Raw genomic sequence first — 57,671 nt, forward strand, 5'->3', positions numbered from 1 at the left:
CATTCGCTGTCCGCCCCCCATCTTTACATCAATCGGTTCGGGTGAGGCGACAACTAGCCTGACATGGGGGGCAGGCAAAGAAAAGTAGGTGCCGCCCCGCACAGGGGCAACGCTAATAGACCACTAAGAAAACAAGGAAAGGCCAAAAGACCAACATCAGAACAGACCACAAACCCAGCAAGAAAAAAACCAAAGACCCAGACAACCAACGAACCCCGTCAACCAGCCAGATACCCCGTGTGTAGCACAGTAAAATATCACCCATCCGCGCGCCAGCGCCCACCCCCACCCCCCACCGGCCCCGATCTTGAAACGCAAAATGCCCGCGCTAAACGCGCTAAAAGCCTTCGAAGTCGCCGGCCGCACGGGCAGCTTCACCCGCGCAGCGGAACTACTAAACGTCACACAAAGCGCAGTCAGCCGGCAAGTCCGGCAACTCGAAGCCCAACTTGGCGAGACCCTGCTCCAGCGTCACCATCACCACCTGGAACTCTCGGCCGCCGGCCGCATCCTCCTGCAAGCACTGCAACAATCATTCGACCGGATCGAACTCACCGTCCGCAGCCTGCAGGAAAAAACCCACCGCAACCGCCTGCGCATCAACGCGCCACCCACCTTCACGAGCCGCTGGCTAATGCCGCGTCTCGGGCGTCTGCGTGACGCGCATCCGCATCTCGAACTCAGTCTGTCGACCCGTCTCGACGACAATCTCGCCGAATCGGGCGTCCTCGACTGCGCCATCCGCTTCGGTAACGGCGAATGGGAAGGCGTCGACAACCGCCTGTTGATGAACGAACGGCACATCGCTGTCTGTGCGCCCGCATTGCTGGCACGGCAGGCCGGCCGCGCGGCCATCGATCTGAACCAGTTCACGTTGCTGCACGTGCTCGCGAGCGCCGATCAGCGCTATCTGACCTGGCAGCACTGGCTGAAAGCCGCCGGCATCGAAAACGTCGACACCCGCGGCGGCTACGAATTCGATCTGCTCGATCACGCAATCCGGGCCGCCATCGACGGGCTCGGCGTGACCATCGCCGATCGTCACATGATCGGCCGTGAACTCGCGGAAGGCCAACTCGTGCAGGTGCTGAACGTACATGTCGACGGACATCAATCCTATTGGCTCGTTACGCGTGCAGAACAGGACGAACTGCCACACGTCGCGCTGTTTCGCGACTGGTTGCAGCAGGAAATCTGGCTCACCGAACGTGCGCTCGATTCGTCGGAATCGGCACAGTCAGGCGCAGCAAGTTGATGCGGGGCAACTCGTCTGAGTATGCGAGCTCAGGCGACTCCAGTCCGTTTGCGCCACGCCGGTGTGACCCTTGCGTGATAAAAAAACGCGCCGATGCAATGCATTCGGCGCGTTTTCCTGACACCGCCAGCGGTGACTTCCAACCCGTCAGGCGGCCGCTGCCAACTCCACGGCCTTGGGTTCAAAGGCTGCTTCGACGGCGGCGTCCATGAGAATCATCTCGGCGCCCTTCTCCGCCACCATCATGGTCGGCGCATTGATGTTCCCCGACGTGATGTTCGGGAAGATCGACGCATCGACCACCCGCAAGCCGTCAACGCCGTGCACCCGCAAACGCGCGTCGACCACCGACGTATGCGGATCGTCACCCATCGCACACGATCCGCACAGGTGATAGATCGAGCCGGACTGCTCGCGGAAATACTGCAGGAAACCCTCACGCGTATTCACTTGCGGTCCCGGCGAAATTTCTTCGACCGTGATCTCTTGCAACGCCGGCGATGCCATCACCTTGCGCACCAGTTCGCAGCCCTGAATCACTTCGTCAATGTCTTTCTCCGTGGTCAGCGCATTGATGCGGATTTTCGCGGCGTCTTCGGCACGGTTCGACGCGATCTCGATCGATCCGCGACTCGTGGGCCGGCAAGGATTGAATGCCAGCAGGAAGCCCGAATACGGTTCGGGTTGAAGACTTGCTTTGCTGCTCTTCGGAATGCGGTACGACAGTGGATTGAAGTACAACTGCAGGTTGGGCTGCGCTTCCTGGTCGTTGCCCTTGAAGAAGCCGCCCGACTGATTCACGCTCATCGCGAGCGGTCCCTTGCGCGTCAGCAGATATTGCAGGCCAAGTTTGAGCTTGCCAAGCAGAGGACGCATCTCGTCGTTGAGCGTTTTCACGTTCGCGCGATAGTAGAAGCTCACGCACAAGTGGTCCTGCAGATTCTGCCCGACGGCGGGCAACTCCTTGACCATCGCAATGCGATGCTTCGCGAGCAATGCACTGTCGCCTACGCCTGAGAGTTGCAGTAACTTGGGCGAATCCACCGCGCCCGCCGCCAGAATCACCTCACGGTTCGCCATGAATTGCCGCGTGGCGCCGTTCTGCGTCACGCTCACGCCGATTGCCCGCTGGTTGCCGTCGAATAGCACGCGATTCGCCAACGCGTCGCGTTCGACCGTCAGGTTCTTGCGCGTCAGCACCGGATGCAGGTACTCGAAGCTGCTCGACGAACGCTGACCGTTGCGCGTACTCACGTCGTAGATGCCCGCGCCTTCGAATCGCGCGCCATTGAAGTCGTCGCTGCGTTTGTAGCCGGCCTGGTCGCAGCCTTTCAGGAATACATGACAGATCGGATGAACGGCATCTTTCATCGGCGTGATACGGATCGGGCCGTCCGCGCCGTGATACTCGGTGTTGCCGAGCGGATGCGATTCGAGCTTGCGGAAATACGGCAACACGTCGTGAAACGACCAGCCCGGGTTGCCCGCCGCGGCCCAGTCGTCGAAATCGTGCGGCTGGCCGCGTACATAGATCATCGCGTTGATCGAACCCGAGCCGCCCTGCACTTTGCCACGCGGACAATAGATCGGCCGGTTGTCGAGTTCCTTTTCGGGCTCGCTGTAGTACATCCAGTTATAGGTTTCGTTGTAGTACGTCTTGGTGAAACCCACCGGGATCCTGAACCAGAACGAGCTGTCCTTGCCGCCCGCCTCGAGCAGCAGGACCGAATATTGCCCCGACGCCGACAGGCGATTGGCGAGAATGCAGCCCGCCGAACCCGCGCCGACGATGATGTAATCGTAGTTCATGCTCTATGTCGCCAGACGGCGCCCAATCCATTGAATGCGTAAGACAGATAAATCCGACAGGCTCAACCCTTGGCCGGCGCGAGGTCTTTCACGTCGGCGGGACGAGCCGCCATTTGCAGATGCAGGCGCTCGCCGGTATACGGCGTGTGTTGCCGAACCACGTCCATGTTCAATTCCACCCCGAGGCCTGGTTCCTGTGAAGGAATGATGTAGCCGTCTTCCCATTGAATCGGTTTCTTCAACACCGCAGCGTGGAAACCATCCCACGTACCGATGCTTTCCTGAATCAGGAAGTTCGGCGTACAGGCTGCGAGCTGAATGCTGGCGGCAGCGCCAATCGGCCCGTTGTACAGATGCGGTGCGATCTGCGCGTAATACACCTCGGCAATCGCCGCGACTTTCTTCGCTTCGAGCAGACCGCCCACACGCGCCACGTTCAGTTGCAGAATCGATGCCGCACCCGCTTCGAGCAGCTTGAAGAACTCATACTTGGTGGTCAGGCGCTCGCCCGCGGCGATCGGAATACTCGTGTGCTGCGCGACTTGCGCCATGGCACCCTCCTGCCCCGGCGGCACGGGTTCTTCGAACCACAGCGGATCGTATTTCTCGAGGCGTTTGGCCAACCGGATCGCTGACGACGGCACCATCTGCCCGTGCGTGCCGAACAGCAGATCGGCCTTGCTGCCGACCGCTTCGCGCACACGGCGGCAGAACAGTTCGCAACGGTCCAGCACTTCCAGCGAAAGTTGATGACCGGAGTACGCCGTATACGGCCCCGCCGGATCGAACTTCACCGCGGTAAAACCACGCTTCACATTTTCAACGGCGCATTCGGCGGCGAGATCGGGATCGTCGTAGTCGTATTCGCCTTTGCTGTTCTTCGGATACAGGTACGTGTATGAGCGCAGGCGCTGGTTCACCATGCCACCGAGCAGTTCGTACACAGGCTTGCTGGCCGCCTTGCCGATAATGTCCCAGCACGCCATTTCCAATCCGCTCACCACGCCCATCATCGTCAGATCGGGGCGCTGCGTGAAACCGCTCGAATACGCTTCACGCCAGAGCCGTTCGATATGGTGCGGATCCTGATCGAGCAGGTAGCGGCCGAATACATCGTCGATGATGTGGGTCATCGCCTTCGGATGAAACGTCGCGGAATAGATCTCGCCGACGCCTTCAATACCGCAATCGGTCTTGAGCTTGACGAAGATCCAGTACATGCCGCCCACGTGCGGCGGCGGTACGGCGACGATATGCGTTTCGAGCGAGACGACTTTCATTTACGCAACCCCTTTTTTGCTAAGCATGTTTCTCAGCGCCAGGCCGGCAAAGCCGCCGAGCGCCGCCATTCCGGCCACATAGCCGAAGTAAAGCTGGTAACCGAAGACACCCGGGAAGTTCTGTGTCAGATAGCCGTTGATCAGCGGCAGGAACACATCGGGCGAATAGCCGAGGACGGAGATCAGGCCAATGGCGAGGCCCATCGTTTCGACCGGGATATTGCAGCGATCCAGCAGCGACCAGTACAGCCCGCGAATCGCGTAAGTCAGAATGCCGATGAACAAAACGAGGAACACCAGCAGCACATGGCTCGAGATACGCGGCGCGGCCATCAGGCCCAGCAGCGACACCGCAGCCAGGAACAGTGCGATCACCAGCACCGAGACTTTCGAATAACGGTCGCCGAGAAAGCCGCCGCCAATCCCGCCGATCGGCCGCATCCACAGCTTGAGCGTGGTGATCGTGCCGGCCATCACCACGGTCAAACCGATCTCGCCTTCATGCAGATACGCGGAGAAGCTATAGGTGGCCCAGAACACCTGATAGCCGCAGAACACGATGGCAGCGACCAGCCACAACTCGGGAATCGATGCGAGCGTTTTCAGATCGAGCAGCACGTTGCTGCGTTTGCGCGTGGCGCGGTTGGCGGCGGCGTCTTTTGTGCCTTGCGGATCTTTCACCAGCGCGAGCACCACGCCGAGCGCGATGCACAAAAAGGCGTACATATAGACGACCAGCCTGAAGCCGGCCGTCACCGGCTCGCCTTTGGTCTGTGTGAACCAGGCGAATAGCGTGATCGCAATGGTCGCGAGCATTGCTTCGATCAAACCGCGGCCGCCGTCGAGCAAGCCGAAGAAGCGGCCCTGCTCGTGCGTGCCGGCGATCATCGTCACGCGCTTGATAACCGCGGCCCAGAACGTCAAACCGGTCGACAGCCCCCAGCCGCCGAAAATCAGCATCAGCACGTTGAACGACGGCGCGGTGGAATACCACAAGCCGAGCACGCCGGTTGCGATCAGCGAAAAACAGATCAAAAGACGCGGCGCGATGCGGTCGGCAAGCCAGCCGCTCGGCAGGTAGCTCAGCAGAAAGATGGTGCCGAGCATCGAATACAGATAGCCAAGCTGACTATCGGTGATGTGAAACACTTCGAGCATGGTCGGCTGATAAACCTGCCGAAGATACAGAATCGGATAAATCGCACCGGCCGCCAGCACCAGCAGCATGAGTTGGATATAGCGCTGCGCCTTATTGCTTTCTAATGCGGCTTCGTCGCTTAACGCGAGCGAGGCAGTGGTTTGAACGGGTTGAGATGACACGTGAACGCTCCTGAGAGACACAGCGCCAGGCCGGGTCTCCAAATATTTTTATGAGTGCAGCGGTTTGCTGCGTTTTTTGCGGGTTTCAAGGCAACGCGTGCCGACTACTCCGAATCGCGCGGCACGCGCCGTTTTTGCGTCGATATCTGCTTCAATATCTGCGTCAGTACTTCATGACCACCAGACGGGTCTGCGTGAATTCGAGCATGCCGTGCTTGCCGTCGTCGCCGCCGAGACCCGAACGCTTCCAACCTGCGTGGAAACCTTGATACGGATCGGCCGGCGTGCGATTCACATACAACTCGCCAGCCTCGATGCCATTGGCGATCTTCATCGCGCTGCGGTAGTTCTCGGTATAAAGCACCGAGGACAAACCGAACTGGTGGTCGTTGGCCATCTCCAGCGCTTCATCCAGCGTGCGGTATTTGACGACCGGCATGATCGGACCGAAGGTTTCTTCCTGGATGATTTCCATGTCCTGCCGGCAATTCGACAGTAACGTGGCCGGATAGAAAAAGCCCTTGCCTTGCGGCAGCCTGCCGCCGGTTTCGAGCGTGGCACCCGCTGCAATTGCACGCTCCACCATGCCGTGAATCGACTCGCGCGACGCCTCGTTGACGAGCGGCCCCATCAGCGCAGGCTGTTCGCTGCGATCGCCGCTTTCCACCGCACTCATGTTTTTCTTCAGCAGCGCGACGAAACGGTCATGAACGCTTTCCTGCACATAGACGCGTTCGATTGCCGTGCAAAGCTGCCCGCAGTGAGTGGTTTTGGACGCAACCAGATCGCGTGCGGCCTTCTCGAGATCGGCATCTGCTTCGATGATGGCGGGCGTCTTGCCACCCAGTTCGAGCGAGGGCTTGGCGATATTCGCCTTGCAGTAGTCGAGCACCTTGCGGCCGGCGCCCACGCTGCCCGTCAGCGTGATCATGCCGACCTTGGGATGGGTGCAAAGCGCCTCGGCGGTTGCATGATTCATGGCGAGAATGTTCACGACGCCGGCCGGCAGCCCGGCCTTCTCCACCGCTTTCGCGATCTCGAACGCCGAGGTAGGCGTGTTGTTGCTCGGGCGCACCACCACGGCATTGCCGGCGATCAGCGCGGGCGCCACCTTGCGCATGAACGTGTAGACCGGGTAATTGAACGGGATCAGGCACGCGACCACGCCGATCGGTTCGCGATGCAGCACGAGGTTTTCGTCGGGCGTGTCGCTCGGAATCACCTCGCCTTCGATGCGGCGCGCCCACTCGGCGTGGTAGCGCGTGATCTGGCCGGCGTAGATCGCCTCATTGGTGGCATCGGCCACGCTCTTGCCCGACTCAAGCGCGAGCGCCGCGCCGATGGCGGGCGCGCATTCAGTAAGCGCATCCGCAAGCTTGTGCAGATAGACCGCGCGCTCGGCCGAAGGCAGCTTGCGCCAGCCCTTTTGCGCAGCGGCGGCAGCGTCGACCGCGGCGATCGCCTCCTCTCGGGTGGCGCCCGTGACGTGAGCAATCACGGCTCCGGTAGCGGGGTTGGTGACGGCGATACGTTCGTCGCTTGCCGCGTCGATAAAGCAGCCGTTAGCAAAATTCCGGTCGAGTCGCATGTCGTCTCCTGACAAAGCTGGTGCGGTGGTGCATTGCCTTCGGCTATTGCGTTCATGCCAAAGGTGCATGAACGGAATTTTTGTCCGCTGTTTGACGCACCACAAGCGAATAATTCGCGGGACAAACATTCGAAAAAGTCACGTTTATCCAGGGATGTGCCTCATACGCGTTTCGCATCTCGAATAGCAGAATCCAGCCTTTGCCAAAAAGCAGCGGCCTCTGAAGCTGGCCGGATCGTGGTTAGAACCGCGTTCTGAACCTCGCTCGGACCATCCGGCCGCTCATTACCAACGTCTGGAGCTCTCAATGAAAAAGAATCTCTTCGCTACCGCCGCTTTCACCACGCTCGCCTCGCTGGCGGCCCCATCCGCCTTCGCGCAGAGCAGCGTGACCTTGTATGGGGTGCTCGACGAAGGCATCGACTACACCAATAACGCCGGGCGCGGCGCCGTATGGGAAATGGCAAGCGGTTATGCGCAGGGCAGCCGCTGGGGCCTGAAGGGTTCGGAAGATCTGGGCGGGGGCATGAAGGCCGTGTTCCAGTTGGAAAACGGCTTCGACGTAAGCTCGGGACGGCTTGGCCAGGGCGGCCGCATGTTCGGCCGCCAGGCTTACGCAGGCTTGAGCGACGGACGGTTCGGCACAGTCACGCTCGGACGCCAGTACGACTCGGTGGTCGACTATCTCGCGCCGACCACGGCCAACGGCAACTGGGCCGGCTACCTGTTTGCGCACCCGTACGATAACGACAATACCGACAACTCGTTCCGGCTCGGCAATAGCGTGAAGTACACAAGCCCGGATATCGCGGGCTTCCAGTTCGGCGGCGTGTACAGCTTCAGCAACGACACGAACTTCGCGAACAACCGCGCCTACAGCTTTGGCGGCAAGTATTCAAACGGCGGGCTGTTGATTGCAGCCGCCTACCTGCAGTCGAACAATCCGGGGGCGGGGTCCACCGGCGCGATCACCGCGAACGACGCGAGCTTCATCGCCGGGCGCATGCGGGTATTCGGCGCCGGCATCAATTACACCTTCGGTTCGGCGACCGCCGGTTTTGCGTACACCAACTCGAACTATAAGGACCCGACCGGCAACGGCTATATCGGCATTCCGCTGGCGGCATCCGGTGTCACATTGAATACGCTGAAGTACCAGAATTTCGAAGTGAACGGCAAATATCAGTTCACGCCGGCCTTCTTTGTCGGCGCGCAGTACGTGTACACGATGGAGAACTACGATGCGTCGACCGGCAGCGTTAAGCCGAAGATTCACTCGGTCGGCTTAATGGCGGATTACAACCTGTCGACGCGCACGGACGTTTACGTGCAGGGCGAATTCCAGAAGGTCGCGGGCAGCTCGACCCATTCGATTCTCGACAATGCGTTCATCCCTGGCGTGCAGGCGCCGTCGTCGACGGGCAATCAGCTCGCGGTACGAGTCGCGCTGCGCCACCAGTTCTAAGCGTCAACAGGTTGCGAGTTGGCGGCTGGACGCGGCGCTACCGGTGTCAATCTTCCTCCACCGCCGCCTTCAATCTCGACAACGCCTGATCCCATTGCTGCGAGATCGCCTCGAGCGCTCGCCGCGCTTCGTCAAGGTGCGCCGGTTCAAATGCCCATAAGCGTTCACGGCCCATCTTGACATCGCGCACGAGGCCCGCATTGGCGAGCACCTGCAAATGCTGCGTGACCGACTGCCGAGTCATTTCCGTGCCGGCAGTCAACTGCGCAATCGACATCGCACTACCCGCGCACAACACGGCGATCAGACGCAGGCGCGTCTCGTCGCCGAGCGCCGCGAAAATCTGTGCGGAGCTTCGCAGCATGGCAGCCTTCACACGCGCAGGGCCGGCAGCCGGTTTGGCGCCGGACGGCTTGCCGGGTAACTTATCCTTTGGCGACATACTTCTCTATGTTGAGCATCTGTTCTTCCCAGCCGCCGGTATTCATGCGGAACGCTTCCGCGCGGCGCGAGGCGGGAATCTGGTTGAAACCCGATTCGATCACGCGCAGCAACGTGCCCGAATCGACCTCGCTCAGCTTGAATTCGACCAGCGTGGTGGGCTCCGACGAGTAATCGACCGTCACATCCACCGCGGCCGGATGCCAACGAAACGACAGATGGTGTTCCGGCTCGATGCGCTCCACCAGCACCTCCATGACGAGATGCTCATAACCCTGATAAGTGATCTTGCCTTGAATGGATTCACCGGCCACAAACTGCTTACCGTTGAAATTCACGCAAAACCATTTGCCGAATTCGTCGGCGTTGGATACCGCGCGCCACACGCGCGAGCGCGGCGCCTTCAGCAGAATCTGTTTTTCGATGCGGTCTGTAGATGCGCCTTCCGACTTGTCCGATGAGATTTTCATATGCAGCCTCCTGACTGCATATTAGGCACGTCGCTCACAACATGCAAGTATTTGCCTGCGTATTTTTTCGCACGCACCGGACATACCGGGCGTACCGAACGTACTCAACGTCTCCGTATCGATCGCCGACCTTCACCACCACCTTGCCAAATGCACCGCGTTCGAGATGCGCCAGCGCGGCAGGCAGTGGTCGAGTCGCATTACTCCGTTGCGTGCGCATGCATCACACTGCCATGCATCGACCACGCCATCCACGGACGGCGCAGTGCGACGATCGCGAGGAACGCGCAAGCGGCCAGCGCACCGAAAGTCGCGAAGCCCATCTGATAGCTGCCGGTGCTTTCCTTCGCGATGCCCATCACAACCGGCAGATAAAAGCCGCCAATGCCGCCCGCGGCGCCGACAATGCCCGACATCAGGCCGGTGCGGCCCGCCCAACGATGCGGCACCAACTGGAAGGTCGCGCCATTGCCCAGACCGAAGGCCACATACAGGCACAGCAGCAGCGCAATCCCGCCCACTACCGACGGCATCGCGGCGGCAAAGACGAGGTCGCACAGTGAAATGATCGCGAGCAGGAAGGTCAAGGCGCGCACGCCGGAAATCTTATCGGCAATCAATCCGCCGAGCGGCCGCACGATCGCGCCGGTCGCGGCCAGCAGCGCCATGAACAGACCTGCGTCGATCTTGGAGAGTTGATACAGATTCGTCAGCAGCAGCGAAACATACGACGACATACCGACAAAACCACCGAACGTGATGCTGTACACCAGCATAATCACCCACGTGTCGCGCTCGCCGAGCACCGTGCGGTAGCGCTTGGGCAATACCGCAATCGCCAGCAGCGCGCCGATCACCGGCAACAGCAGCACGCCGGTCTTGCCCGAGCCGAACATGCCTGCTTCAACCAGCAGCACGAGCACGATCAAACCGGCGAGCGTGATCGCGAAGCTGCCGAACGCACGCAGCACGCTGCCCGACTTGATGCCGGAATCGTTGGCCCAGAAGTACAGCGTGATACCGGCGATGGCGAGCAACGGCAGCGCGCCGGCAGTGGCCATTTGCCACCCGTAGTGCGCGGCCAGTTGGGGAAACAGGAAGCCGTCGAGCACCGCACCGATGTTGCCCGCAGCGGCGAGTCCCAGCACGAGGCCCTGCACTTTCGGCGGATAGTTGCTGCCGGCCATCGGCAGCGCCACCGCGAAGCTCGCGCCACCCACGCCGAGGAAGACGCCGAGCACCAGCAGCAAGGTGTACGACGGCACGAACGGCAACAGTGGCAGCACGATGGTCGGCACCGCCGAAAGCAACACGCCCATCAGCGCAATGCGTTTGCCATGCGCCGATTGATAGAGGTTACCGAGCGTCACGCGCAGGATTGCCGCCGACAGCACCGGTACGGCGACCAGCAAGCCTTGCTGCGCAGGCGTCATGGCAATGCTCTTGCTGATGAACGGCGCGAGCGGTCCGTACAGCACCCAGACCGTGAAGCCGGTGTCGAAGTAGAGAAAACACGCCACCAGTGCGCGCCAGTCTCCGCTCTTTAGTGAGCTCATCACGTTTTTCATTAGGCATCCTCAAATAGACTGACTGTTTTCAAACCTGGCGCATCGCGCTGATCCATTGCGCTCGTGCACTGCGCACCGGAATGATCATGACGTTGAATTCCGGTCTGGACATGCAACCTCCATGCCATCCGGGCTCTGCTTGTGAAGCTGTACTGCGTACTCGGCTGGATCGCGATGCGGCACACCACGCCACCGCGTTAAAAGTCAATAAACGTCACGCACGTAACGCTTTTCCTGCGCCAGATGGCTCACATACTCAGCGGCTTTTTCTTCGCTCATGCCGCCGTGCCGGGCGACCACATGCCTGAGCGTCGCGTCCACGTCTCTTGCCATCCGGTTTGCGTCACCGCAGACGTAGAAATGCGCACCGTCTTCGAGCCATGCCCACAATTGCGCACCCTGCTCGCGCATGCGGTCCTGCACATAAATTTTTTCCGTTTGATCGCGCGAGAAAGCGAGGTCGAGCCGGGTTAGAACACCGCTGTCCCGCATCGCCTCAAGTTCGTCGCGATAGTAGAAATCGGTGGCTGCGTGTTGCTCGCCAAAGAACAACCAGTTGCGGCCCTTGTCACCCCGTGCACGCCGTTCGTGCAGAAATCCGCGAAACGGGGCAATGCCGGTGCCTGGACCGACCATGATGATCGGCGTGCCGGGAACATGAGGAAGCCGAAAGTGTGCGGACTTCTGCACGAATACCGGCACGCTGACGTCGCTCGCGCGGTCGGCGAGGAACGTCGACGAGACGCCCTTGCGCTGGCGGCGCCCGTTGCTATAGCGAACGGCTGCAACCGTCAGATGAACTTCGCCGGGATGCGCTTTCGGGCTCGATGCAATCGAATACAAACGCGGTTGCAGGCGCTTGAGCATGCCGGTCAATTCGGCTGCCGTCAGCTTGACGGGAAACTCGTGAAGGACGTCGACGAGCTGTTGGCCCCACAGCCATTGTTTGAGATCGGCCTTGCGCTCGGTGCCGAGCAGATCGCGCAATGCGCTGTTGCTGCTGCGGGCGGCAATGAATGCGAGCGCAGCGGGGCTGGGGCGCGCGATTTCGTAGTGCCTCGCGAGCGCGTCGGCGAGATGCATTTCACCCACGCCTGACACGTTGACCGTCGCGTCCGCGCTCAAACCGCTCAGGCCGATCAACTCGTCGACCAGTTCAGGGCAGTTGCTCGGCCATACGCCCAGCGCGTCGCCCACTTCGTATTCGAGGCCCGCGTCGCCCGTGCTCAACGAGAAGTAACGCGTGTCCTTCGCGGCGCCGTGTCTGTTCAACCGCAGGTTGCCGATGAGACGCGATGCGGCCGGCCGCGTCCTGGTCGGCACGGCGCCTGGCACCACCGCGTTGATCATGCCGCCAGGCGGCACCGCATGCAGCGCCGCATCTTCTTCCTTGATGCGCACGATGATGCTTTCCAGCCATGCGTCAGCCTGTTCCTGATACTCGCTGTCGCAGTCTACCCGGTCCATCAAACGCAGCGCGCCTTGAGCGGCGAGGCGTTCGTCCAGACGGCGCCCATGGCCGCAAAACTGATCGTAGTTGCGATCGCCCAATGCGAGTACCGCGTAGCGTAATCCGTCGAGACGAGGCGCGGCGTCACTGGTCAGTTGCGACCACAGACCTTGTGCGTTGTCGGGTGGATCGCCGTCGCCGAAGGTGCTCGACATCAGCAACACATACTGCGCTTTCGCCAGCGCGGAGACCGGATAGTCCGCCATGCACGCGGTGCGGATTTCGAAACCCGACTCCATCAACCGCGTGGCATAACGCTCGGTCAGCGATTCCGTGTTGCCGGTTTGCGAGGCCCACAACAGAGTCACCTTGGGTCGCACACGCAAGATACGCACACCGGATGCCTGCGTGGCGTCGTCATGCGGTGCGGCAAGCGTACCGGCACGCACCGCCGCATGAGTTCCACTGCGGCTATACAGTCCGGCCAGCAAACCGTCCACATACAGGCGGTTTGCGGGATCAAACGGGGCGCCGGGCGGAAGAACCGGTACGCTGTCGATGCCTTGTCCTTCAACCGAACGCAGAGCGCTAACGAAACCGGTCAGATACGCCCGCTCGGACTCCGTGAACGACGGCGCCGGCGTCGGTGGAAGCTGCAACAGGCTAGTCAGTGCATCGATGCGGGGCATGTCCGGTTCCTTCATGTTCGCCGTGTCCGCCGATAGTGCGTTCGAACTTGCCACGTCGACTCCGGCGGCAGGCGGCTCAGTGAGCGACTCGGTGAGCGGCTCGGTGCGCGCAATGAGCGCCCCGTCATCACCACTCGAAACCGGTTCGATGGCATCGGCCGCAACCGGGCTCAACGCTACCGCGCAGAACTTGAGTTCGGGTTGCTGCGAGATCGGATCGACGGCATCACTGGTGACGGCATTGATGCAGAAATCGTCGCCGAAGACGTCGTTCCAGTGCATCGGCGCAAAACAGTTGCCTGCCTGCACCCGCTTCGTGACGACTGCCGGCAACACAACACGGCCACGCCGCGAGCGGATCTCGACCGGATCGCTAGCCTTGATGCCGAGCGTGGCCGCATCTTCAGGATGAATCTCGACGAATGGGCCCGGGTTCAGCTTGTTGAGCATCGCGACCTTGCCGGTCTTGGTCATGGTGTGCCATTGATGCTGCAAGCGGCCCGTATTCAACACGATCGGAAATTCGCCATCGGGTAATTCCGCCGGGGCTGCATAGGCACGGGCAAAAAACACGGCCTTGCCGCTTGCGGTCGGAAACACCAGCCGTGGACGGCTGCCGTCGGGTCCTTCCTTCAGTGTCTGGCTAACGCCGTCGTTGAGATAGCGAATGGGATTGCGCTCGGCGGCGTCGCTGGAAGCAAGCGGCCATTGCAGCGGCGTATCCTTTAACCGCCGATGGCTCGCGCCGCGCAGGTCGTAGCCGGTTTTCGGATTCGACACGCGGGTGATTTCCGCGAAAACTTCATCCGCGCTGGCATAGCTGAACGCATCGGCAAAACCCATTTCACATGCCACGCGCGCGATGATCTGCCAGTCCGGCAACGCGGCGCCTGGTGGCTCGATGCCTTTTTGCATCAGCGTCAGATTGCGCTCGGAGTTGATCATCACGCCTTCGGCTTCGGCCCACAGCGCGCCTGGCAAGAGCACATCGGCGTAGCGGTTGGTCTCGGTATCGAGGAACGCATCCTGTGCAATCACGAGCTCCGCCGCGCGCAATCCGGCAATAGCGTTCTGACGGTTCGCGACACTTGCCACCGGATTCGTGCAGATAATCCAGCACGCCTTGATCTCGCCCGCGGCCATGCGGGTGAACATGTCGATCGTGCCGTTACCGGCCTGCGTTTTCAGTGTGCCCTTCGGAATGCCCCACAGTTCTTCGATAAAGACGCGGTCTTCTTCGACCAGCACCGATCGCTGGCCCGGCAAACCCGGTCCCATGTAGCCCATTTCACGGCCGCCCATCGCGTTGGGCTGGCCGGTCAGCGAGAACGGGCCACTGCCGCGGCGGCAGATCTTGCCGGTCGCCAGATGCAGATTGCAGATCGCGTTCGTGTGCCACGTGCCGTGCGTGCTCTGATTCAGGCCCATGGTCCAGCAGCTCATCCACTCCGGCGCCGCGCCGATCATCCGCGCGGCCTGGCGGATGTCCTCGGCGGCAAGGCCGGTTATCTCGGCTACCTTCTCCGCTGTGTAGTCCGCGAGAAAGGCCGGCATCGACTCCCAGCCTTGCGTGACGTCGGCGATAAAAGCGGCATCCGTGTGGCCGTTTTCGTGCAGCAGATGCAGCAGGCCATTGAGCAATGCCAGATCGGTACCCGGCTTGATTTGCAGAAAAAGGTCGGCCTTATCCGCGGTCGTATTGCGGCGCGGATCGACCACAATCAGTTTTGCGCCCGCCTTCACGCGATCCATCATCCGCAGGAACAGAATCGGGTGACAGTCGGCCATGTTCGCGCCGATCACGAAGAACAGGTCGGCGTGATCGATGTCGTCGTACGATCCCGGCGGCCCGTCCGCACCAAGCGAGAGTTTGTAGCCGCTGCCCGCGCTCGCCATGCAAAGACGCGAGTTCGATTCGATGTTGTTGGTGCCGACAAAACCCTTGGCGAGCTTGTTGACGAGATACTGCGCTTCGATCGACATTTGCCCGGACACATAGAACGACAGCGCGTCCGGTCCGTGTGCATCGAGCAGCCCACGCAGACGCGCGGCCGTGTCGCTGATCGCCTGTGCCATCGGCAGCGGTGTCGGGTCCTGGCCACGGGCATGCCGCACGAACGCCCCTTCCAGGCGCCCGGACTTGCGCAACGCGACGTGCGCCGACTGCCCTTTCGTGCAGAGCCGTCCGAAGTTGGCCGGATGCTCCCTGTCGCCGGAGATTTTCACGACCTGGCCGTCCTCGACATGCAGCACCATTCCGCAGCCGACGCCGCAGTAGGGGCACACCGTTTTGACGTTACGGGAGGACATGGCAGGCGGCATCGTTCGAGAAGGTCAATAAGGAATGCATGACTCAGATCGCGACCCACACCTGCCCGTTTTCCACCCGCGCGGCGAACGCGTTGACGGAATACGCCGGTGTTTCGAGGCACTCGCCGGTGCGCAGATCGAAGTGATGCTTGTAGATTGGCGACGCGACCACGACGCGCTCGCCGAGACTGCCGATCAACCCGCGCGACAGCACGGCGGCTTGCGAGCCCGGATCGTAGTTTTCGATCGCATACACGACGGTCTCCGCTTCGCCGTTGTCCACGTGAAATACCGCCACCTGTTCGCCATTGACGAGCGCGCATACACCTGTGTTGGGAACGATGTCGTCGAGCGGGCAAATCGGTGTCCAGGCAAGCGGAAGACGGTCAAGGTTCATGGCGTGGGTCCTCGATGAGTGACACAAAAAATCAAACGGTTTCGGCAACCACAGGAATCGCAGCGAGCTTCGAGCGCCGCTCGTCGAGCGTCGCGGGCCGGATCTGGCCGCGTTCCTCGACGAACGCGACGTTACTGTCCGGCTCGCCGCTGTTGACGAAATGACGGAAGCGCTTGCGCGTTTCAGGATCGGTGACGGCTTTTTTCCATTCGCATTCGTAGGTGTCGACCACGTGCTGCATGTCCGCTTCGAGCTCCGCCGCCACGCCCAGGCGATCGTTGACGATCACGTCCTTCAGATAGTCGAGTCCGCCTTCGAGGTTGTCGCGCCATACGCTGGTGCGTTGCAGACGGTCAGCCGTGCGCACGTAGAACATCAGGAAACGGTCGATGTAGCGCACCAGCGTTTCCTTGTCGAGGTCCGAGGCGAGCAATTCTGCATGGCGCGGTTTCATGCCGCCGTTGCCGCAGACGTAGAGATTCCAGCCCTTTTCGGTGGCGATGATGCCGACGTCCTTGCCCTGCGCTTCCGCGCATTCGCGCGTGCAGCCGGACACGCCGAATTTGATCTTGTGCGGTGTCCGCAGGCCCTTGTAGCGATTCTCGAGTTCAACCGCGAGGCCCACAGAATCGCCGACGCCATAGCGGCACCACGTCGAACCCACACACGACTTCACCGTGCGCAGCGACTTGCCGTATGCATGGCCCGATTCGAAACCGGCCGCGATCAGTTCTTCCCAGATCAACGGCAGTTGCTCTACGCGCGCGCCGAACAGATCGACCCGCTGGCCACCGGTGATCTTCGTGTACAGGCCGTATTTCTTCGCGACCTGGGCGACCGCGATCAAACCGTCGGGCGTCACTTCGCCACCGGCCATGCGCGGCACGACCGAATATGTGCCGTCGCGCTGGATGTTGGCAAGGTAGTAATCGTTGGTGTCCTGCAAGGAGGCATGCTCCTTCTTCAGCACGAATTCGTTCCAGCACGAGGCGAGAATGCTCGCCACGGCCGGCTTGCAGATATCGCAGCCGAGACCGTGACCGTGCTTCGCCAGCAATTCGCCGAAGCTGCGCAGGCCTTCCACGCGCACGATGTGATACAGCTCCTGGCGCGAATACGGGAAGTGCTCGCACAGATGGTTGTTGACCGCGAGGCCCTGCTTCTTCATCTCGGCTTTCATCACCTGCGTGACGAGCGGCACACAGCCGCCGCATGAAGTGCCGGCCTGGGTCGCGCACTTCAACGCGCCGATATCGGTCGCGCCTGCGCAAACGGCCGTGCACAGGTCGCCCTTCGAGACGTTGTTGCACGAGCAGATCTGCGCGCTGGCGGGCAAGGCCTCGACCCCGAGCGCCGGTTTCGCCTGACCGTCTGACGACGGCAGGATCAGGAATTCGGGCGAAGCCGGCAACTCGATCCGGTTCAGCATCATCTGCAGAAGCGTGCCGTATTCGCTCGCGTCGCCCACCATCACGCCGCCGAGCAGGTACTTGCCGCATTCGGACACCACCAGCTTCTTGTAGATCTGCTTGCGTTCGTCGCTGAACTGATAGGCGCGGCTGCCGGGCGTTTTGCCGTGAGCGTCGCCGATGCTGGCCACGTCCACCCCCATCAGCTTCAGTTTGGTGCTCATGTCGGCGCCGGCGAATTCCGCCGGGTCGCCGAGCAGTTGCTTCGCCACCGTGCGCGCCATGTCATAACCCGGCGCTACGAGGCCGAACAGTTGGCCGTTCCACAGCGCACACTCGCCGATCGCGTAGATGTGCGGGTCGCTGGTGCGGCACGCGTTGTCGATCACGATGCCACCGCGCTCGCCGAGCGCGAGGCCGCTCGCGCGGGCGAGATCGTCACGCGGACGAATGCCCGCGGAGAACACGATCATGTCGGTGTCGAGGAAGCTGCCGTCGGCGAACTGCATCCGATGCGTACCGTTCTCGCCGTCGACAATCGCGGTGGTGTTCTTCTGCGTGTGCACCGTCACACCGAGTTCTTCGATCTTGCCGCGCAGCACGCGACCGCCGCCATCGTCCACTTGCACCGCCATCAGGCGCGGCGCGAATTCGACCACGTGCGTTTGCAGGCCCATGTCGCGCAATGCTTTCGCGCATTCGAGACCGAGCAGGCCACCGCCGACCACCGTGCCGGTCTTCGAGCGCGCACCGCATTCCTGCATGGCTTCGAGATCGTCGATGGTGCGGTAGACGAAGCAGTCGGCCCGTTCGCGGCCTTGCACGGGCGGCACGAACGGATAGGAGCCGGTGGCGAACACCAGCTTGTCATACGCCAGGGTTTCGCCGGTCGACACCGTCACGACGCGCGCATCCCGATCGATCGCCACCGCTTTCGCATTCAGTTTCAGCAAGACGTTCTGACGTTCGAAGAAACCCGGTTCGACGAGCGACAGATCGTCCGCCGTCTTGCCCGCGAAGAATTCGGACAGATGCACGCGGTCGTATGCGGGGCGGGATTCTTCGCACAGCACCGTGATGTCGAGGCCATGCGCCGCGTCTTGTGCCAGGCATTCGACCAGTTTGTGGCCGACCATCCCGTGACCGATAACGATGATTTTCATGACCGCGGTTCCTTGGTGTGCTGAGCTTGCTGTGCTTCGATCGCTGACGCGTAGCCTCTGGCGAAAGCGACTCCGGAAATAAAAACGGCGTCCCGCGAACCCAGTCGATGACTGAATTCGGGGGACGCCGTTGTCCTGACCTGTGCTGCAGCGGGTGCTCTGTTGTTGCACTCGCGCCGGATCCACGTTGATCCGATGGCAACGTTTAATGCAAAGCCTATGCCAGGCGTGCGAAATATGGGCTGCAGCGCCGTGGCGCGGGCCTTGGCGGCAAATTAGAAAAGGCTGCGGTGAACCGTGTGTGCGTCACGCTTTGATGCAGGGAAGCACAGGGATGGTGCGACGCAGCACTGTGCTCGTGCGAACCGCGAGCATGCGGCCGGTGCCGCCTCGGCAGTTGGCTGCGGCCGGGGCCATCGCCCGGGCCGCGTGTCATCACGCTGCGATCGGCATCCTCGCCACAAAGACCGTGCCCTCCGCGGCGGACGATCTGACTTCGAGCTTGCCGCCATGGGCCAGCACGATCTGCTTGCAGATATACAGGCCGAGCCCCAAGCCGCCGCCCGGCTTGCTGGTGGGCGGCCGCCAGTAAGGCTCGAAGACCTTGTGCAGGACATCCGGCGCGATTGCGTCGCCGCCGTTCAACACGCTCAGCACGAACTCGCCGTTCTCCACCCGGGCCGTCACCTTCACCGGAAACTCCGCGGCGCCGTGCGTCAGCGCGTTGCCGAGCAGATTCGAAAGCAGTTGCTGCACGCGCATGCGGTCACAACGAACCCGCGCGGCGATCGCGATATCGTCGGCCACCATCCGTTCCGGATTGGCCTCGCGCGCTTCGTCAACCACCGCGCGCAACGCGCCCGCCAGATCGTCGACGTCTCCGATCGACACGTCGACACCGGAACCCAGACGCCCGCGCGCGAAATCCATCACATCGTCGATCAGGCGCGCCATGCGCAAGGTTGTGGTCTTCAGGCGCTGGCCGATTTTCACGAGATCGGGTTCGTTCTTGCGCAGCGTCAGCAACTCGGCGGTGGCACTGACCGCCGAGAGCGGATTGCGCAAGTCGTGGCCAAGCACCGCGATAAACTGCTCGCGCAAGCTCGAATTCTCCCGTTCGTGGAATAATGCCGCCTCCGTCTCCTGCTGGCGCCCTTGCGTGACGAGCTGGGCCGCGATCAGATCGGCGAATACCTCGAACATGCCTAGCGTGCGCGCATTCGAAAGATCGTGCGGATTCGGATCGATCGCGCAGAGATTACCGAAGTAGCTGCCATCAGGCAAAACGATCGGTACGGAGATATAACTTCCCAACTTGTAGATCTGCGCTGTGTGATGCTCCCTGTAGACCGGGTCTTCAGTGAAATTATCGATCACGATCGACGCAAGTGCGGCGCGCGACTCGAAACACAGCGTGGTGTGCAGATCGAGCTGGCCGCCGGCGACCAGGCCGAAGCTCACTTCGTCCTGCACCGCACAGGCGGTCCAGCTGTGTTCCGTGACCCGGGCGACCGCTGCAAAGCCCATTCCGGTGTTTTTGCAGATCATGCGCAGGATCGACGGCACCGCATCGATGCGGCTGACCGCCTCGATGTCCCGCGCGATTCGCGCTTCCTTTTCATCCCCAAACGGCAATTTATTCATAAGAAGCGGTGGCGGATAGCGTGCTGAAATGACCGGAATCAACAGATTCTTCAAGCCCCGATTCTAGCGGGACTTCAAATTGCTCAATACCAGGTACGCAACCTGGAGAAACCGGATGTCTACTGACGATGCCGCACGCCTGCTGATCGCCGACGACGATCCGAACCTGCTGGCCGCCTACGTACTCTTTTTCAGCGCGCATGGATTCGACATTCGAACCGCGCGCAACGGCCTCGACGCACTCGCGCACTATTGTGAGTGGCACCCCGGGGCCGCACTGCTCGACGTCGAAATGCCGCGTCTCGACGGACGTGCGGTCGCGCGGCGCATCCGGCGCGTGGCCGACACGCCGCCGCCCATGCTGGTCGCCGTAACGGGGCTCGCGCGCGCCGAGGACCGGACCGAGTCGTTGCGTTCCGGCTTCAACCATCATTTCGTCAAGCCCGTGCCAATGCCGGTAATCCTCGCGGCGCTGACCGGGCGTGGCCGTCATTAGAGGCTTGAGCGGCATGAGTGGGAATTGCGGGCAAGCGCAGAAATTGCGTGCCCCGGTTGAACTCCGTTTAATCGCCAAAGGCCAATTCAGCTTCCACTTCCTGGCCGACCCGCAGCCACGCCCCGGCTCCCCGCGCGACGACGGCATTGTTGCCGAACGTCAGTGCACCGTTTCGCTGCGGATTCACCCGATAGGTGCTCAGCGTGTCGGTGGGTTCGTTCGGCCAGTCCGGGTCGGGCGCGCCCTTGGCCTGATCGACAGTCGGCATCGGACAGCGTGAGCACAGCTTGACCAGTTGCAACTGCACGTCCTGCCCCTGCGTGCCGTCGACATTCAGACTCTCGATATAGTCTTCCTCGTACGCCTCGAGCCCCGTCAGGACGACGTTGGGGCGAAACCGGTCAATCGGAATCGACGGAGCGCCCTTGCTGTTCAGGCGCACATTCAGATCGTCGAGCGAGGCCTGACCGATGACCAGCAGCGGAAAGCCGTCGGCAAAATACGTGGTGGCGCCGCCAACGCTGCTCGTGTACTCCGGATCGACAATCCGTTCGCGCTCGGGATTGAAGCGCAGAAGCCGCGCCGGCACGCCGAGGAACGCTGAAAACCATGCAGCGCTTGCTTCGCCGGTGTCGAGTCCGTAGACCGCGTCGCGCCAGACCACGGTTTGCACTTTTGGCGCGGCGCCGAGCGCGGCGGCGTCGAGCGGCGTGCGCAACACGCTCATGCCCGGCGCGCGGATCAGGAGTTCGTGCTGGCCGATCTCGACCGTGATCAGCGCGAGGCGCGGATACGCGCGCTGCGTGAGCATCGTGCCGTCAGGGTCGGTGACCATCCAGTACCGATCGTATTCGAGGCCCGTGGCGAGCAGACGCGCTTCATTGAGCGCAATGCCGGCGCAGGATTTGATTGGGTAGACGAAAAGCTCGCTGATAGTAGGCATGCTGTTCAGGCGTGGGGCGACACGCGTTTTTTTGTGTTGATGCGCGATTGTAGAGCTTGTAAAGCGTCGGCACACGCCACAGCGCGGATCACTCCCAGCCCTCCAGCCGCAATGTTGCACGCACGAGCCGCTGCTCTTCCTGTTCGATTTCCCGTAGGTTCGCGCAGACGCTGGCGATATGATCGGCCGCCGCCTTGCGCGCCTGTTCGGGCAGCTTGCCGGTCACGGCGTTGTAGAGCCGCGCATGCTGACGATCGATCACGCGCTTTTGCGCCTCGCGGTGATAGAGATTGTTCACCGACGCAAACACCGAACTCAATAACAGGTCGGTCAGCGAACTCAAGGTATGCACCAGCACCGGGTTGTGCGAGGCCTCGCAAATCGCGAGGTGAAACGCATGATCGAGCCGCGCGTGGGTGGACGCGCTGGTCTCCTTGCCATGCGCCGCGAGCATCTCCTCATAGCGGCGCGTGATCAGCACGAAGTCCGCGGGCGTGCCGCGCAATGCCGCGAGGCGCGCGGATTCCGCCTCGAGCAACGCACGTACCTCGAACAGATCGTACAAGGTGCGCGGCTGCGAACCGAGCAGATGCATCAGCGGCGTGAGCGCGGGTTGCGCGGTGAGGCTGGCGACGAATGAACCTTTGCCGTGCGAAGTCTCGATGATGCCGCGTGCCCGCAAAAGCTTCAGCCCTTCGCGCAACGCGGTGCGCGACACGCCGAGCTTGTCCGTCAGACGCCGCTCGGAGGGTAGCGCCTGCCCTGTTTTCAGCACGCCGTCGACGATCAATCGTTCGATCCGCTCGGCCACCACGTCCGCGACTTGCCGCGAGCTATCCTGATCCGCTGTCTGCATTTCAATTCCAACTGGTATGACCATCCTGAAATGCTAACACGCGGAAATCTTGCCTGTTCGCTCTATCAGCCACTCATAAACCGATTTGCCGCGCCTGCCATGAAACTTCCCATTCAAAAACTGGTACGACCACCTGTCCAGACCGTCGACAGCCAGTCCCGCAGCCGCAACAATTCAGCCTGAAACATGTTCGCGCACCGTGTCCACGGGCATGACCGCCAGGTTGGCGCGGCACCAGGAGACCCCCACATGAGCTACCACTACGACGAGCGCATCGACGGCGCGCTCGCGACGCACGACAAATCCGCGGTTGTCGCGCAGTTGCAGGCGCGGATCCCCGACTTGCAGATTCTCTACGAGCAGGAAGATTTGCGTCCGTTCGAATGCGACGGCCTCGCCGCCTATCGCGCGACGCCCATGCTGGTCGCGCTGCCCGACAAGGTCGAACAGGTCGCGGCGCTGCTGAAATTCGCCAGCGCGCAGAAGATTCCCGTGGTTGCGCGCGGCGCCGGGACCGGTTTGTCGGGCGGCGCGTTGCCGTTGGACAAAGGCATTTTGCTGGTGATGGCGCGCTTTAACCGGATTCTCGAAGTCGACCCCGAGGCCGGCATCGCCCGTGTGCAACCCGGCGTGCGCAACCTCGCGGTCTCGCAAGCGGCCGCGCCCTATGGCCTGTATTACGCACCGGACCCGTCGTCGCAGATCGCCTGCTCGATCGGCGGCAACGTCGCGGAAAACGCCGGCGGCGTGCATTGCCTGAAGTACGGGTTGACCGTCAATAACATCCTGAAGCTCGAGATTCTCACGATCGACGGCGAGCGCATCACACTCGGCTCGGAGGCGCTGGACGCACCCGGTTTCGATTTCCTCGCGCTTTTCACGGGTTCGGAGGGCATGCTCGGCATCGTCACCGAAGTCACCGTGAAGCTGCTCACCAAACCGCAAAGCGCGAAGGTGCTGCTCGCCAGTTTCGACGACGTCGAGAAAGCGGGCGCCGCGGTCGCACAGATCATCGGCGCGGGCGTGATCCCCGGCGGCCTCGAAATGATGGACAACCTCGCGATCCGGGCCGCGGAAGACTTCATCCACGCCGGCTACCCGGTCGATGCCGAAGCGATCCTGCTGTGCGAAGTCGACGGCGTGGAAAGCGACGTGCAGGAAGACGTGGAACGGGTCGAAGCGCTGCTGCGCGCGGCGGGCGCCACCGATATCCGGCTTGCCAGAGACGAAGCCGAACGCCAGCGTTTCTGGGCCGGCCGCAAGAATGCGTTCCCGGCCGTGGGCCGCATCTCGCCGGACTACTACTGCATGGACGGCACGATTCCGCGCCGCGAATTGCCGCGCGTGCTCAAAAGCATCGAGGAGCTGTCGAACGAATATGGCTTGCGTGTGGCCAACGTCTTCCATGCCGGCGACGGCAACATGCACCCGCTGATCCTGTTCGATGCGAACGCGCCCGGCGAGACCGAACGCGCCGAAGCCCTCGGCGCGAAGATCCTCGAACTGTGCGTGGCGGTGGGCGGCAGCATCACCGGCGAACACGGCGTGGGCCGCGAAAAGATCAATCAGATGTGCGCGCAGTTCAATAGTGACGAACTGAGTTTTTTCCATGCGCTGAAAGCCGCTTTCGATCCGGACGGCCTCCTGAACCCCGGCAAGAACGTGCCGACCTTACATCGCTGCGCCGAGTTCGGCTCGATGCACGTCCACCACGGCGCACTGCCCTTTCCTGAACTGGAGCGTTTCTGATGCTGATCGAACCGGTATCGATGGACGATAGCGAACGGCTCGTCGCCGAAATCTCGCAAGCACGAGCAGACGGTACACCGCTGAAGATTCGCGGCGGCAACAGCAAGGCCTTTCTCGGCCGCCCGGTGCACGGCACGCCGATCGACACGCGCTCGCATCGCGGCGTGCTCAGCTACGATCCGACTGAGCTCGTCATCACCGCGCGCGCGGGCACGCCGGTCGCCGAACTGAACGCGGTGCTCGACGCGGCCGGTCAGATGCTGCCCTGCGAGCCGCCGGCTTTCGACGGCACGGCTACGGTCGGCGGGATGGTTGCGGCCGGCCTCGCCGGTCCACGCCGCCCGTGGTCCGGTTCGGTGCGCGACTTCGTGCTGGGTTGCCGGGTCATCACCGGCGAAGCAAAGCATCTGCGCTTCGGCGGCGAGGTGATGAAAAACGTCGCGGGTTACGATGTTTCACGTCTGCTGGCCGGCAGTTTCGGATGCCTCGGTCTGATCACCGAGGTGTCGCTCAAGGTACTGCCCAAACCACGCGCGCTCGGCAGTCTCGCGCTCGATCTCTCCGCGGACGAAGCGTTGCGTGAATTGTCGGCGTGGCGCCGCGCCGCGTTGCCGATCAGCGGCGCCGCTCACGTCGACGGGCGCCTGCATGTGCGGCTCGAAGGCGGCGCGGGATCGGTGGCCTCGGCGCTGGACCGCATTGGCGGCCGCGAACTCGATTCACGCTTCTGGGACGACTTGCGCGAGCATCGTCTGGCGTTTTTCGACGACCCGCGCCCGTTGTGGCGCCTCTCACTGCCGAATGCGGCGCCCCTCGTCCGCTTGCCCGGCGACACGCTGCTCGACTGGGCCGGCGCGCAACGCTGGCTCAAAAGCGATGCGCCGGCCGTCACGATCCGCCAGATCGCACATGCCGCAGGCGGTCACGCGACCTGCTTCACGCCGCGCGTGGACGCGGAGCCGTTTACGCCGCTGCCGCAAGCGCTACTGCGCTTTCATCAGCAGTTGAAGCAGCAACTCGACCCGCGCGGCCTCTTCAACCCCGGCCGTCTGTATGCCGGGCTGTGAGGCCCGGCCCATGAGCCTCGGCTCGTGAGCCTCGACCAGTGAAGCCCTGAAAGCGAACGACACCATGCAAACCAATCTCAGCGAAGCCGCCAAAACCCTGTCTCGCGCCGACGAAGCCGAACAGATTCTGCGCTCGTGCGTGCATTGCGGCTTCTGCAACGCGACCTGCCCCACCTATCAGTTGCTCGGCAATGAGCTCGATGGCCCGCGCGGCCGTATCTATCTGATCAAACAGATGCTGGAAGGCGAGCCGGTCACGCAGAAAACCCAGTTGCACCTGGACCGCTGCCTGACGTGCCGCAACTGCGAAACCACCTGCCCATCGGGTGTGACCTACCATGCGCTACTGGACATCGGCCGCGCCGAACTGGAGCGGCGAATTGTTCGGCCCGCCTCGGAACGCCTGCTGCGCGAGGGTTTGCGCCGGATAATCCCGCATCCGGCGGTGTTCGGCGCGCTGCTTAAGACCGGCCAGGCCATGCGGCCGTTTCTTCCGGCCGCGCTTGGACGTAAAATCCCCAAGCGAGGCGCTCGGCCAGATGCTGGGACGGAACCGAGGCCGGCGTCGCGGCATCCGCGCAAAATGCTGATGCTGGAAGGCTGCGTGCAACCCGCGCTGTCACCGAACACCAACGCGGCCGCCGCGCGCGTGCTGGACCGGCTGGGCATCAGTATCGTGAATGCCCGCCGGGCTGGCTGTTGCGGGGCGACCGATTATCATCTGAACGCGCAGGAAGCCGGCCTTGCGCGGGCACGGCGCAATATCGACGCGTGGTGGCCCGCTATCGAGGCCGGCGCCGAAGCGATCGTGCAAACCGCGAGCGGCTGCGGCGCGTTCGTCAAGGAGTATGGGCATCTGCTGCGCCACGACCCTCGCTATGCGTCAAAAGCGCAGCGGGTCAGCGAGCTGACGCGAGACCTCGTGGAGGTATTGGCTAACGAGCCGCTCGATCAGCTACAGGCGAATCAATTGCCGGCCGGGTCGGCAACCGGGTTGTCAGATCAGGCGCGGCAGAAAATCGCGTTTCACTGCCCCTGTACGCTGCAGCATGCGCAGAAGCTGGGCGGCGCGGTCGAGTCGGTCCTGCAACGGCTCGGTTTCGATCTCGCCGCCGTGCCCGATGCCCATCTGTGCTGCGGATCGGCGGGCACGTATTCCATCACCCAGCCAGAGCTTGCAGAACGGTTACGCAACAACAAGCTCGATGCACTGGAAAGCGGCAAACCGGAGATGATCGTCACGGCCAACATCGGTTGCCAGACCCATCTGAACGGCGCCGGGCGCACTCCGGTGCGTCACTGGATAGAACTTGTAGAAGCATCCCTACCATAAACGAAACAGGAAATTCATTATGCTGAGCAAACCCGTGTTGACTGTTGCCGAAACGACCCGAATCCTCGAAGCCGCCCGCGCGGAGGCCGAGAAGAACCAGTGGGCCGTCGCTATCGTGGTGGTGGACGATGGCGGCCATCAACTCGGCATGCTGCGTCTGGACGGCAGCGCGCCGGCCAGCTCGTACATCGCGACGGAAAAGGCTCGCACGTCGGCGATCGGCCGCCGTGAAACCAAGGTGTATGAAGACATGATCAACAATGGCCGCACGGCATTCCTGAGTGCGCCGTTGCAAGGTACGCTGGAAGGCGGCGTGCCAGTGATCGTCGACGGCCAGGTGGTCGGCGCGGTCGGCGTATCGGGCGTCAAGTCGGATCAGGACGCGCAAATCGCCAAGGCGGGTATTCAAGCGATCGCCGCTTAAGTTCGAGATCCGTTCGGATTCGTTCAAAGCGGCATCAATAAAAGCAGGAAGCACAACACGGACCGGTGCCCCCACATCGGTCCCATTCAAGGATGGAGCAGTCGATGACTCAGATGAACCCGCGCGGTGGACTGCAAGTCGCCGCCAACCTCGACCAGTTCGTCGAAACCGAAGCCCTGCCCGGCACCGGACTCGACAGCGCCGCATTCTGGTCAGGTTTCGACGCCCTCGTGCACGAGCTGGCGCCCAGGAACCGTGCGCTGCTCGCCGAGCGCGACCGCCTGCAAACCGAACTCGACACCTGGCACCGTGCCAATCCGGGTCCGGTACGCGATCTGCGCGCGTACCGCGCCTTCCTCGAAGGCATTGGCTACATCGTGCCGTCGCCGGCGAGCGTCAAAGCCACGACCGACCACGTGGACACCGAAATCGCCGAACAGGCCGGCCCCCAACTCGTGGTGCCGCTGTCGAACCAGCGCTATGCGCTCAACGCCGCCAACGCACGCTGGGGCAGCCTGTACGACGCGCTGTACGGCACCGATGCGATCCCCGAGAGCAATGGCGCGGAAAAGCAGAAGGCTTTCAATCCGGTGCGCGGCGCCGCGGTGATCGCTTATGCGCGCAAGTTTCTCGATCAGGCCGCCCCGCTCGCGAACGGCTCGCACGCCGACGCCACGTCGTATAGCGTCGAAGACGGCAAGCTGGTCGTCACGCTGAAGAGCGGCAAGACCGAATTGAAAACGCCCGCGCAATTCATCGGCTATCAAGGCGATGCAAGCGCGCCGTCCGCCGTGTTGCTGAAGCATAACGGCCTGCACTTCGAAATCCAGATCGACGCGAACGATTCGATCGGCAAGACCGATTCGGCGCACGTGAAAGACGTGCTGGTCGAAGCCGCGGTGAGCACCATCATCGACTGCGAAGACTCGGTTGCAGCCGTGGATGCGGACGACAAGGTCCAGCTCTATCGTAACTGGCTCGGCCTGATGACCGGCGATCTGACGGAAGAAGTCACGAAGGGCGGCAAGACCTTCACGCGCCGTCTGAACGCCGATCGGGTGTACACCGCCGCGAACGGCACAGCGCCGGTCGTGCTGCACGGCCGCTCGCTGCTGTTTATCCGCAACGTCGGTCATTTGATGACGAATCCGGCCGTGCTGACCAAAGACGGCCAGGAGATTCCGGAAGGCATTCTCGACGCCGTCATCACCACGCTGTGCGCGTTGCACGACCGCAAGCACCAGTTGAATTCGCGCACCGGCTCGATCTATATCGTGAAGCCGAAAATGCACGGCCCGGCCGAAGTCGCCTTCGCGAGCGAACTGTTCGCGCGCGTCGAAGACCTGCTGAAGCTGCCGCGCAACACGATCAAGATGGGCATCATGGACGAGGAGCGCCGCACCAGCGTCAACCTGCTCGCCTGTATCGGCGAAGCGTCCGAGCGTGTCGCGTTCATCAATACGGGTTTCCTCGACCGCACAGGCGATGAAATGCACACGGCGATGGAAGCCGGCCCGATGATGCGCAAGGGCGACATGAAATCGAGCGCATGGATTGCCGCGTACGAGCGCAGCAACGTGCTGGTCGGTTTGAGCGCGGGCCTGCGCGGCCGCTCGCAGATCGGCAAGGGCATGTGGGCAATGCCCGACCTGATGCACGCGATGCTCGAACAGAAGATCGCGCATCCGAAGGCCGGCGCGAACACCGCATGGGTGCCCTCGCCGACCGCCGCGACGCTGCACGCGCTGCATTACCATCAAGTCGACGTGCAAGCGGTTCAGCAGGAACTCGAACGCACGGACTACGCGAGCGTGCGCGACGAACTGCTCGACGGCCTGCTGACGATTCCGGTCGTCGCCGAGGCAAAGTGGAACGCCGACGAGATCCGCAGCGAACTCGATAACAACGTGCAGGGCATTCTCGGCTACGTGGTGCGCTGGATCGATCAGGGCGTGGGCTGCTCGAAGGTGCCGGATATTCACAACGTCGGTTTGATGGAAGACCGTGCCACGTTGCGCATCTCCAGCCAGCACATCGCGAACTGGTTGTATCACGGCGTGGTGACGCGTGAACTGGTCGAAGAAACTTTCAGACGCATGGCGAAGGTAGTCGACGAGCAGAACGCGGGCGATCCGCAGTACAAACCGATGGCGCCCGGCTTCGACACGCTGGCGTTCAAGGCCGCGCAGGCGCTGGTGTTCGAAGGACGTCAACAGCCGAGCGGCTATACGGAACCGTTGCTGCATAAGTTCCGCCTGGAAGTGAAGAAGGCGCAGTAAAGCGTTTTTGGGCGTGGTCTGGATCCGCAGTTCGATTTTTGCACCTGACGGATCCCGGGCGCGAAACAAGCCGGAAAGAAAGACGGGCGCCGCGTGATGCGGCGCCCGTTTTAATTTGCGCGATCATGCTGCGCGGTGCTGCTGCGTGAAACAGTTGCGGCGCTTGAGCCAGGCCTCTTACACCTTAGGCCTTTTGCATCTTAAGCCGCTTCAGCCGTGTACTGTGCAGGCACGCTGGTCTGCATATTCGCCTGCATGTAAGTTTGCAGATACGCTTCGAAATCCGCCTTCACTTCCGGATGACGCAGCGCGAATTCCACGGTCGCCTTCAGATAGCCGAGCTTGCTGCCGCAATCGAAGCGCGTGCCGAAGTAGCGATAGGCGAGCACCTGTTCTTCGGTCAGCAACGATTGCACCGCGTCGGTCAATTGCAGCTCGCCGCCGGCACCCGGCTTGAGCGCACGGATATGCTTGAAGATGGTCGGCATCAGCACGTAGCGGCCCACCACGCCGAGATTCGAGGGTGCCTTGTCCGGCGCTGGTTTTTCGACGATGCCCGACAGCTTGATCACGTTGTCTTCCCATTCCTTGCCATCCACGACACCGTACGAGCGGCTGTCTTCGCGCGCGATGGTTTCGACACCGATCACCGAGCTGTGATAGTGATTGAATGTGTCGACGAGCTGGCTCATGACCGGCTTCGTGCTGTGCAGCAGGTCATCCGCCAGAATCACAGCGAACGGGCTCTCGCCCACCAGTTTTTCGGCGCACAGCACCGCGTGCCCCAAACCGAGCGCCTCGGCCTGACGCACATAAAAGCAGTCCACATTAGCCGGCTTGATGCTGCGCACGAGGTCGAGCAGCTTCTGTTTGTTGCGCGCTTCAAGTTCCGCTTCGATCTCGTAGGATTTATCGAAGTGGTCTTCGATGGCGCGTTTGCTGCGGCCCGTCACGAAGATCATTTCGGTGATGCCGGCGGCAATCGCCTCTTCAACCGCGTACTGGATCAGCGGCTTGTCGACGATCGGCAGCATTTCCTTCGGGCTTGCTTTGGTTGCCGGCAGGAATCGTGTCCCGAGGCCCGCTACGGGAAACACGGCTTTGGTCACTTTCAGCATGGTAGGTATTCCCACATCGGTTAGAAATTAGTGTGCTCGCGGGCCTGGCGGCCACTCGATGTCGCTGAAATGGCTAACAAAAAAATCAATCCATTTCATTTGCTATTTTTTCCGCTTCGCCTAAATAAATCGATTTATTTTTCGAAATTGCGGATCGCCGGGCGATTCAGAAAAATTTACGTATTCAAAACGGATTATTTTTCGAAAACTCCGAAAAATTTACTTTTCCGCGCTCCGGCGTGCCGGGCGATCCGGCCCCGGAACGGCGCCGGGCGCGGTGAACGGCGTTGACCGTTCAGGTTCTACTCACTCATTCTCGTCGAGTTGTGGCAGCTTGCCCGGATTGATGCGAAAGCGGCGAATCGGTTCGTTGCGCAGCGCCTCCCGGTACGCGGAGGCGGCGACGAGGATCAGCAGCACGGCAATGCCGGCGAGTAAATGCAGGTTCATGACTTCACCCCCAGGTCAGAGAATCCGTCATTTAAATTAGCACGAAAAAATCGGCAAATAATTCGCCGTAGCAAATGCTTATGGGCAATTACAATTCGTCACAAAATCGCCATTTGATTTCCATCTGATGTCATTTGATACGCAATTTTTTATCGATTTTTTGCCTCCGCGGTGCACTAGCATGTGATGCATCGCGGGCGCGTACGGTGCGTCCGGGAATAAGCTTTTTCCTTCTTCAGAATAAGGACCGCGTATGAGCGACCCTGCACTGGATGCCGCCGGCTCATCCCTGCCCCTCTCCCCATCACAGCCGGCCGCCACGCTGCGCGCCCGCAGCGACGCGCGCGCCGACAGCGCCGGCAAGGAACATGTGATCGACGCAATGCGGGGCTTTGCCGCGCTTCTGGTCGCGTATTTCCATTGCCGCCAGGTCGAATGGGTCGGTATGCAGGCGTTTCACCAGAGCGTCGGCCATTCATTCAATCTGAGTACGATTACAGCTTATCTGACGTTTCCGATTGCGTGGGGCTCGGCCGGTGTGCCGATTTTCTTCGTGATCAGCGGTTACTGCATTCATCGCGGCGGCGCATTGCGCCTCGCAAAAAATCCCGACTACCGGCTCGACGCGGCCAATTTCTGGGTGCGCCGTTTCGCGCGGATTTATCCGGTGCTGCTTGCTGCCTTGGTACTGACGCTCGCACTCGACTGGGTCAGCTTGCAGTTGCCGCCGGTCAGTCACAAGATTCGCGAGATCGGTCTGCAGGCGTTTCTGGTCAACCTGTTTTCGCTGCAGGGCGTGGCCGGCAAGACCTATGGGTCGAACGGCGCACTCTGGACGTTGTCGCTCGAAGTGCAGTTCTATGCGATCTACCCGTTGCTATTCGCGCTGCGCCGGCGTTTGGGCATGACCTCGGTGCTGGCGATTGTCGCGGTGATTAACGGGGTGTCCGCTTATGTGCTCGAGCGTCACGATATCCAGTTCTTCACGTCGTACTGGTTCTCCTGGATGCTTGGCGCGTGGATTGCCGATGTGAAGGTCCGCACGGCGCCCGAGGTACGTTCGTCTGCGTGGCTTTATGTGCTGGCTGTTGCGTTCATTGCGCTTGGCTGTGTGGCGTTTCACTTCGGCCAATACGGCGCGTTCCAGTTCTGGGCGCTCGGCTTCGCGTTCTATCTGTATAAGGCGCTGGAACGCCCACAGAGCGCCGCGGCCGATTCAGCAGGCATGCGTCTCCTGTCGCGCTTTGGCGATTTCAGCTTCTCGCTGTATCTGATCCATCTGCCGATCTTCGTGCTGCTGTCGTCGATCCTGTTCCGCTCGTCGCTGCAAATGTCGATCTGGCCGTCGTTCGGATACATGCTGGTCGCTGTGCCGGTGGCTTACGTGTTCTACCGGCTGGTTGAATTGCCGGCGATGAAGTGGTCGGCAAGCTTCAAGCCGCGATGAGAAGGATGTGTTGCAGGCTTTTTTACGCGAGGGTGATCGTCGATGTTTAGCGGGGAGATCAGCGGCTTGCAAGATGCACCGTCATCGAGAAGTCCTCCCGGCGTCGCTTTTGCGAGGCCGAACGGATCTCTGGACTGAACCGGATTCCCGCCCGTCATCGAACGGTCTATCACCATCCAGGAATCCTGGCGCTAACAGAAACCGGCACGCCTGCCCTTCCATATGCGCAAGGAGCCGGCCACCTTTTCCGTGGATGAAGCTCTCCGGACGGTGGATCGAAACGGCCGGCTTTGAGCCTGAACAGCACGTGCGTATCACCGTCGAACACCAGAAACTCATCACTACACCGCTTTAAATGCAGAAGGGCCGCTCGCGCGGCCCTTCTGCCACGTCACGGATGCTTGGCAATGGCCAGAACCCTAGCCGCTCGACGCATCGTTGACGATCCGGAATATCTCATCCCTGTCGTCTATGACGCTTTCATCGCCCGAGAACTGAGACATCTCCAGTCTTCCGTCGTTAAATACATCAATCTCTATCCGCTTGCCGGGCAACGTCAAAGAAACCAACACCGAGTCTATGCGGTGCCTACTTAAGCTGTAGTACAGCCGCCGACTATCGAGCTCTTCCAATAAGTCGTACAGCGCGTGGGTCATAGCGCCTCCATCAAGTTCACTTTCTGAACCGGCTATCGTTCAAGAGCTTCCAAGCTGTCTTGGCATCACGATCTCCGTTGCGCGACAACGCTTTTATCTCGTCCAAGGTCATGCCCAGATACTGCCCTGGGAAAACGCGCCGCACACTCGCTTGGCACTGGCTAGAAATAATCTCATCAGCAGTCGGTGTCGTAGCCAGACCAAACGGATCGACGTTTTGAACCGGATTGCCGCCCACATAAGCATACGCGTTCGTCTGCCCACTCGCGTAGCCGATCGGGTCCTCACTGATGAACCTGCCCGTTGCGGGGTGGTAGTACCGGTTCCGATAGAAATACAACCCCGTCCCGTCATTCTCCCGCCCGGTGTACTGCTGCGGGTTCGCATCCGCTGCGCCACTCAGCGTCGTCTGTCCGTAAGGCTCATAGCGGTACTGCGTGACGATGTTCTGCCCCGCATTGGTCAGCGCGATCACGTTGTTGTTCGCGTCGCGCAGCACGTAGCGGTCGGTTGCCGGATCATCACCAATGCGCCGCATCAGCAATTCGTCCGGCGCACCCCCGACGAACAGCGGGAACTGCTGCAGCCGGTGCGACCAGTCGTCGTCCGTGTTCGCAAGCGCCAGATCGTCGCCCACGTTCAGGTAGTCCGTCGTCCTGCTGCCGTTCGCGATCGTCCGCTTGCGGCGCCCCAGCACGTCGTACTGGTACTGGATGCTGCTGCCGTCCGCGCTGTCGATCTGACTGAACTCGCCAGTCACGCCCCAGCCGTAGCGATTCACACCGTCGCCGGTGAGGCTGCCGTTCGCGTCATAGGTGAACGTCTTTCCCGCCCAGCGCGTGAGTTGGTTCGCGCCGTTGTACTGCGCGTCAGCGACCGGTTGCGGCAGTGCTGTCTTCGCGAGCGAGCCGCCCATGCCGGTCCGGCGGCCGGCCGCATCATAGGTGTACGTCAGTGTGCCAATCGTTGTGCCGTCGCTCCTGCCGTATGTGATCCCGGTCAGCTGGCTGGCGGCGTCCCACGTGTAGCCAATCGCAATGCCATTGCCCAGCGTCGCCTTCGACCGGCGGCCCAGCGCGTCGTAGACAAAGGTAAAGGTCTTCGGCGCTTCATCGTTCAGGGTGTACTGTGCCTGCGTGATCCGGTGTTCCGCGTCGCGCATGTAGTCCACTGTCGCGTCGTTCAGCACCACACGCGTCAGGTCGCGGCTGTCCGGGGCATATCCAAACTGCTGTGTCTGGTGCCCCGGCAGATTGGGGAACACGGACACGCCCGCCACCTTGCCACTGACCGGATCGCGTTTAACCATCAGCACCGCAGCGTTGTCCGTGAAGTACGGATCTTTCCAGGCACTCTGCGACGTGATCTGGAATTTCCCGGTCACCGTGTCCCAGCCGTAGCTCTGGGTGCGCATCGGCCGATCCCCGGCTGGTGGCGTCAACGCCCTGCGCGCGAGGCGGCCCGCCGCGTCATACGTGTATCTGCTGAGTTGCCCCTTGCGGTCGGTCACGCTGGCCAGTTGCCCCGCACTGGTCCACGTGTACGTCTCACTGCGGCCCAGCGGATCGGTTTTACTCACCGGACGGCCGATGGCGTTATAGGTGTAGCGCGTGGTCACGCCCTTCGGGTCGCTCTGGCTGAGCAGGTGCCCGTTACGGTCCCACGTGAAGCGGGTCACGCCGTTCAGTGCATCGGTGATATCGGTCGTGCGGTCCAGCGCGTCGAGGGTGCGCTTCGTTCTGTTGCCCAGTGGGTCCTGCACCGCCGTCACACGGCCTGCCGCATCCGTCGTGTACTGCGTGGTGCGGTTCAGCGGGTCGGTGACAGCCGTCAGGTCGCCGCCGGTATAGGTGTAACGTGTGACGCCTTTCAAGGCATCGGTCACCGTCAGGACGCGACCCTGCGCGTCGACCGCGAAACTCGTGCGGTTGCCCACGCGGTCGGTGACCGTCAGCAGGTTGCCCTTCGCGTCGTACATGTAGACGGTAGCGACGCCCCGCTGCGGATCGCCCGCCTCCGCGTCCGTCAGGACCTGGCTGTAGCTGTCATGGGTGCGCGTGTGCAGCGTGCCGTACTGATCGGCCTCACTGATGCGATTGCCGTTCGTGTCGTAGCCATAGGTGTACTGGCGATCGCCTGCCGTCAGGTTCGTCACCCGGCCCGTCGCGTCGTACGTGAAGGTCTGCACCTGCTGCGCGGTGTCACCCAGCGGATACGTGTTGCGCGCCACCCGTCCGTTTGCGTCAAACTCCACGCGGCGGATGCTGCCGCGCCGGTCGGTCACGTCGGTCTGCGTGGCCTTGCCGCCGCCCAGCGTGTAGGCGAACGCAAAGGTACTGCCATCCGCGAGTTTCTGGGCAATGACCCGATCGTTGCCGTCATAGGTGCTGGCGACCTGGAGGTTGCCCTCGGGGTCGGTGATGACTGCAAGGCGTGAGTTGCTGTCCCAGCCGTATTTCCAGATGCCGCCGGCTGCGTCGCTCACCTGAACCAGACGGTCCGCGCTGTCGTACGTGTAGCTCACCTGGCGGCCCAGCGGGTCGGTCACACGGGAAATGAGCGGCGTGCCGCGCGCCCCCACGATCGACGTGAACGTCAGCGTGCGGCCATTGGGGCCACTCACGCTGGTGATCGCACCCGTACTGCTGTCACGGGCAATCACGACCGCATTCCCGTTGCGGTCCTCGAGACGGCTCAGGCGGTACACGCCGCCGATCGACGTAAAGCGCTGGATGCGGCCATCGCGCAGCGTCAGCGTCAGGCCGGTCGTGCCGGCCGCATCGATGCGGGCGCGGTAGTACTCGCCGGGACTGGTCAGATCGTCCCAGCCCTTGCCGCCGCTGCCCGCGCGCGGCGTGAACGGCACGCGGATGCCGGAGGCCTGGCGCAGTTCGAGGCGCTGGCGGTCCGTGCTCATCGCCAGGATCGTGTCGAAGTTCAGGCCGCCGCCGACGCCGAACGCGCCCACCAGCGGCCGGCCGCTGCTGTCGTAAGCGCCGCTGCGGTAGGTGCGGGCAAGATCCAGCGGCAGCGTGTCGGCCACCGCCAGATCGTGGCGAAAGAAGTAGAACTGGCCGGTGTACAGGTTGACCGGTTCACCGCCCGACGTGCTGCTGCCGCACCCGGCAGTGGCGTCGGCCGCGCAGTTGTCCGGGTCGTCCGGCATGCTGCCCTCGGGCGAAACCGGTTCGGTCGTGTCGGTGGCCGACGGACCGCTGCAGTAGCTCGCGATCACCGACGGATCGCCACAGACGTAGCCGCCCATGCCGCCGAAGTCAGCCGCCGCGGCCTTGAGCGGGCACATCGGATCGGCGGGGTACGCGCCGGAAGCGGCGTAGCGGCTGGGACACTCGACCGCATGCGCGTGCGGCGTGACAAACCACGACAGCAGCACGAAGAAGAACAGCATCAACGGGCGCAGGAGGACCCGACGCGCCGTGAGGGCCTCGATAGTGTGCATAAGGATCTGGGAGAGGCGGGGAAGGAACCCGAAGGAATCAGGCGCCGCGAACCTGGCGCGCGCTGAGCTGGGTCGGGATTGACGACAATGCCGGATTACCGGCCTCCGCAGTTGGCGGAGAACCCGCGCCGCTCACCGGCACTGCAGAAGCCACCCCGCCCTGCCACCGGATTGCCGTGATGTTGCCCGCAGCGTCGTAGTCATAGTACGCGGTGGCGCCAGACACGGTGACCGACGTCAACCGGCCCAAGGCGTCGTAGCCGTAGGTGATGTCGTCGGCATGACAGAGAAAAGGCAATAGCGCCGTGCCAGCAACCAGTGCCGTGGCAACCACGCCTCGGACGGTTGCCACGGACGTCTTGGGATGACACTCAATAGGAATACTCACCGCATCTCCTCGCGATCGTTACGTTCTGGAAACTGATCGCAAAACAGTACGGCACCGACCCCTATTAAAGAATCAGCCAGTTCAGTTTGATTTGTAGGAATACACCGCGCCTAATTCGGAGCGCCCACTCCTGCAATGAGCTAATAACGCAAAAGCCCTCAGCCCTTCACCACGCGCTTCAGAATCCGCGCGACACCGTCCACGTAGGTTGCCGTCCCAAACCGGCTCAGCGCTGCCTGATACCCATTCCTGACCAGTTTCTCGCGCAGTTCGTCGTTCGAGCGCAACTCAGCCAACGTATCGGCGAGACCATGTGCATCGCCGGGCGTGCAGAGCACACCGTTCTCATAGTCATCGATGATCTCCAGCACGCCGCCCGCGCGTGCCGCCACCACCGGCCGCCGCGCCAGCATCCCCTCGACAATCACGCGGCCGAACGGCTCCGGCGTGATCGACGTGTGGACAACCGCATCGACCGCGCACATGCAAGCGGGGATATCGTGCTGGAAGCCGAGAAAATGCACCCGGTCAGCCAGATCATGCGCGGCGACAAACGCGTGCAGTTCGATCTCGTACGCGTCCTCGCCGAACAGCGGTGCCCCCACCAGCACCGCATGCATCTGCGGATTGAGGACCATGGCTTCGAGCAGCACATGCTGCCCTTTCCAGCGCGCGAGGCGGCTGAACGAGCCGACCAGAAAGCCGTCCTGCGGCAAGCCCAGGCGTCTGCGCAGCGTCGCCTGCGGCACCGTGCTCAATGCGTCGAACGGCGCCGCGGAAATCCCGTTGAACACCACGTCGACCCGTTTTTTGTCGAAATGCGTGAGTTCCGTAAAGGCCCGAGCGGAGGCTGCCGAATTGGCGATCACGTGCGTGAGGCCAAGCCGCGCGCACCACTTGATGATCGCCAGTTGCTTGCGGCCGAAGTGTTCCGGACTGACGATATCGCGCAGATGCCACACCACCGGCCGCCGTGCGAGCTTGCCAGCAAGCGCGCCGATCACCATCGCGCGCTGCGTATTGGCATAGATCACTTCGGCGTCGCGCGCGCGTTTCGCGGTGGCGCGCACGAGCGATATCAACCCCTTGAGCGCCTGCCCCTTCGGCAGCGATCCACCCTGCTTGCGAACATGGCGCAGCGCACCCGCGTCCAGCACGTTGACGCTCGCGCCGGCCTTCGCAAGAGCCGTATGGAACGGGCCGTCGTCGAACAGTACGACTTCCATACGGGTACGCAATGCCTTGACGATCTCCAGCAACGACAACTCGGCACCGCCGAGGACACCGCTCTGATCGACTGCCAGAATATGCGGCGCGCCGGCAGCGGCATCGGCTTTGTAGGGAACGTACGGCGGCAGCGTTGCCGAGCGCAGTGCGGGCACCGCATCCCGCACGTGGTTGAAGAAGCGTTCGCGGAAATGGGCGGCGGAGAACTGCTCCGCGTTCGCGCGGCAGTCCAGCGGCGAAAACCGCTTCACGTGGTCGTCAAAACGTGCGACCGCCGCGATGATCGAGTCGACGCTCTGTTCGTCGAAAAACATGCCGGTAGGCCGCGCCTCGGACAGATCGCGCACGGTTTCCAGCGCCCCGCCCTTGCCGTAGGCAATCACCGGCGTGCCGCAAGCCTGCGCCTCGACCACCGAGATGCCGAAATCCTCTTCGGCTGCAAACACGAAAGCCTTGGCGCGGCTCATATGGTCCTTCAGCACCTTGAACGGCTGATAGCCCATGATCTCGACATTGGGACCCGCCTTCGCGCGGATCTTCTGCATGTCGGGGCCGTCGCCGATCACCACGAGCTTGCGCTCCGGCATCCGCGCGAATGCTTCGACAATCAGGTCGATCTTCTTGTACGGCACCATGCGCGAGGCCGTCAGATAGAAATCGTCCTTATCCGTGCACAGCGAAAAAGCCTCGACATCGACAGGCGGAAAGATCACCTTTGAATCGCGCTGATAGACCTTCCTGATACGACGCGCGATGAACTCCGAGTTCGCCACGAAGCCATCCACCGAATTCGACGTGCGGATATCCCAGTTACGGATGTAGTGCAGAATCAGGCGCGCGAGTGCCGACTTCGGTCCGCCGGTCAGCTTCGACTGCTGCAAATACTGGTGCTGCAAATCCCACGCATAGCGGATCGGCGAATGCACGTAGCTGATATGCACCTGGTCGGGACCGGTGAGAATCCCTTTCGCTACCGCGTGGCTGCTCGAGATCACCACGTCGTAAGCCGACACGTCGAGCTGCTCGATCGCAAGCGGCATCAGCGGCAGATAGGCGCGGTACTTGGTCCGCGCGCGTGGCAGCTTCTGGATGAACGAGGTCGTCACCGATTTGCCGCGCAGGAAGCTGCGATCGTCAAGAAAATCGACGAGGCTGAACAGGTCCGCATCCGGAAAGCAGGCGACGATCTGCTCGAGCACCTTCTCCGCGCCCGCATAGGTCACGAGCCAGTCGTGCACGATCGCGACCCGCACGCTCTTGTCGCTGCGTAACGCGGTGTGGCGCGGCGGCGTTTGAACGCCGGGAACGGTGGTGAGTTCGGCCAGTGCGCTGCGCGTCGTGGGTCGCAGCACGGCTTCTTCAAGGACTTCGTGGTTCATGCGCTTTTCCTCGGATTCAGTCGCAACAGCAGTGAACGCGCAAGATCGCGCAAAGCGGGAGTCATCGTGATGGACCAGGCGACGTTCGCGCCGACCATCAATACGCCGGCGACGATCGCCAAAGCGAGACTTGGCAGGAAGCTGGCAAGCCACAGGCTGGCCAGCAGAAAAGCGAGGTGGGCAAGCATGTCGAGCGCGATCTGGCGCGCGCGAATCGCCGACAGGCGCAGCAGCACGACGTAGTCGAACAGAGCCCGGCCAGCCACGGCCATCGCCGCGCCGGTCAAACCGAAGTGGGTTATACCGAGCCATAAAGCCCCTGCAAACAAGGGCAATTCGAACAGGCCGACCCGCGCGGCGGTGGCCGGATTGACTTGCGACTGGATCAGAATCCGCGTCACGTTCGCCTGCCCGACGAGCCACACGGCGACGATCATGATGCGGCCCACCGGTGCGGCCACGGTGGCGATCTCATTGCCGACCCACAGATGCAGGAACGGCTCGAGCACCAGCATCGCAACCAGCGCGACAGGCGTGAACACCCCATTGAGGAATTCGAGCGACTGCTGCGTGATGGTGTCGGCATCCGCGCGAGCCACGGCGGACAGGCGCGGAAACAAGGTGCGCACCAGCGCGGTCGGCACGATATTCAAACGCGTCACGAGGTTTTGCGGCACCGTGTAATACGTGACGAAGCGCGCGCCGAGACTCGTGCCGAGCATCACGCGATCGAGCGATTCCGCGATCATGTTGGTGACGCTCGCAATCAGCATCCAGCCGCCGAAGTTGAAGAGCCCCTTGGCCACGCCGAGTTGCGGCGCCAGAATGCTGCGAATCTCCAGCACCTTCAAGGCCGAACGGCCCAGCAGAATCGCCGCGAGAATGCGCGCGAATACGGCGGCGGCGAGCACGTTCTGCAACGTCGCGCCCAGCCACAGCGCGGCGCCGAGCGGCAGCAACTGGAACAGGAAAGTGCCGATGGTCTGATTGGTGTTGTAGACACCGAAGCGTTCCGCGCCGTTGATCGCACCGGCGAACACCCACGACACATTGGCAATCGGAATCGCCACCGCGAGCCACGGCAGCGCCATATAAACCTCGTGCTGCAATTCCGGCGACACCTTGGTGAAGTACGCGGTGTACAGAAACGCGCCGAAATAGATGATCAGACCGCCGATCACGCCGGTCGCGAGATTGAGCCACGTCGCGCTCCAGAACACGCGCGCGCTCTCGCCCTTGTCCCCCGAGGCACGCGCCTTCGAGATGTGATTCTGCGCGGCCATGCTCATGCCGAGATCGAGAATCCCGAAGTAGCCGATCAAGGTCCACACGAGACTGATCACGCCGTAGCGCTCGACGCCGAGCAGCTTGATATACGACGGCACGGTCACGAGCGAGACGAAAGTCGGCAGTACCAGGCCGAAAAAATTGATCGCTACGTTCTTGAGAATGCCTTTGTCCATCGGATGCCTTGGGTTGATTCAGTTGCCTGATGATTGATTCGGAAGCCTTCGCGCCGCGAGCGGCGCGTGACTCGCAGCAGGTCACCTCGCGTCAAGGCTTCCAGCGATACATCATCACTTTCCCGCGTGCGTCTTCCTCGACGAACACGAGATACTCACCGTTGCTGCGTTTCGCGGCGCTGATGCCGTTGGGCACGTCGACCCAGCCCGACGCGCTGCCGACTTCCGGGCCCGGACGGATGACACCGATCTCCTTGCCGCTGTCCTTGTCCCACACGTGCACCGCGCCGACCGGTTCGACGCCAAAGATGTATTGCCCCTCGACCGTGAGCCCGATGATCGTGGCGATGGGTTTGGTCTGCGTGGTCCAAGGCAGCGTGATCGAATAGCGCTGCACCGGATTGCCGCTCGACCATTTGTCGTAGCGCGCCAGCACGCGCCCCACCTCCTTCCAGAAGCCGCGATCGAACGGCGTATCGGGCGTATAACCGGTCAGGTACATCGTGTCGGTGTCGGGGTCGTAAATCGCCCGGTGCAGTTCGGTGAACGGCTGCGGCACCGGGTAATGCGTGAGATTCGAATACGAGTAAACAGGGTTGCCCTGCGCATCGAGGCCACCGAAACGGAAGCGGTAAATACCCCGGTTATCGCGAGCGCGCCAGATATCCCCCGCGCTATCGACCCACCAGCCCCAGCCGCCCGCGAGCTTCGTGCCGCTCGTGTTGAGGGTGAATTCGTCGGTGTTGAACCTGCCGTCGCCGTTCACATCGCGCCAGATCCAGTCGCCGCCCGGCGGGGCATTCGGCACCTTGGCAACGGCTCGGTCACGCCCGGCAATGAAGCCCGAAGGAATCGCCACTTCGCCATCGCGCTGCGGATCGAAGCGATAGATTTTCAGGTGATCCGCGTACATGTCGGTCAGGTACAGAAACGTGTGGCCCTTGAGCTTGCGGGCGATCGGCAGGCCGGGATACTGGTCGGTGTGAAAGACCGGGTCGTCGGGATACTTGAAGCGGTTCGACAGAAACCCCACGTATTTCCAGTCCTGACCGGCAGGCTTCGAGAGATCGAGTTCGAAGCGCTTGTTGCCGGTATAGACGCTATCCGGACGTGACGGATCGATCCATGCGCCGTCGACGAATAACAAGCCCTGCACCTGCCAGTTCTGCTTGCCGTCCGGCGCGTAGCTTTCGAGCGTGGCGCCGAGGCCCGCGCCGATCGGCGCGTAACGCGGACCGATGCCGTTGGTCGACACATAAACATTGCCGCGCGCATCCACGCCCACGCCGGTCAAACCGTTGAAGCGCTGCGGTCCTGGGCGGCCCGCTACACCGCTGAAAATGCCACCGCGCTCGCCCAGCGAACCCGACTCCGCGTAGCGGCCATTGCTTTTGCTGAAAAACAGCACTTGCTGACGCGGACCGTTGTCGGCAATGAGAATGCGGCCTTGCGCATCGACGGCGATATCGACCGCGACCGTATCGGTGGGCAACGTGAAGGTTTCGTCAAGGCGCTTGCCCCATGCCGTGTAATGCTCCACATGTGGCGCGCGGTCGTTGCGCGTGCCGCTCAACACCCACAGCGTGCCGTCGGGGGCAAGCGCCATGCGGCCCGGTTCGTGCACGCTCCAGTTTGCCTTCTGCTGCATCGATTCTGCGTCATACACCTCGATACGGTCGCGTGCGGTGTTCGCCGCGTACAGCGTGGTGTCGTTCGCTGCCAGACCGCCAATTTCCGCGCTCGTGCCCGTCGGCACTTCGTTCATCATCAAGAACCCGGCGGCCAGTTGCGCATGTGGGTCTGCGTGGTTCGCGGCCGGCTGGAACGGCGCGGCGCGCTTCGGATCGGCGATCTGCCGACGCGAAATGCCGAACCATTGCTTGCCCTTCTCCGGCCATACGCCTTGCTCGACCAGATGCCCCTTCTCATTGCCGACCGCGATGGCCACGAACGCGTACTTGCGATTCACCGCGATCGCGTTGCCGCCGCCATTGCCCCAACCGTGCGTGCCACCCGCAAAACCGAGCATCTTGCCGTTCTGATAGATGCTCGCTTCAGCGCCGCTTTCGTCCCATGGTGCGTTCGTATAGACCTTACCGTCGGGGGTGACCGCAATCGCGGTGATGTTGATCTGGGTCCACGTGCCGTCGCCAAAACCGAAGGTATTGCCGATCCAGGAATTTTTCGCGTTTAACACGGTTTCAGCGGATGCCGTGAAGCTGACCGACGCGGCCGTCATGCCAGCCGCATAGGCCAATACAGCAATCCAGGTTTTGAACGTGAAACGGGCCAAAAGTAATTCCTCCAATCCGGGCCGAGCCGCGATCGGGCACCGAGCCCGCGCAGATGCGAAATGCCAAGAAGTGACAGCAGAGACCGCTAGAAGCGACGTACGAGCGACGTAAGAACGTGAGACGGATCACACGGCTCACATTACGCGGAAAAAACGCCGCAACGAAAATCGAAAATAATTCAAAAATATTCGCCGCTTTAAGCGTCGCGAAAGAAAATTATTTAAAAATCGATTAAACGAAAATACTCGCGGGCGCTTGCGCCCGGCTCTGCCTTCGCGACCATCCTTACCGATGCGGCGGGATTTCCCCTGCACTTCTTACGCTTTACGACAGCCATAAGACACAAGCACGGAAATCAATTTCAAATGGCTAACGAAACACCCTGTTTCAATCTGATTCATTTATCCATTTCATTCCCGTTTTTTCATCAATTTCTTTTGCCTAAAATCGATTGCACTACCGATGCGACGCGCAGCGAGCGCGATCCTTCACCCGGCTCATCCGCTTCACTCCATGGACGGTTCATGACTGCTAGCGCACTGCCCTTAGCGCCTTCTCACTCACGCCGCATCGTGCAACTCGACGGGTTGCGCGCGATTGCCGTACTGGCCGTGTTCGCCCAGCACGCGCTGAAAGCGCCGCTGTGGATGGGCGTCGATCTGTTTTTCGTGTTGAGCGGCTTTCTGATTACCGGCATCCTGCTCGAACGCAAGGCGCGTCAACAGTCGTATTTCGGCTACTTCTATGCGCGCCGGGCGCGGCGCATCCTGCCGCCTTATCTGCTGCTGATGGTGGTGTCGTCGATTCTGTTCGGCTTCGGCTGGGCACAGCACTGGCAGTGGTACGCGTTCTTCGCGACCAATATCGGCGATGCGCTCAACCAGAGCGGCCACGACAGCCTGAACGTGCTGTGGTCGCTGGCCGTCGAAGAGCAGTTCTATATTTTCTGGCCGTTTGTGATTCTGCTGCTGCCCGAGCGTGTGCTCGGCTATGTGGCGGCCGCGTTGATCGTGCTGGTGCCGGTGCTGCGCGCGGTTGCCACGCCCTGGTTCGATTCGTTCTGGCCGATCTATTACCTGACGCCGTTCCGCATGGACCTGCTGGCGGCCGGCGCGCTGCTCGCGGTTGCCGTACGGCGCAATCGCGATGCCCTCGAACCGTTCAAGGGCCTGGCCGTGCTCGGCTTTTTCGCCGCGCTGGCTGTGCTCGCATGGCTGCATCTGCATTACCCGCGTTTTCGCGCGGCCAACACGCCGCTGTCGAATGCCGGGCTCTACAGCGTCTCGCTAGTGCTGTGCACTTCCGTCGTGGTCATCGCCCTGCAAAGCAAGGGCATCGTCAAGCGGCTGCTGTGCAACCCCGTGCTGGTCTATATCGGCACCATCAGCTACACGATCTATCTGATCCACCTGAGCGTCCTGTACACGCTGTGGCCGCTGCATCTGAACCGTTACGTGACCGCGGCGCTAGCGCTTGCGATCACCCTCGCCTACGCCAGCATCACATGGTTCGCGTTCGAGAAACGGTTGATTTTCGGCGCGGCCGGCAGAGGTGCGGCCGCCAAAGGTGCGGCCGGCAAAGACCATGCGAGCGCCGGCAGCATGACGGGAGGCGCGTCGCAAGCGCCGCAAAGCCGCGCATGAGACGCCGTGCGTGGCTCGCCGCGAGCGTGTCGGGCGTTGCGTGGGTGGTCGCTTCAATGGCTGCGCCGAATGCACACGCCGGCGGTCCGGCAACCCAGGTGCTGGTGGAAGCCTACGGCGATTCGACCACGCTCGGCATTGCATGCAGCAACGGCCGCTGCGGCCCGCAGGCGCAGAACGCCGTGTCGTATCTGCAGGACGACTTGCAGGCGAAGCACGGCGACCGGGTGCGCGTCACGAACTACGGGGTGGGCGGCACCACGGCCACCCAGTTGCGCGACGGCACCGGCAACCGTCGGGCCGGTCCGGGCGCGGGCTTGCCATGGCAGGAACGGCTTGCCGCGTCATCCGCGCAGATCGTGCTGATCAACTACGGCATCAACGAAGTGATGCAGAACCAGACGCCCGAGCAGTTCTATGCGGCCGAAACGACGCTCGTGAAAAGCGCCCGTGCGCTCGGCAAGGAGCCGGTTCTGCAGACCTCGAACCCGATGCCCGACAACCGCCTCAACGCGCGGCTCGCCGCAATGGTTGTGATGACGCGTCGCGTGGCCGCCGAACAGCAGGTGCCGCTCGTCGATCAATTCGCCTACATCAGCAGTCTGCCGGACTGGAAGACGCTGATGTCCGACGGCGCGCATCCGAAGCCGGACTTGTACCGGCTCAAGGCTGAACAGGATTTTCAGGTCGTCGATCCGCTGGTGCGGCGACTGCTGGGCGGCACGCTCTGAAGCTCTTTTTTCCAGTGCGCTTCTTTTTTCTTTTACCAATATCGAAGGCAAGCTATGAGCCAACCACGCAAAGCGATCATCACCGGCGTATCCGGACAGGACGGCGCCTATCTGACCAAACTGCTGCTCGACAAGGGCTACCACGTGACCGGCACCTACCGGCGCACGAGTTCGGTCAACTTCTGGCGCATTCGTGAGCTCGGCGTGCTCGATCATCCGAATCTGCGTCTGGTCGAACACGATCTGACCGATCTCGGCTCCACGCTGCGCCTGCTCGAAGGCGCGCAGGCCGACGAGTTGTACAACCTCGCGGCGCAGAGCTTCGTGGGCGTCTCGTTCGACCAGCCCGTGACGACCGCCGAAGTGACCGGCATCGGCGCGCTGAATCTGCTCGAAGGTATCCGTATCCTGAATCCGAAGACGCGTTTTTATCAGGCCTCCACTTCGGAAATGTTCGGTCTCGTGCAAGCGGTGCCGCAGCGCGAGGACACGCCCTTCTACCCGCGCAGCCCGTACGGCGTGGCCAAGCTGTTCGCGCACTGGTCGACCATCAATTATCGCGAGTCGTACAACCTGTTCGCCAGCAGCGGGATTCTGTTCAATCACGAATCGCCGCTGCGTGGCCGCGAATTCGTGACCCGCAAGATCACCGACACGGTCGCGAAGATCAAGCTCGGCAAGCAGGACACGCTGGAACTCGGCAATCTGAGCGCCAAGCGCGACTGGGGCTTCGCGCTCGAATACGTGGAAGGCATGTGGCGCATGCTGCAAGCCGATGAACCCGACACCTTCGTGCTCGCCACCGGCCGCACCGAGACGGTACGGGACTTCGTGCGCATGGCGTTCGCCGCCGCGGGCTATCAGCTCGAATGGTCGGGTAAGGAAGAGCGCGAAACCGGCATCGACGTCGCCACGGGTAAGACGCTGGTGCGCGTGAATCCGAAGTTCTACCGCCCGGCGGAAGTGGATCTGCTGATCGGCTGCGCGGACAAGGCGCGCGAGAAGCTCGGCTGGAAGCCGGAAACCACGCTCGAACAGCTATGCCACATGATGGTTCACGCGGACCTCGGCCGCAACGAGCATCACGAGACGTTCTGACCTGGTGTGATTGAGGATGGAGGATGGTCGCCGGCGGCCTCCTCCGCGCCGGCGTGTTCGTCTTCATCGAGATCTCCTGACGTAGTCAAGCCTGATTGCAATGATTCAGGTCAATGCTATCGATACCTGGTAGTGCAAAAATAGTTGCTCCAGAGGCGTGCCATGTCTTTCCTCAAGACCTGGCACCTTCACCACTGCCAGATGGAGTGACAGATGTTCCCCGAATACCGCGACCTGATCTCCCGCCTCAAGACTGAGGACGCCCATTTTTCCCGCCTGTTCGAACGCCACAATGAGTTGGATCATCGCATTCACAACATGGCAACGAACGTCACGCCTGCCGACAGCGCCACCATCGAAGCCTTGAAGAAGGAAAAACTTCTGTTGAAAGATCAACTGTATGAGGTCTTGAGGAAAGCGGCCGAAGCTGCCTGAGCAAGCTTGCGCTCCACGCCTGAATCCAATCTTTCACAAGGAATCCCCAATCTTGGCATCCCAGCAGGACAAAACTCGCCCACGCGCCCCAGCGCCCCGACTCGTCAGTCGCGGCGACGTCGCCGTCGACATTCATGCCGCTGCTCGCGGCGACGCGCGAGGCGACTCGCATGGCGAGGCCGCTAGCGAAACCCCCGCCCACGCCAATCAAGCCGCGCGTAGTGTTGAACGCACAGAGACCCGCCGTTCGGTGGAAACCGCAAATGCCTTTATCGTCAACGGCATGGAAAGCGTTCTTGCGGGGCAAACCGGATCCGGGCGCGAACCCGGCGGTGCAATGAGCGCCATCAAGACGCTGCTGGACGGCCTCTCCCCCGATGAAGCCCAGGCGCTGCGCATGCATTTGCTCGAAGGCAATCCCGCCACCTGGCATGCCGGCGCCGTCCGTCATCCCGACGACGAGCTATCGCCGGCGCTGCGTGAAGGTGGCTATCCGTACCGCAATCTGATGTCCCGCCGCGCGTACGAGAAGCAGAAATATCGCTTGCAAGTCGAGTTGCTCAAGTTGCAGGCGTGGGTTCGGGAAACCGGCCAGCGTGTCGTGATCCTGTTCGAAGGGCGCGACGCGGCGGGCAAAGGCGGCACGATCAAACGCTTCATGGAACATCTGAATCCACGCGGCGCCCGGGTCGTCGCGCTGGAAAAACCGAGCGAATCGGAGCGCGGCCAATGGTACTTCCAGCGCTACGTCCAGCATCTGCCCACCGCGGGCGAGATCGTGCTGTTCGACCGTTCCTGGTACAACCGTGCCGGCGTGGAACGGGTAATGGGTTTCTGTTCACCGCACGAATATGGCGAGTTCATGCAACAGGCGCCCGAATTCGAGCGGCACCTTGCGCGCAGCGGAACGCATATCGTCAAATTCTGGTTCTCGGTAAGCCGGGAGGAACAACGCCGCCGTTTCAGGGAGCGGGAGGTGCATCCGCTCAAGCAATGGAAGCTGAGTCCGGTCGACCTCGCCTCGCTCGACAAATGGGACGAATACACGCAAGCCAAAGAAGCGATGTTCGCGCAGACCGATACGGCCGACGCGCCGTGGACCGTCGTCCGCTCCGATTGCAAGAAGCGCGCGCGGCTCAATGCAATGCGCTACGTGCTGCATAAGCTGCCATATGCGAATCGCGACATCGAGGCGCTCGGCCCGGTGGACCCACTGATCGTCGGGCGGGCAATGTAACGCTCACCGGCGCAGCGGCCGCCTCAATGGCGGCCGGCCCTGCCCTCAATGCACCCCGCCCGCCGCAATCGCCTCGCTGTACACCGAAGCCACACGCTTCGCGATCACCGAGTTGTCGAAGTTCTCGCGTGCATAGCGACGGCAGGCGTCGGCGTCCGGCAGCTTCAGTGAACCGTTCAACGCGCCCGCCAGACCTGCCGCAATCGCTTTCGCGCCGGTCTCCGGCAAGACCAGGTTCGGCGACAAACCCGCCACCGCTTCCGGCAAGCCGCCTACCGGCGTTACCAGTACCGGCGTGCCGGAAGCCAGCGATTCGACGGTAATCAGCCCAAAGCCCTCCAGCGCCACGGTCGGCACCACGCTGATATTCGCCGCACGGTACAAGGCCGCCAGATGCTGATCGGGCACGAAGCCCAGCAGCTTCACGTTGTTCTCGAGACCCGCCTCGGTAATACGCGCCTGCAATTCACCTTCAAGCCGCCCCTTGCCTGCGATCAGCAGCAGCACATCGGGTTCCGAGCGCTTGAGCAGCTTCACCGCATCGATCAGGTCTTCGAGGCCCATGCGGCGCACCAGACGCCGCACGGCCAGCACGATCGGCCGGTCTTGCGGCAATTGCAGCTTCAGGCGCGCCTCGGCCGGCGTGAGCGGCAGATTGAACTGTTCGACGTCCACGCAACCCGGCACCACACGGACGCGCTCCGGCGCGATGCGATAGCGCGAAGTCAGAATCTTGCCGAATGCCTCCGACAGCACGATCAACCGCGACGAGCGCACATACACCGATTGTTCCAGATAGCGCTTGGCGCGCTGGCCGAGCGAATCGGCACCCTCCACATGGCTCTCGTCGGCCCATGGTCCCTGGAAATGCGAGACCTGCGGAATGCCGCGCGTCACGTCCAGGCCCGGGAACGTGTACAGCGCGAAGTGCGACGAGATCACGTCGGGACGCGAGACGCTGATTTCATGGCGCAGCGCGCGGCGTGCCGCCATCAGCCGCAGCGGCAGCGATTGCGCGGCGGACCCGAAACCGTTGATCGCGCCACCGGTATCCGCGGCGACTTTGGGCGAGCCCGCCACCACGCCGCGCACGGCGACGCCCGCGCCCGGCAACGCGCCGACCAGCGAGTAATACATGCGGTCAAGCCCGCCCGCGCGTTCGGGGAACCAGTGCATGCCGATCTGCAGCGATTTGATTGAACTCGTCGTCATGTTTATTGCCCCTGTGCGTTCTGAGAATTGTGGTGAATGCTCTGCCCGGCGAGCGTATTAAGCGTCAGCGCGTCGTTCGCGGCCACCGCCGCGGCCTCCGTTTCGCGGCGCTTGCGGTCCTTCTGCTGCTCCGCCAATTGCCGGTACAGCGCGATGTATTGCGCGGCCATCCTCGCCCAGCCGAAACCGGTCGCCAGTTCATTGGCAGCGGCACCCATCGCCCGGCGGGTAGCGTCGTTTTCAGCGAGGCGCGCGACGGCGCCCGCCAACGCGTTGGGATCGTCCGGATCGTCGAGCACGATGCCGCATTCCGGCGTGATGATTTCGGCGCCGCCCGCCGTGCGCGCCGTGACCACCGGCAAGCCCGCGGCCATCGCCTCGAGCAGCGACAGGCTCATCGCCTCATAGCGCGACGGGAATACGAACGCGTCGACCGAATGCATCAGCACGGGCATCTCCTTGACCAGTCCAAGAAAATGCACGCGATGCGCAATGCCGAGCGCCTTCGCCTCCTCGGGATATGGACTGCCCGGCAGAAATCCGGCCACCGCGATCTGTACGTGCTCGGGCAGATGCTTGAGCGCCTGCAATACGGTGCCGAGGTTTTTGCGCGGCGTGCGCAAATCGCCCACGAATAGCAGCAGGAATGCGTCGGCGGGCAAGCCAAATTTCGCGCGGTCGCCGGTTGCGGCGGCAAAGCCTTGCGTATCGACGCCGTTGTAAATCACGTCGACCCGGTTATCCGGCGTCAACCCGATCGCGCGAATTTCATCGGCAACCTTTTGCGACACCGCGGTGATCACTTTCGAGCGCCGGTAAGCCCAGCGTTCGAGCCACGCGTTGCAGCGCGTATAAACCGACTGATACGCGGACCACACGCCTTTCGTGAGCCCAAACGGGTAGTACTTGCTGCCGAACCAGCCGCTATGCACGAAGTGCGAGGTGTTGACATCGGCGGGCATCCACGTGATGAAGCCGTTCACGTGCAGCACGTCGTATTCGCGGCGATGCGCGCGCAGCCACATCGCGCTCTTGAACGCGAACACCTGCTGGCGCAGCAGATTGGTGGGCCACCAGCGGCCGATTTTGATCGGTGCCCAGCGTACGTTCGGATGCGCGAGCAGATCCGGCGCGACGTGCGATGCCACCAGGGTGACCGCGATGTTCTCATCGAGGGCGGCGCGCGCAATCTCGTGGTTGACGCGCCCCTGGCCGTCGTTATGCCGCACGACGTGCGTGACAATGGCGACTCTCAATCAGTGCCTCCGTGGAGAAATAGCGTGCGTCTGCGGTTCATCTTCTCGTAGTGCACCGCAGAAAGGATCGAAAAAACACTCATGAAGAGCAGCAGGCCGCCGGTGCCGACCAGCGAATTGGTGAACACCAGCATCGCGAAGGTCGCGAGACTGAGGCTCAGGCAGGCCGAGACGAATTTGTCGTGGCGCAGCTTGAACGAGGCGAGCACCGCGCGCACCACCAGCCAGACGATGCCGGACATGTAAAGCAAGGTACCGGGCCAGCCGAGCACGAACGGGATATTCATCACGCCGCTGTCGAAATTGCCGTACTGGCCGAGCTGGCCGCCGTCGTTGGAGAGCTTGGTCGAGGTGCCGGTCGCGCCCATGCCCTCGCCCGACACATCGGTGAAGGCGGTCTTCGCGAAGTTCGCGTAAAACTCGTTACGGGCGGCGTAGCTCTGGTCGTCGCTCAGATTGACGATGGTGCTCAGGCGCGCCTGCATGCGCTCGGCAACCGGGCCGACCGCCAGCAAGGGCACGCACAAGCCGGCCAGCAGCACCGCGCTCGCGACAATCCGCACGCGCACCTTGTTGTTCGACTTGACCAGTTGAATCAGCAGCGCGATCACCCAGCCGCCCCATGTCGAACGCACCAGACTCAACGCGAACGAGAAGAAACCGAGCGCCGCCGCGATCCAGCGCACCCGGTGCGTGGCCGCCATCACGAAGACCATCGCACCCATCATCGCGAACGCGAACGGTCCCGACGAGTTCATCGTGCTGAACACCCGCACGCCCATCGGCACGGCATCGCCTTGCGAGTTCATCTGCGAACCGAGCATCCACAGTGCATCCCACTGCGGCATGATGAAAAACTGGATCAGGCCGTAGCCGCCCATCACCAGCATGCCCCAGATAAAAGTATTGACGATGGTGTCGCGATACGTCGGGTACTGACGCGTGTGCGCCATGATGTGAAAGCCGATCAGGATCGGATAGAGCCAGTTCGCGAGGTCATAGGTAGCGGCGAGCGGCCCGCTCGACATCACGCCGATCATGAACGCGTAGGCAAGCCCCATCAGGATCAGCAGCACCGGCAGGCCGCGCCGTTGCGACAGCAGCTTGTAGTAGCGGAGCAAGGAGAACGCACTGATCATCGTCACCGCGAGCGGCGCGACCTGGATCAGGCTGGTCGGTGTGAACGAGCCTTTGGACCAGTCGGCGAGACGCCGCACTTCCGGACTCAGGAACCACAGCCACCACATGAAGCCGATGTAGCGCGCCGGGCTCTTGAAATAGAGCCACAGGCCCGTCAGGATCGCGAGCACCGGAAAGCCGTAGGTGAGCGCCGTGCCTTGATGCGCGCCGATCAGCATCGCCGTGATCAGCCACAGCAAGGCCTCCGGCAGCCACTCCTTGCGAGCGCCGGACAGTGCCCGCGCGACGCTGTCGTCACCGGCTCGCGTAATTGTCGACATCGTTCAGAGGCCTCCGCGCGATTCGGGCGAAGGGCGCGGCGTCTGCCTCTCGCTGCCTGCCGCGACGCGTCCGCGCGACGCCGCACGCGCCCGCAGCATTTCCTGCGTGACTTTCACGTGCTGCATCGCATAGCTCTGCGTGGTCAGATCGCGCGACAGCAGGCCGGCGGCGGCCGCCTGCGCCTGACGCAGTGCCTCCGTCGGCGCAGTGGCGAGCCGGTCCACCGCCTCACGCAACGCCGGCGGGTTGAACGGCGGGATATAGGCCGCCTCGCCCGCCGGAAAATAATCCTGCAATGCGCCGACGTTGGTGACCACCATCGGCTTGCCGACCGCCGCCGCTTCCAGCATCACCGTAATGCCCGAGGCGTGCGAATTCGGCCGCAGCGGCACGACGATCAGGTCGGCCCAGTCGTAGAGTTCATGCTGTTTCCTGATGCCCGAGAACAGCGCGATTTCGACGTTCGGCGCACGCAGCGAAGCGGGAATCCGTCGCCGTGTGGCGAGCTTCACCGTATAACGCGCATCGTTGCCGAAGGCCTTGATGAGCGTGTCCCAATCGCGGTCGCGATCGTTGCCGATCGCGGCGATGCGGATCGGCGTATGGGGCGTCCATTCGGTGGGTATCCTGACGGGAAAATCCTGCGTATTCAGGCCGTAAAAAAGCGTTTTCGCGTCGCGCTCGAAGTAGCGCTGGCACAGCTCTGCGTTTTCGCTGGCGAGCGTGGTCAACTGATCGGCGCGGTTGATCAGCTTGCGATACAGCCAGCTGCGCAAAATCCCATAGGAAGGCCATTTATCGAGCAGCCACACGCTTTGCGCCAGCAGCAGCGGCGAGGCCTCCGCGCCCGCCTTGCGGCCGCTAAGCAGCAGCATCAGCGCGGCGGACAGCCATTCCTGCTCGGTATGCGTCCAGATCACGTCTGAGCGCAGCATCTCGGCGCGGTTGCGCCACGTATGAATGAAATCGAAGCCGAGCGCCGCCTTCAGCGCGCGGCGCAGCAAACGCACCGGCTTGCTTTCGGGCGCATCCTGCGAATAGGTCAGCGCGAATGCGTCGGACTCGGCGTGGTGATAGCCATACAGACAACCGATGTTGTCGCCCGGCCGGTAAAAGCGCGGGTCGGCGCCGTAAAAGAGGTGAACGTGAACTTTCGTACTCATGCAGACACTCCGCTCTGCCGGTGGAAAGGAGCATCGGCAGGCGCGAACAGGCCGCGCCGGGACCGATGCACGAACGTGCAGGACGTTGGGAGGATGCGTGTCATTCCGGTCATGCGTGTCATGCGTGTCATGCGTGGCTCACGCGGTCCGCGACAGCGCGCGGCGCGCCTCATGCGCACCGGTACGCACCGCGCGCCAGCGCGACAGCCGCAGGCTCGCCTGTTTCGAAACCAGCGCGAGCGCGGCATGCGTGAGGCCCGGATAGACGCGCGTGCCGACCAGCGTCCACCACCACCACGCGGTTTCGCGGCGCAGCGGCGGCAACTGGTCGCGCAGGATCAGGTGGAAATTGAAGGCGGCATTGCGTAATGCCGCCATGGTTTGCGCGTCGCGCCGGTCGTCGTCGAAACGTTCGGCGGGGAAATGGTCGACGGCCACGCGTGGGTCGTACATCAGCTTCCAGCCGGCATTCTTCACGCTCAGACTGAAGGCCATGTCGTTATGAACCTGGGCGCCCGCGCCGCGCAGGCGCTGATCGAAACGGATCGTGCGCACCGCCTCGCGCCGGTAGCTCATGTTGGCGCCTTTGAGAATGTCGACTTCGCGTGCGCCGCCCACGCCCAGGTGATGGTTGCCGATGATCTTGCCGTGCACCGTGACCTTGCCGACCAGCGGCCGCTCTCCGTCCAGCACGCGGCCTTTTTCATGCACCCAGTCGCGGCCGCCGAGCGCCCCCAGGCGTGCGTCGCTCTCGAAGGCCGCGGCAATCCGTTCGACCCAGTCCTGGTGCGGCGCGGCGTCGTCGTCGGTAATCGCGATCACGTCGCCGTTGGCGGCATCCAGTCCGCGGTTGAGGGCCGCGACCTGGCCTGGCACCTCGACCAGCGCGACGGATAGCGGCAACTTGCCCGGCACGGCGGGATCGCGCAGGCAGGCGTGGGTCGCTTCATCGTCGGCGCGCGCGACCACCACCACTTCGTCCGGCGCGCGCGATTGCCGTTGCAGCGCCGCGAGGCAGCGCGCCAGATCGGCCGGGCGGCGGTAAGTCGGGACCAGAACTGTCACTTTCATGGTGATGTCCTCTTCTATCGTGTTGGCGCGGGAATCGGCATAGCGGCGTTAAGCGCTCAGGTATTCCTGCACTGCTGCATAGCCACGCCCATAACCGCCGCGCGAGCGGGCCGGCATGCCGTTGAAGATGCCGCCCTGCACGTGCACACCGGCCGCGCGCAGCCGCTTGAGCGACTCCGAAATCTCGCTTTCGTTATGCACGCCCGAGCGCATCACAAAGAAAGTCGAGCCGGCATACGCGCCGATGATCGATGCATCGGTCACGGCCAGCACCGGCGGCGTATCGATCAGGATCACGTCGTAGCGCTTGGCGAGGCCGTCCAGGTATTGCGGAAGGCGCGGCGACATCAGCAATTCCGACGGATTCGGCGGACGGCGGCCACACGAGATGAAGCTCAAGCCTTCGACGTTCGAGGCGCGGATCGCTTCCTCGAGCGAGATCTGCCCGCTCAGCAGTTCCGACAAACCGTTGTCCTGCGCCCCGCCCACGTAACGCTCGAGCACACCGCGGCGCATATCGCCGTCGATCATCAGCACGCGCTTGCCCGAGCTCGCCAGCAGCACCGCCAGGTTGACCGTCAGGAAGCTCTTGCCGACACCGGCCATGGGACCGGTCAGCATGACGATGCGGTTTTTGGCATCCATCACCGTGAACTGCATGGCGGTGCGCAAACTGCGCAGGCTTTCGATCGTGACGTCCTTCGGCCGCGCATTCGCCAGCACCGAGCGCAGACGTTCGCCGCCACGCTGGAAGGCCGTTTCGAGCAATGCCTGTTCGGCGCTCAAGGGCACGAGGCCGTATACCGGAAGATGGAAAGTGCGTTCGATATGGTCAGGGTCGTCGATCCCCTTGAACATATTGCGGCGCAGGAACACGAAACCGGTGCCGCAGATCAGTCCGAGAATCACCGCCGCGGACAGGATCAGCATCTTCTTCGGTTTGACCGGCGCACCCGGGCGCATCGCTTCGTCGACGATATGCACGTTGCCGCCGGTACCGGCTTTCTGCACCGACAGCTCCTGCACGCGGTTGAGCAGCAGCACGTAGATGTCTTCCGCCACCTTCGCATCCCGTTGCAACTGCACGGCCTTCACTTCGGTCGAAGGCAGATCGCGGAAACGGTCAGCGTATTTGGTACGCTGCGCTTCTAGCTCGGCCATCTGCTGGCGCGCGGCCACGAGCAGCGGATGGTCGTCCCCATAGCGCTGGCTCAGTTGCGCCATCTGCAGGCGCAAACCGGCGATCTGCTGCTCGTACTGCACGCTGCCTTCGAGGTAGACCTTTGCTTCATCGCTTGCGTTGATCGAGCCGGACTGACGCTGATACGCGGTCAGCGCGGCTTCGGCGCGTTCGAGATCCGCCTTCAGGCGCGGCTCTTCGCTCTTCAGGAAGTCGAGCATCTTGCTCGCGTCGACCTGCTTGTTCGACACATGCTGACGGACGTACGAATGCGCAAGCGCGTTGGCCACCAGCGCCGCATGTTCGGGGCTCTTGTCTTCCAGCGAGATCTGGATCACGCCGGTCTGCTTGCCCTGTTCCTGCACGGAGATCGCCGACTGGAACGCGGTGATCGCATCGAGGTCGTTAAAGCGCGTCACGACGAATTCTTCACCAGGACGGGCCACCAGTTTGCTGACCAGGATCGTGACGCCGCCACCCTGCTCCTGACGGCCGACCTGGCCGCGCAGCAGCAGCGAACCGTTCTGTGCGTACAGTTCGTAGTGCTGGTCGTCCTGCACTTTCATTGTCAGCTTCGCGCCTTCCAGCGCGGGCACCACGTCGATCGAATCGACCTCGGCCTCCTCGCCGCCCCACGCATAGGAAGACAGGCCCAGCCACGGCCGCGCCGGCTGCCCCGGCGTTGCCAGCCGCGCGGCGATGCTGCCGAGCAGCGGAATCGTCTTCGGCGCGACGCTGAAGTTCAGCTTCAACTGCTGAACCACCGGGCCGACCACGCCACGGCTCTTGATGATTTCGATCTCGGCGTCGGTCGGCAACGAGGTCGAGCCGGTGGTGATCGCCGCGCCCGTCTGCGTTTGCGTGAGCGCCTGCGAGGTGTTGTCGGCCTGCTCGACCCGCACGTGTGCGTCAGCCGAGTAAATCGGCTTGGCGAGGAAACAGTACGCGGCGGCCAGGGCGACGATCGCCGCCGCGATCGCGATCAGCCACCAGATGTCGTCCAGGATGACTTGCACCAGTTGCCCGAGGACCACGTCCTCTTCTTCGGTCTTGATCGGACCGGCCATATGTGGAGAGATTTGATTGCTCACAATTCGATCCCGTTTCGGTTGCTTCGGCGTGGGCTTCAGCGGGTGCTTCTGGCATGTGCTTCGGCGCGTGCTTTAGCGTTTGCTTCGGCGTTTGCCTTAGCGCTTGCTTCGGCGTTTGCTCCGGTCCCGCGCCCTGGACGAGCGGCGCGGGCCTGTCGACGGTTCAGAGGCTTACTTCGTCAACTGCTTCAGGTAGAACAGCGTCTGGATGGTCGGCAGAACTTGCTGCAACACACGGTTGAACGTGGTCGAAGCGGCGGTGCCCACATACACGACGTCCATCGGTTGCAACTGGAACTGGGCCGACAGCATGATCGCGTCAGGCTGCGTCATATCGAGGCGGTACACGTCCGGCGTGGTCGGATGCTCGCGCATGCCGCGCATCACGAAGATCTGGCGCGGGTTGGCGTCCGTATCGAGAATGCCGCCCGCCTGGGTCAGCGCGTCGGCGATCGTCAGGCGGCCCTTGAGCATCGGCACCTGGATCGGCGTCTTCACCTCGCCCATCACGAAGATGCGGCTGTCGCTGCGATCCGGCACGTTGATCACGTCGCCGTTCTGCAGCATCACGTTCTGCGAGGTATCGCCCTGATCCAGCATGCGATTCGCGTCGAGCACGTACAGCTTGTTGTCGCGCGTGAGACGCACACGCTGAATGTCGGCGTCGCTGTTCGTGCCGCCCGAGCGCGTGATCGCGTCGACCAGCGTGATCGGCACGTCGCTGATGGCGAGCGGACCCGGCGTCTTCACGTCGCCGGTGACCTGCACTTTCTGGCCGCGATACGACAGCACGCGCACGTCGACCT

General features: G+C 62.4%; 43 protein-coding genes (1 of these 43 running past the window's edge). 15 read left to right on the forward strand and 28 right to left on the reverse strand.

The window, feature by feature from the left end:
* Positions 1–319 precede the first annotated feature (319 nt).
* The gene (locus HWX91_RS28495; protein WP_028196504.1) at positions 320–1,255 is read left to right on the forward strand and encodes a LysR substrate-binding domain-containing protein; all 936 of its coding nucleotides are present in this window, start codon (positions 320–322) and stop codon (positions 1,253–1,255) included.
* Between the two features lie 147 nt (positions 1,256–1,402).
* Here HWX91_RS28495 and HWX91_RS28500 read toward each other — a convergent pair whose 3' ends face one another.
* The 4 genes from HWX91_RS28500 to aldA form a co-directional block, all read right to left on the reverse strand.
* Entirely contained in the window at positions 1,403–3,064 is a 1,662-nt protein-coding gene (locus HWX91_RS28500) for a GMC family oxidoreductase (RefSeq protein WP_028196505.1), read from the reverse strand.
* A 62-nt stretch (positions 3,065–3,126) separates the two neighbouring features.
* Entirely contained in the window at positions 3,127–4,344 is a 1,218-nt protein-coding gene (locus HWX91_RS28505) for a mandelate racemase/muconate lactonizing enzyme family protein (protein WP_028196506.1), read from the reverse strand.
* Complete coding sequence (locus HWX91_RS28510; RefSeq protein ID WP_028196507.1) at positions 4,345–5,664, reverse strand: MFS transporter; 1,320 nt, start codon at positions 5,662–5,664, stop codon at positions 4,345–4,347.
* Positions 5,665–5,827: 163 nt separating this feature from the next.
* Positions 5,828–7,252 carry an aldehyde dehydrogenase gene (gene aldA / locus HWX91_RS28515; RefSeq protein WP_028196508.1) on the reverse strand — a complete coding sequence of 475 codons (1,425 nt, stop codon included), beginning with the start codon at positions 7,250–7,252 and terminating at the stop codon, positions 5,828–5,830.
* Positions 7,253–7,559: 307 nt separating this feature from the next.
* Between aldA and HWX91_RS28520 the strand changes: the two genes are divergently transcribed.
* On the forward strand, positions 7,560–8,717 hold the full coding sequence (locus tag HWX91_RS28520; RefSeq protein WP_028196509.1) for a porin: 1,158 nt from the start codon (positions 7,560–7,562) through the stop codon (positions 8,715–8,717).
* Positions 8,718–8,763: 46 nt separating this feature from the next.
* Here HWX91_RS28520 and HWX91_RS28525 read toward each other — a convergent pair whose 3' ends face one another.
* The 7 genes from HWX91_RS28525 to HWX91_RS28555 form a co-directional block, all read right to left on the reverse strand.
* Positions 8,764–9,159, reverse strand: coding sequence for an ArsR/SmtB family transcription factor (locus HWX91_RS28525; RefSeq protein ID WP_081833054.1), 396 nt, complete (start codon positions 9,157–9,159; stop codon positions 8,764–8,766).
* The gene (locus HWX91_RS28530) at positions 9,143–9,628 is read right to left on the reverse strand and encodes an SRPBCC family protein (RefSeq protein WP_028196511.1); all 486 of its coding nucleotides are present in this window, start codon (positions 9,626–9,628) and stop codon (positions 9,143–9,145) included. Before HWX91_RS28530 ends, HWX91_RS28525 begins: the two co-directional genes overlap by 17 nt.
* A 200-nt stretch (positions 9,629–9,828) precedes the next feature.
* Positions 9,829–11,196 carry an MFS transporter gene (locus tag HWX91_RS28535; RefSeq protein WP_028196512.1) on the reverse strand — a complete coding sequence of 456 codons (1,368 nt, stop codon included), beginning with the start codon at positions 11,194–11,196 and terminating at the stop codon, positions 9,829–9,831.
* A gap of 204 nt (positions 11,197–11,400) precedes the next feature.
* Positions 11,401–15,645, reverse strand: a complete 4,245-nt coding sequence (locus tag HWX91_RS28540) for a sulfite reductase subunit alpha (RefSeq protein WP_028196513.1) — start codon at positions 15,643–15,645, stop codon at positions 11,401–11,403.
* Between the two features lie 43 nt (positions 15,646–15,688).
* On the reverse strand, positions 15,689–16,042 hold the full coding sequence (nirD, locus tag HWX91_RS28545; protein WP_028196514.1) for a nitrite reductase small subunit NirD: 354 nt from the start codon (positions 16,040–16,042) through the stop codon (positions 15,689–15,691).
* A 31-nt stretch (positions 16,043–16,073) separates the two neighbouring features.
* The gene (gene nirB / locus HWX91_RS28550) at positions 16,074–18,614 is read right to left on the reverse strand and encodes a nitrite reductase large subunit NirB (protein ID WP_028196515.1); all 2,541 of its coding nucleotides are present in this window, start codon (positions 18,612–18,614) and stop codon (positions 16,074–16,076) included.
* A gap of 435 nt (positions 18,615–19,049) precedes the next feature.
* Positions 19,050–20,258, reverse strand: a complete 1,209-nt coding sequence (locus HWX91_RS28555) for a sensor histidine kinase (RefSeq protein ID WP_042274964.1) — start codon at positions 20,256–20,258, stop codon at positions 19,050–19,052.
* A gap of 115 nt (positions 20,259–20,373) precedes the next feature.
* On the opposite strand from HWX91_RS28555, the gene HWX91_RS28560 reads away from it, so the two are divergent.
* The gene (locus tag HWX91_RS28560) at positions 20,374–20,754 is read left to right on the forward strand and encodes a response regulator (protein WP_028196517.1); all 381 of its coding nucleotides are present in this window, start codon (positions 20,374–20,376) and stop codon (positions 20,752–20,754) included.
* A gap of 67 nt (positions 20,755–20,821) precedes the next feature.
* Here the strand turns inward: HWX91_RS28560 and HWX91_RS28565 are convergent, their stop codons facing one another.
* Both HWX91_RS28565 and glcC read right to left on the reverse strand, forming a co-directional pair.
* A complete protein-coding gene (locus tag HWX91_RS28565; RefSeq protein WP_028196518.1) occupies positions 20,822–21,697 on the reverse strand; it encodes an MOSC domain-containing protein in 876 nt (291 codons plus the stop codon).
* An 88-nt stretch (positions 21,698–21,785) separates the two neighbouring features.
* On the reverse strand, positions 21,786–22,553 hold the full coding sequence (gene glcC, locus HWX91_RS28570) for a transcriptional regulator GlcC (protein WP_028196519.1): 768 nt from the start codon (positions 22,551–22,553) through the stop codon (positions 21,786–21,788).
* 249 nt (positions 22,554–22,802) lie between these two features.
* On the opposite strand from glcC, the gene glcD reads away from it, so the two are divergent.
* The 5 genes from glcD to HWX91_RS28595 all read left to right on the forward strand — a co-directional run bounded on the left by glcD (position 22,803) and on the right by HWX91_RS28595 (position 29,405).
* The gene (gene glcD, locus HWX91_RS28575) at positions 22,803–24,302 is read left to right on the forward strand and encodes a glycolate oxidase subunit GlcD (protein WP_028196520.1); all 1,500 of its coding nucleotides are present in this window, start codon (positions 22,803–22,805) and stop codon (positions 24,300–24,302) included.
* The gene (glcE, locus tag HWX91_RS28580; RefSeq protein WP_028196521.1) at positions 24,302–25,369 is read left to right on the forward strand and encodes a glycolate oxidase subunit GlcE; all 1,068 of its coding nucleotides are present in this window, start codon (positions 24,302–24,304) and stop codon (positions 25,367–25,369) included. Before glcD ends, glcE begins: the two co-directional genes overlap by 1 nt.
* A gap of 64 nt (positions 25,370–25,433) precedes the next feature.
* Positions 25,434–26,702, forward strand: coding sequence for a glycolate oxidase subunit GlcF (gene glcF, locus HWX91_RS28585; protein ID WP_028196522.1), 1,269 nt, complete (start codon positions 25,434–25,436; stop codon positions 26,700–26,702).
* A gap of 19 nt (positions 26,703–26,721) precedes the next feature.
* Entirely contained in the window at positions 26,722–27,126 is a 405-nt protein-coding gene (locus HWX91_RS28590) for a heme-binding protein (protein ID WP_028196523.1), read from the forward strand.
* A 104-nt stretch (positions 27,127–27,230) separates the two neighbouring features.
* Complete coding sequence (locus tag HWX91_RS28595; RefSeq protein ID WP_028196524.1) at positions 27,231–29,405, forward strand: malate synthase G; 2,175 nt, start codon at positions 27,231–27,233, stop codon at positions 29,403–29,405.
* A 200-nt stretch (positions 29,406–29,605) separates the two neighbouring features.
* On the opposite strand, the gene galU is transcribed toward HWX91_RS28595, so the two are convergent.
* Both galU and HWX91_RS28605 read right to left on the reverse strand, forming a co-directional pair.
* The gene (galU, locus tag HWX91_RS28600) at positions 29,606–30,523 is read right to left on the reverse strand and encodes a UTP--glucose-1-phosphate uridylyltransferase GalU (RefSeq protein WP_042274935.1); all 918 of its coding nucleotides are present in this window, start codon (positions 30,521–30,523) and stop codon (positions 29,606–29,608) included.
* 306 nt (positions 30,524–30,829) lie between these two features.
* Positions 30,830–30,973 carry a hypothetical protein gene (locus HWX91_RS28605; protein ID WP_167346791.1) on the reverse strand — a complete coding sequence of 48 codons (144 nt, stop codon included), beginning with the start codon at positions 30,971–30,973 and terminating at the stop codon, positions 30,830–30,832.
* A gap of 253 nt (positions 30,974–31,226) precedes the next feature.
* Between HWX91_RS28605 and HWX91_RS28610 the strand changes: the two genes are divergently transcribed.
* A complete protein-coding gene (locus HWX91_RS28610; RefSeq protein WP_028196525.1) occupies positions 31,227–32,420 on the forward strand; it encodes an acyltransferase family protein in 1,194 nt (397 codons plus the stop codon).
* Positions 32,421–32,673: 253 nt separating this feature from the next.
* Positions 32,674–32,775, forward strand: coding sequence for a SymE family type I addiction module toxin (locus tag HWX91_RS28615; RefSeq protein ID WP_167346790.1), 102 nt, complete (start codon positions 32,674–32,676; stop codon positions 32,773–32,775).
* Between the two features lie 64 nt (positions 32,776–32,839).
* Here the strand turns inward: HWX91_RS28615 and HWX91_RS28620 are convergent, their stop codons facing one another.
* The 6 genes from HWX91_RS28620 to HWX91_RS28645 form a co-directional block, all read right to left on the reverse strand.
* Complete coding sequence (locus tag HWX91_RS28620) at positions 32,840–33,076, reverse strand: hypothetical protein (protein WP_028196526.1); 237 nt, start codon at positions 33,074–33,076, stop codon at positions 32,840–32,842.
* A gap of 16 nt (positions 33,077–33,092) precedes the next feature.
* Positions 33,093–36,536, reverse strand: coding sequence for an RHS repeat-associated core domain-containing protein (locus tag HWX91_RS28625; RefSeq protein WP_081833055.1), 3,444 nt, complete (start codon positions 36,534–36,536; stop codon positions 33,093–33,095).
* Between the two features lie 37 nt (positions 36,537–36,573).
* Positions 36,574–36,924 carry an RHS repeat domain-containing protein gene (locus tag HWX91_RS28630; protein WP_028196527.1) on the reverse strand — a complete coding sequence of 117 codons (351 nt, stop codon included), beginning with the start codon at positions 36,922–36,924 and terminating at the stop codon, positions 36,574–36,576.
* A 158-nt stretch (positions 36,925–37,082) separates the two neighbouring features.
* On the reverse strand, positions 37,083–39,530 hold the full coding sequence (locus HWX91_RS28635; RefSeq protein WP_028196528.1) for a glycosyltransferase family 4 protein: 2,448 nt from the start codon (positions 39,528–39,530) through the stop codon (positions 37,083–37,085).
* Positions 39,527–40,993: a flippase gene (locus HWX91_RS28640; RefSeq protein WP_028196529.1), complete on the reverse strand. Its 1,467-nt coding sequence runs from the start codon at positions 40,991–40,993 to the stop codon at positions 39,527–39,529. The genes HWX91_RS28635 and HWX91_RS28640 overlap by 4 nt, the downstream gene beginning before the upstream one ends.
* 91 nt (positions 40,994–41,084) lie before the next feature.
* Positions 41,085–43,286 carry an NHL repeat-containing protein gene (locus tag HWX91_RS28645; protein WP_028196530.1) on the reverse strand — a complete coding sequence of 734 codons (2,202 nt, stop codon included), beginning with the start codon at positions 43,284–43,286 and terminating at the stop codon, positions 41,085–41,087.
* A gap of 525 nt (positions 43,287–43,811) precedes the next feature.
* Here HWX91_RS28645 and HWX91_RS28650 point away from each other — a divergent pair.
* The 5 genes from HWX91_RS28650 (at position 43,812) to ppk2 (ending at position 48,431) form a co-directional block, all read left to right on the forward strand.
* Positions 43,812–44,930, forward strand: coding sequence for an acyltransferase family protein (locus HWX91_RS28650; RefSeq protein WP_028196531.1), 1,119 nt, complete (start codon positions 43,812–43,814; stop codon positions 44,928–44,930).
* On the forward strand, positions 44,927–45,661 hold the full coding sequence (locus HWX91_RS28655) for an SGNH/GDSL hydrolase family protein (protein WP_028196532.1): 735 nt from the start codon (positions 44,927–44,929) through the stop codon (positions 45,659–45,661). The genes HWX91_RS28650 and HWX91_RS28655 overlap by 4 nt, the downstream gene beginning before the upstream one ends.
* Before the next feature lie 54 nt (positions 45,662–45,715).
* Positions 45,716–46,759, forward strand: coding sequence for a GDP-mannose 4,6-dehydratase (gene gmd / locus HWX91_RS28660; protein ID WP_028196533.1), 1,044 nt, complete (start codon positions 45,716–45,718; stop codon positions 46,757–46,759).
* Between the two features lie 213 nt (positions 46,760–46,972).
* The gene (locus HWX91_RS28665; protein ID WP_028196534.1) at positions 46,973–47,194 is read left to right on the forward strand and encodes an HP1242/YdcH family protein; all 222 of its coding nucleotides are present in this window, start codon (positions 46,973–46,975) and stop codon (positions 47,192–47,194) included.
* A gap of 250 nt (positions 47,195–47,444) precedes the next feature.
* On the forward strand, positions 47,445–48,431 hold the full coding sequence (gene ppk2 / locus HWX91_RS28670) for a polyphosphate kinase 2 (RefSeq protein ID WP_244144160.1): 987 nt from the start codon (positions 47,445–47,447) through the stop codon (positions 48,429–48,431).
* Between the two features lie 45 nt (positions 48,432–48,476).
* On the opposite strand, the gene HWX91_RS28675 is transcribed toward ppk2, so the two are convergent.
* From HWX91_RS28675 to HWX91_RS28705, 7 genes are all read right to left on the reverse strand, one after another.
* The gene (locus tag HWX91_RS28675) at positions 48,477–49,643 is read right to left on the reverse strand and encodes a glycosyltransferase family 4 protein (protein ID WP_028196536.1); all 1,167 of its coding nucleotides are present in this window, start codon (positions 49,641–49,643) and stop codon (positions 48,477–48,479) included.
* A 2-nt stretch (positions 49,644–49,645) separates the two neighbouring features.
* Complete coding sequence (locus HWX91_RS28680; protein ID WP_028196537.1) at positions 49,646–50,899, reverse strand: glycosyltransferase family 4 protein; 1,254 nt, start codon at positions 50,897–50,899, stop codon at positions 49,646–49,648.
* A complete protein-coding gene (locus tag HWX91_RS28685; RefSeq protein ID WP_028196538.1) occupies positions 50,896–52,359 on the reverse strand; it encodes a glucose-6-phosphate isomerase in 1,464 nt (487 codons plus the stop codon). Before HWX91_RS28685 ends, HWX91_RS28680 begins: the two co-directional genes overlap by 4 nt.
* Before the next feature lie 3 nt (positions 52,360–52,362).
* A complete protein-coding gene (locus HWX91_RS28690; RefSeq protein WP_028196539.1) occupies positions 52,363–53,523 on the reverse strand; it encodes a glycosyltransferase in 1,161 nt (386 codons plus the stop codon).
* Positions 53,524–53,661: 138 nt separating this feature from the next.
* Positions 53,662–54,594 carry a glycosyltransferase family 2 protein gene (locus HWX91_RS28695; RefSeq protein WP_028196540.1) on the reverse strand — a complete coding sequence of 311 codons (933 nt, stop codon included), beginning with the start codon at positions 54,592–54,594 and terminating at the stop codon, positions 53,662–53,664.
* Positions 54,595–54,642: 48 nt separating this feature from the next.
* Positions 54,643–56,841 (reverse strand): polysaccharide biosynthesis tyrosine autokinase, encoded by a 2,199-nt coding sequence (locus HWX91_RS28700; protein WP_028196541.1) that lies wholly within the window; start codon positions 56,839–56,841, stop codon positions 54,643–54,645.
* A 195-nt stretch (positions 56,842–57,036) separates the two neighbouring features.
* On the reverse strand, positions 57,037–57,671 hold the 3' portion of the coding sequence (locus tag HWX91_RS28705) for a polysaccharide biosynthesis/export family protein (RefSeq protein WP_375792419.1). It continues 577 nt past the right edge of the window; only the last 635 of its 1,212 coding nucleotides appear in the window; its start codon lies beyond the right edge, outside the window — the gene reads right to left on this strand; its stop codon occupies positions 57,037–57,039.

Origin of the sequence: Paraburkholderia fungorum, assembly GCF_902833645.1 — a bacterium.
Classification (GTDB): Bacteria; Pseudomonadota; Gammaproteobacteria; order Burkholderiales; family Burkholderiaceae; genus Paraburkholderia; species Paraburkholderia fungorum.

Coding starts and splice junctions, on each gene's coding strand:
- HWX91_RS28605 (WP_167346791.1), bottom strand. CDS start 30,973: ATGAACCTGCATTTACTCGCCGGCATTGCCGTGCTGCTGATCCTCGTC.
- HWX91_RS28700 (WP_028196541.1), bottom strand. CDS start 56,841: ATGGCCGGTCCGATCAAGACCGAAGAAGAGGACGTGGTCCTCGGGCAA.
- nirD (WP_028196514.1), bottom strand. CDS start 16,042: ATGAACCTTGACCGTCTTCCGCTTGCCTGGACACCGATTTGCCCGCTC.
- HWX91_RS28595 (WP_028196524.1), top strand. CDS start 27,231: ATGACTCAGATGAACCCGCGCGGTGGACTGCAAGTCGCCGCCAACCTC.
- glcC (WP_028196519.1), bottom strand. CDS start 22,553: ATGCAGACAGCGGATCAGGATAGCTCGCGGCAAGTCGCGGACGTGGTG.
- HWX91_RS28505 (WP_028196506.1), bottom strand. CDS start 4,344: ATGAAAGTCGTCTCGCTCGAAACGCATATCGTCGCCGTACCGCCGCCG.
- HWX91_RS28615 (WP_167346790.1), top strand. CDS start 32,674: ATGAAGCTCTCCGGACGGTGGATCGAAACGGCCGGCTTTGAGCCTGAA.
- glcF (WP_028196522.1), top strand. CDS start 25,434: ATGCAAACCAATCTCAGCGAAGCCGCCAAAACCCTGTCTCGCGCCGAC.
- HWX91_RS28625 (WP_081833055.1), bottom strand. CDS start 36,536: ATGCACACTATCGAGGCCCTCACGGCGCGTCGGGTCCTCCTGCGCCCG.
- HWX91_RS28675 (WP_028196536.1), bottom strand. CDS start 49,643: ATGACGACGAGTTCAATCAAATCGCTGCAGATCGGCATGCACTGGTTC.
- HWX91_RS28500 (WP_028196505.1), bottom strand. CDS start 3,064: ATGAACTACGATTACATCATCGTCGGCGCGGGTTCGGCGGGCTGCATT.
- HWX91_RS28520 (WP_028196509.1), top strand. CDS start 7,560: ATGAAAAAGAATCTCTTCGCTACCGCCGCTTTCACCACGCTCGCCTCG.
- HWX91_RS28655 (WP_028196532.1), top strand. CDS start 44,927: ATGAGACGCCGTGCGTGGCTCGCCGCGAGCGTGTCGGGCGTTGCGTGG.
- HWX91_RS28640 (WP_028196529.1), bottom strand. CDS start 40,993: ATGGACAAAGGCATTCTCAAGAACGTAGCGATCAATTTTTTCGGCCTG.
- HWX91_RS28525 (WP_081833054.1), bottom strand. CDS start 9,159: ATGTCGCCAAAGGATAAGTTACCCGGCAAGCCGTCCGGCGCCAAACCG.
- HWX91_RS28695 (WP_028196540.1), bottom strand. CDS start 54,594: ATGAAAGTGACAGTTCTGGTCCCGACTTACCGCCGCCCGGCCGATCTG.
- HWX91_RS28555 (WP_042274964.1), bottom strand. CDS start 20,258: ATGAATAAATTGCCGTTTGGGGATGAAAAGGAAGCGCGAATCGCGCGG.
- nirB (WP_028196515.1), bottom strand. CDS start 18,614: ATGAAAATCATCGTTATCGGTCACGGGATGGTCGGCCACAAACTGGTC.
- HWX91_RS28495 (WP_028196504.1), top strand. CDS start 320: ATGCCCGCGCTAAACGCGCTAAAAGCCTTCGAAGTCGCCGGCCGCACG.
- HWX91_RS28530 (WP_028196511.1), bottom strand. CDS start 9,628: ATGAAAATCTCATCGGACAAGTCGGAAGGCGCATCTACAGACCGCATC.
- HWX91_RS28590 (WP_028196523.1), top strand. CDS start 26,722: ATGCTGAGCAAACCCGTGTTGACTGTTGCCGAAACGACCCGAATCCTC.
- HWX91_RS28610 (WP_028196525.1), top strand. CDS start 31,227: ATGAGCGACCCTGCACTGGATGCCGCCGGCTCATCCCTGCCCCTCTCC.
- HWX91_RS28650 (WP_028196531.1), top strand. CDS start 43,812: ATGACTGCTAGCGCACTGCCCTTAGCGCCTTCTCACTCACGCCGCATC.
- HWX91_RS28535 (WP_028196512.1), bottom strand. CDS start 11,196: ATGAAAAACGTGATGAGCTCACTAAAGAGCGGAGACTGGCGCGCACTG.
- HWX91_RS28690 (WP_028196539.1), bottom strand. CDS start 53,523: ATGAGTACGAAAGTTCACGTTCACCTCTTTTACGGCGCCGACCCGCGC.
- glcE (WP_028196521.1), top strand. CDS start 24,302: ATGCTGATCGAACCGGTATCGATGGACGATAGCGAACGGCTCGTCGCC.
- HWX91_RS28560 (WP_028196517.1), top strand. CDS start 20,374: ATGTCTACTGACGATGCCGCACGCCTGCTGATCGCCGACGACGATCCG.
- aldA (WP_028196508.1), bottom strand. CDS start 7,252: ATGCGACTCGACCGGAATTTTGCTAACGGCTGCTTTATCGACGCGGCA.
- HWX91_RS28540 (WP_028196513.1), bottom strand. CDS start 15,645: ATGTCCTCCCGTAACGTCAAAACGGTGTGCCCCTACTGCGGCGTCGGC.
- HWX91_RS28685 (WP_028196538.1), bottom strand. CDS start 52,359: ATGTCGACAATTACGCGAGCCGGTGACGACAGCGTCGCGCGGGCACTG.
- HWX91_RS28635 (WP_028196528.1), bottom strand. CDS start 39,530: ATGAACCACGAAGTCCTTGAAGAAGCCGTGCTGCGACCCACGACGCGC.
- glcD (WP_028196520.1), top strand. CDS start 22,803: ATGAGCTACCACTACGACGAGCGCATCGACGGCGCGCTCGCGACGCAC.
- galU (WP_042274935.1), bottom strand. CDS start 30,523: ATGCTGAAAGTGACCAAAGCCGTGTTTCCCGTAGCGGGCCTCGGGACA.
- HWX91_RS28565 (WP_028196518.1), bottom strand. CDS start 21,697: ATGCCTACTATCAGCGAGCTTTTCGTCTACCCAATCAAATCCTGCGCC.
- gmd (WP_028196533.1), top strand. CDS start 45,716: ATGAGCCAACCACGCAAAGCGATCATCACCGGCGTATCCGGACAGGAC.
- HWX91_RS28620 (WP_028196526.1), bottom strand. CDS start 33,076: ATGACCCACGCGCTGTACGACTTATTGGAAGAGCTCGATAGTCGGCGG.
- HWX91_RS28665 (WP_028196534.1), top strand. CDS start 46,973: ATGTTCCCCGAATACCGCGACCTGATCTCCCGCCTCAAGACTGAGGAC.